This window comes from Psychrobacter sp. PL15 (assembly GCF_035984995.1).
GTDB lineage: Bacteria > Pseudomonadota > Gammaproteobacteria > Pseudomonadales > Moraxellaceae > Psychrobacter.
This window is the reverse complement of record NZ_JAXCIB010000008.1, coordinates 1-57671: the sequence shown is the minus strand read 5'-3', so window position 1 is coordinate 57671 and position 57671 is coordinate 1. Positions and strand designations below refer to the sequence as shown.

At 43.2% G+C, this 57671-nt stretch carries 49 protein-coding genes; 24 read left to right on the top strand and 25 right to left on the bottom strand.

Features of this window, described 5'->3' with window-relative positions; genetic code table 11:
* Positions 1-59: 59 nt before the first annotated feature.
* Both RCH20_RS08395 and lgt read right to left on the bottom strand, forming a co-directional pair.
* Positions 60-920 carry a thymidylate synthase gene (locus RCH20_RS08395; protein ID WP_209956222.1) on the bottom strand — a complete coding sequence of 287 codons (861 nt, stop codon included), beginning with the start codon at positions 918-920 and terminating at the stop codon, positions 60-62.
* A 61-nt stretch (positions 921-981) separates the two neighbouring features.
* Positions 982-1866 (bottom strand): prolipoprotein diacylglyceryl transferase, encoded by an 885-nt coding sequence (lgt, locus tag RCH20_RS08390; protein WP_209956223.1) that lies wholly within the window; start codon positions 1864-1866, stop codon positions 982-984.
* A gap of 327 nt (positions 1867-2193) precedes the next feature.
* Between lgt and RCH20_RS08385 the strand changes: the two genes are divergently transcribed.
* Positions 2194-3162: an NRDE family protein gene (locus RCH20_RS08385; protein ID WP_442793119.1), complete on the top strand. Its 969-nt coding sequence runs from the start codon at positions 2194-2196 to the stop codon at positions 3160-3162.
* 170 nt (positions 3163-3332) lie between these two features.
* Here RCH20_RS08385 and RCH20_RS08380 read toward each other — a convergent pair whose 3' ends face one another.
* Positions 3333-3851, bottom strand: coding sequence for an RNA pyrophosphohydrolase (locus RCH20_RS08380; RefSeq protein WP_209956225.1), 519 nt, complete (start codon positions 3849-3851; stop codon positions 3333-3335).
* A gap of 433 nt (positions 3852-4284) precedes the next feature.
* On the opposite strand from RCH20_RS08380, the gene RCH20_RS08375 reads away from it, so the two are divergent.
* Both RCH20_RS08375 and RCH20_RS08370 read left to right on the top strand, forming a co-directional pair.
* Positions 4285-4698: an OsmC family protein gene (locus tag RCH20_RS08375; RefSeq protein WP_209956226.1), complete on the top strand. Its 414-nt coding sequence runs from the start codon at positions 4285-4287 to the stop codon at positions 4696-4698.
* A gap of 14 nt (positions 4699-4712) precedes the next feature.
* A complete protein-coding gene (locus RCH20_RS08370) occupies positions 4713-5138 on the top strand; it encodes an MAPEG family protein (RefSeq protein ID WP_209956227.1) in 426 nt (141 codons plus the stop codon).
* A 92-nt stretch (positions 5139-5230) separates the two neighbouring features.
* Here RCH20_RS08370 and RCH20_RS08365 read toward each other — a convergent pair whose 3' ends face one another.
* The 7 genes from RCH20_RS08365 to RCH20_RS08335 form a co-directional block, all read right to left on the bottom strand.
* Entirely contained in the window at positions 5231-6295 is a 1065-nt protein-coding gene (locus tag RCH20_RS08365) for a tRNA dihydrouridine synthase (RefSeq protein WP_327193266.1), read from the bottom strand.
* A gap of 111 nt (positions 6296-6406) precedes the next feature.
* The gene (locus RCH20_RS08360; RefSeq protein WP_327193265.1) at positions 6407-7903 is read right to left on the bottom strand and encodes a UvrD-helicase domain-containing protein; all 1497 of its coding nucleotides are present in this window, start codon (positions 7901-7903) and stop codon (positions 6407-6409) included.
* Positions 7904-8091: 188 nt separating this feature from the next.
* The gene (gene tatC / locus RCH20_RS08355; protein WP_442793123.1) at positions 8092-8841 is read right to left on the bottom strand and encodes a twin-arginine translocase subunit TatC; all 750 of its coding nucleotides are present in this window, start codon (positions 8839-8841) and stop codon (positions 8092-8094) included.
* Between the two features lie 155 nt (positions 8842-8996).
* Entirely contained in the window at positions 8997-9782 is a 786-nt protein-coding gene (gene tatB, locus RCH20_RS08350; RefSeq protein WP_327193263.1) for a Sec-independent protein translocase protein TatB, read from the bottom strand.
* Between the two features lie 49 nt (positions 9783-9831).
* Positions 9832-10140 (bottom strand): Sec-independent protein translocase subunit TatA, encoded by a 309-nt coding sequence (tatA, locus tag RCH20_RS08345; protein ID WP_327193262.1) that lies wholly within the window; start codon positions 10138-10140, stop codon positions 9832-9834.
* A 206-nt stretch (positions 10141-10346) separates the two neighbouring features.
* Positions 10347-11237, bottom strand: coding sequence for a phosphoribosyl-AMP cyclohydrolase (hisI, locus tag RCH20_RS08340; protein ID WP_327193261.1), 891 nt, complete (start codon positions 11235-11237; stop codon positions 10347-10349).
* Between the two features lie 159 nt (positions 11238-11396).
* The gene (locus RCH20_RS08335) at positions 11397-11828 is read right to left on the bottom strand and encodes an acyl-CoA thioesterase (RefSeq protein ID WP_327193260.1); all 432 of its coding nucleotides are present in this window, start codon (positions 11826-11828) and stop codon (positions 11397-11399) included.
* Positions 11829-12521: 693 nt separating this feature from the next.
* Between RCH20_RS08335 and rpmI the strand changes: the two genes are divergently transcribed.
* The 6 genes from rpmI to RCH20_RS08305 all read left to right on the top strand — a co-directional run bounded on the left by rpmI (position 12522) and on the right by RCH20_RS08305 (position 18323).
* Positions 12522-12719, top strand: a complete 198-nt coding sequence (rpmI, locus tag RCH20_RS08330; RefSeq protein ID WP_209956234.1) for a 50S ribosomal protein L35 — start codon at positions 12522-12524, stop codon at positions 12717-12719.
* 91 nt (positions 12720-12810) lie between these two features.
* Positions 12811-13167, top strand: a complete 357-nt coding sequence (gene rplT / locus RCH20_RS08325) for a 50S ribosomal protein L20 (RefSeq protein ID WP_209956235.1) — start codon at positions 12811-12813, stop codon at positions 13165-13167.
* A 334-nt stretch (positions 13168-13501) separates the two neighbouring features.
* Complete coding sequence (gene pheS / locus RCH20_RS08320; protein ID WP_209956236.1) at positions 13502-14557, top strand: phenylalanine--tRNA ligase subunit alpha; 1056 nt, start codon at positions 13502-13504, stop codon at positions 14555-14557.
* Positions 14558-14664: 107 nt separating this feature from the next.
* Positions 14665-17088: a phenylalanine--tRNA ligase subunit beta gene (pheT, locus tag RCH20_RS08315; protein ID WP_327193259.1), complete on the top strand. Its 2424-nt coding sequence runs from the start codon at positions 14665-14667 to the stop codon at positions 17086-17088.
* Positions 17089-17443: 355 nt separating this feature from the next.
* Entirely contained in the window at positions 17444-17743 is a 300-nt protein-coding gene (locus RCH20_RS08310) for an integration host factor subunit alpha (RefSeq protein WP_209956238.1), read from the top strand.
* Between the two features lie 442 nt (positions 17744-18185).
* Positions 18186-18323, top strand: a complete 138-nt coding sequence (locus RCH20_RS08305) for a hypothetical protein (protein WP_327193258.1) — start codon at positions 18186-18188, stop codon at positions 18321-18323.
* 107 nt (positions 18324-18430) lie between these two features.
* Here the strand turns inward: RCH20_RS08305 and RCH20_RS08300 are convergent, their stop codons facing one another.
* Positions 18431-18769, bottom strand: coding sequence for a hypothetical protein (locus tag RCH20_RS08300; protein ID WP_209956241.1), 339 nt, complete (start codon positions 18767-18769; stop codon positions 18431-18433).
* Between the two features lie 433 nt (positions 18770-19202).
* Between RCH20_RS08300 and ypfJ the strand changes: the two genes are divergently transcribed.
* Positions 19203-20081, top strand: coding sequence for a KPN_02809 family neutral zinc metallopeptidase (gene ypfJ, locus RCH20_RS08295; RefSeq protein ID WP_327193257.1), 879 nt, complete (start codon positions 19203-19205; stop codon positions 20079-20081).
* Between the two features lie 230 nt (positions 20082-20311).
* Here the strand turns inward: ypfJ and RCH20_RS08290 are convergent, their stop codons facing one another.
* From RCH20_RS08290 to trxA, 3 genes are all read right to left on the bottom strand, one after another.
* Complete coding sequence (locus RCH20_RS08290) at positions 20312-20545, bottom strand: hypothetical protein (RefSeq protein ID WP_327193256.1); 234 nt, start codon at positions 20543-20545, stop codon at positions 20312-20314.
* A gap of 469 nt (positions 20546-21014) precedes the next feature.
* Entirely contained in the window at positions 21015-22283 is a 1269-nt protein-coding gene (rho, locus tag RCH20_RS08285; RefSeq protein WP_209956244.1) for a transcription termination factor Rho, read from the bottom strand.
* A 512-nt stretch (positions 22284-22795) separates the two neighbouring features.
* A complete protein-coding gene (trxA, locus tag RCH20_RS08280; protein WP_209956245.1) occupies positions 22796-23122 on the bottom strand; it encodes a thioredoxin in 327 nt (108 codons plus the stop codon).
* 344 nt (positions 23123-23466) lie between these two features.
* Between trxA and RCH20_RS08275 the strand changes: the two genes are divergently transcribed.
* Complete coding sequence (locus RCH20_RS08275; RefSeq protein ID WP_327193255.1) at positions 23467-24180, top strand: RluA family pseudouridine synthase; 714 nt, start codon at positions 23467-23469, stop codon at positions 24178-24180.
* 421 nt (positions 24181-24601) lie between these two features.
* Positions 24602-26092 (top strand): flavin-containing monooxygenase, encoded by a 1491-nt coding sequence (locus RCH20_RS08270; RefSeq protein WP_327193343.1) that lies wholly within the window; start codon positions 24602-24604, stop codon positions 26090-26092.
* Here RCH20_RS08270 and RCH20_RS08265 read toward each other — a convergent pair.
* Positions 26089-27030, bottom strand: coding sequence for a D-2-hydroxyacid dehydrogenase (locus RCH20_RS08265; RefSeq protein WP_327193254.1), 942 nt, complete (start codon positions 27028-27030; stop codon positions 26089-26091). The two genes, RCH20_RS08270 and RCH20_RS08265, sit on opposite strands and share 4 nt — an antisense overlap.
* 393 nt (positions 27031-27423) lie before the next feature.
* Here RCH20_RS08265 and rapA point away from each other — a divergent pair, with 393 nt between their 5' ends.
* Together rapA and RCH20_RS08255 are read left to right on the top strand one after the other, a co-directional pair.
* Positions 27424-30342: an RNA polymerase-associated protein RapA gene (rapA, locus tag RCH20_RS08260; protein ID WP_327193253.1), complete on the top strand. Its 2919-nt coding sequence runs from the start codon at positions 27424-27426 to the stop codon at positions 30340-30342.
* A gap of 596 nt (positions 30343-30938) precedes the next feature.
* Complete coding sequence (locus RCH20_RS08255) at positions 30939-31841, top strand: acyl-CoA thioesterase (RefSeq protein WP_209956249.1); 903 nt, start codon at positions 30939-30941, stop codon at positions 31839-31841.
* 123 nt (positions 31842-31964) lie between these two features.
* Here RCH20_RS08255 and mutY read toward each other — a convergent pair whose 3' ends face one another.
* The 4 genes from mutY to RCH20_RS08235 all read right to left on the bottom strand — a co-directional run bounded on the left by mutY (position 31965) and on the right by RCH20_RS08235 (position 38541).
* Entirely contained in the window at positions 31965-33233 is a 1269-nt protein-coding gene (gene mutY / locus RCH20_RS08250; protein WP_327193252.1) for an A/G-specific adenine glycosylase, read from the bottom strand.
* Positions 33234-33429: 196 nt separating this feature from the next.
* Positions 33430-34386 (bottom strand): ribosome biogenesis GTPase YlqF, encoded by a 957-nt coding sequence (gene ylqF, locus RCH20_RS08245; RefSeq protein ID WP_327193251.1) that lies wholly within the window; start codon positions 34384-34386, stop codon positions 33430-33432.
* A 153-nt stretch (positions 34387-34539) separates the two neighbouring features.
* The gene (locus tag RCH20_RS08240; RefSeq protein WP_327193250.1) at positions 34540-37662 is read right to left on the bottom strand and encodes a DUF2339 domain-containing protein; all 3123 of its coding nucleotides are present in this window, start codon (positions 37660-37662) and stop codon (positions 34540-34542) included.
* A 141-nt stretch (positions 37663-37803) separates the two neighbouring features.
* Complete coding sequence (locus tag RCH20_RS08235) at positions 37804-38541, bottom strand: dienelactone hydrolase family protein (RefSeq protein ID WP_209956252.1); 738 nt, start codon at positions 38539-38541, stop codon at positions 37804-37806.
* A 282-nt stretch (positions 38542-38823) separates the two neighbouring features.
* On the opposite strand from RCH20_RS08235, the gene RCH20_RS08230 reads away from it, so the two are divergent.
* Positions 38824-39327, top strand: coding sequence for a YcgN family cysteine cluster protein (locus RCH20_RS08230; RefSeq protein WP_327193342.1), 504 nt, complete (start codon positions 38824-38826; stop codon positions 39325-39327).
* Positions 39328-39428: 101 nt separating this feature from the next.
* Here RCH20_RS08230 and RCH20_RS08225 read toward each other — a convergent pair whose 3' ends face one another.
* On the bottom strand, positions 39429-40709 hold the full coding sequence (locus RCH20_RS08225; protein ID WP_209956254.1) for an Lnb N-terminal periplasmic domain-containing protein: 1281 nt from the start codon (positions 40707-40709) through the stop codon (positions 39429-39431).
* Between the two features lie 446 nt (positions 40710-41155).
* Here RCH20_RS08225 and RCH20_RS08220 point away from each other — a divergent pair, with 446 nt between their 5' ends.
* The 5 genes from RCH20_RS08220 (at position 41156) to RCH20_RS08200 (ending at position 48730) form a co-directional block, all read left to right on the top strand.
* Complete coding sequence (locus tag RCH20_RS08220; RefSeq protein ID WP_209956255.1) at positions 41156-42055, top strand: HlyC/CorC family transporter; 900 nt, start codon at positions 41156-41158, stop codon at positions 42053-42055.
* A 286-nt stretch (positions 42056-42341) separates the two neighbouring features.
* Positions 42342-43916: an apolipoprotein N-acyltransferase gene (lnt, locus tag RCH20_RS08215; RefSeq protein ID WP_327193249.1), complete on the top strand. Its 1575-nt coding sequence runs from the start codon at positions 42342-42344 to the stop codon at positions 43914-43916.
* A 140-nt stretch (positions 43917-44056) separates the two neighbouring features.
* Positions 44057-44497 carry a hypothetical protein gene (locus tag RCH20_RS08210; RefSeq protein ID WP_327193248.1) on the top strand — a complete coding sequence of 147 codons (441 nt, stop codon included), beginning with the start codon at positions 44057-44059 and terminating at the stop codon, positions 44495-44497.
* 337 nt (positions 44498-44834) lie between these two features.
* Positions 44835-46397: a peptide MFS transporter gene (locus RCH20_RS08205; RefSeq protein ID WP_327193247.1), complete on the top strand. Its 1563-nt coding sequence runs from the start codon at positions 44835-44837 to the stop codon at positions 46395-46397.
* Between the two features lie 515 nt (positions 46398-46912).
* On the top strand, positions 46913-48730 hold the full coding sequence (locus tag RCH20_RS08200; protein WP_327193246.1) for an aminopeptidase P family protein: 1818 nt from the start codon (positions 46913-46915) through the stop codon (positions 48728-48730).
* Positions 48731-49048: 318 nt separating this feature from the next.
* On the opposite strand, the gene RCH20_RS08195 is transcribed toward RCH20_RS08200, so the two are convergent.
* From RCH20_RS08195 to RCH20_RS08185, 3 genes are all read right to left on the bottom strand, one after another.
* Positions 49049-49834, bottom strand: coding sequence for a hypothetical protein (locus RCH20_RS08195; RefSeq protein WP_209956260.1), 786 nt, complete (start codon positions 49832-49834; stop codon positions 49049-49051).
* Positions 49835-49982: 148 nt separating this feature from the next.
* Positions 49983-51353: a beta-ketoacyl-ACP synthase II gene (gene fabF, locus RCH20_RS08190; protein ID WP_327193245.1), complete on the bottom strand. Its 1371-nt coding sequence runs from the start codon at positions 51351-51353 to the stop codon at positions 49983-49985.
* A gap of 255 nt (positions 51354-51608) precedes the next feature.
* Positions 51609-53000: an anhydro-N-acetylmuramic acid kinase gene (locus RCH20_RS08185; RefSeq protein ID WP_327193244.1), complete on the bottom strand. Its 1392-nt coding sequence runs from the start codon at positions 52998-53000 to the stop codon at positions 51609-51611.
* Positions 53001-53123: 123 nt separating this feature from the next.
* Between RCH20_RS08185 and tyrS the strand changes: the two genes are divergently transcribed.
* The 3 genes from tyrS (at position 53124) to RCH20_RS08170 (ending at position 55414) form a co-directional block, all read left to right on the top strand.
* Positions 53124-54335, top strand: a complete 1212-nt coding sequence (tyrS, locus tag RCH20_RS08180) for a tyrosine--tRNA ligase (protein ID WP_327193243.1) — start codon at positions 53124-53126, stop codon at positions 54333-54335.
* Between the two features lie 2 nt (positions 54336-54337).
* Positions 54338-55117: a nucleotide-binding protein gene (locus RCH20_RS08175; protein WP_327193242.1), complete on the top strand. Its 780-nt coding sequence runs from the start codon at positions 54338-54340 to the stop codon at positions 55115-55117.
* A gap of 63 nt (positions 55118-55180) precedes the next feature.
* Positions 55181-55414: a DUF1653 domain-containing protein gene (locus RCH20_RS08170; protein ID WP_327193241.1), complete on the top strand. Its 234-nt coding sequence runs from the start codon at positions 55181-55183 to the stop codon at positions 55412-55414.
* Between the two features lie 81 nt (positions 55415-55495).
* On the opposite strand, the gene RCH20_RS08165 is transcribed toward RCH20_RS08170, so the two are convergent.
* Complete coding sequence (locus RCH20_RS08165; protein WP_327193240.1) at positions 55496-56332, bottom strand: alpha/beta fold hydrolase; 837 nt, start codon at positions 56330-56332, stop codon at positions 55496-55498.
* 193 nt (positions 56333-56525) lie between these two features.
* Positions 56526-57473, bottom strand: a complete 948-nt coding sequence (locus RCH20_RS08160) for an alpha/beta fold hydrolase (RefSeq protein ID WP_209956268.1) — start codon at positions 57471-57473, stop codon at positions 56526-56528.
* Positions 57474-57581: 108 nt separating this feature from the next.
* On the opposite strand from RCH20_RS08160, the gene RCH20_RS12495 reads away from it, so the two are divergent.
* The coding region (locus RCH20_RS12495) for a helix-turn-helix domain-containing protein (RefSeq protein ID WP_442793122.1) at positions 57582-57671 on the top strand (90 nt) is incomplete at its 3' end.

Here is a 57671-nt window from a genome sequence, read left to right as displayed (position 1 = left end):
ACAACTGATATGAGAAAAATGGCTTATCTGCACAGTGAATAAGGTATAGAACTGACTAATTATACGGCAACCTTAGCTTTAATAGCGGGATGCGACTCATAGCCATCAACGCTGATGTCATCATACTTAAAAGCAAAAATATCATTGATATCTGGGTTTAGGGTCAAAGTTGGCAATGCAAAAAGCGTGCGCGTCAGCTGTAATTCGGCTTGTTCACGGTGGTTTTGGTAAATATGACAATCGCCGCCGGTCCAAATAAACTCGCCAACTTCTAATCCGCAAACTTGCGCTACCATTTGAGTCAATAGGGCATAGCTGGCAATATTAAATGGCACGCCTAAGAATAAATCAGCTGAGCGCTGATATAGCTGGCAAGAGAGCTTATTGTCTGCGACAAAGAACTGAAACATGGTATGGCAAGGGGGTAACGCCACCTGTTCAGCTTCGCAAGGATTCCAGCCCGAAACAATCAAGCGTCGCGAATTAGGATTGGTTTTTATTTGCTCGATAACCTTAGTGATTTGGTCAACACCATCATCATTATAGCTACCATCTGCACTTTTACTTGCGCCATAATTGCGCCACTGATGACCATAAACCGGACCCAAATCACCCGCAGGGCGATTGAAATGCGCGGTCTGCTCAGCAGTGGCCCACTCATTCCAAATCCGCACATTATGCTGCTGTAAATAATCAACATGAGTGCTACCTGTTAAGAACCAAAGCAGCTCATAGACGATGGACTTAAAATGGACTTTTTTAGTGGTCAATAAGGGAAAACCTGTGGCCAAATCAAAGCGTAACTGTGCCCCAAAGTGGCTAAGGGTACCGGTTCCAGTACGATCACCTTTTTCTGTACCATTTTCAAGGACGTCGCGAAGCAGATCAAGATAAGCTTGCTCGTTTTTATTATTAATCATAACAGTGCTCTTTTGTATTATTAAAGTGCAGTATCAAAAATGGTATTCAAGGAAAGAGTGCTTAATAAGCAGATTGCTTACCCCAATCATAAATACCGCGCTTATAAGCATAGACCAGGAGAATAAAGCCAAGAATAATCATCGGTGCGGACAATATTTGCCCTTTAGTCATCCAACCTAACAACACAAAGCCTTGGTCGGCATCCGGCTGGCGGAAAAACTCAATGATGAAGCGGCTCACTCCATATCCCAATAGGAACACAGCCGTCGCTGCCATACGTGGGCGCGGTTTAGAGGAATACCACCATAAAAATAGAAACAATAATAACCCTTCAGCAAAGGCTTCATACAGCTGTGAAGGGTGACGAGGCAGTAGATACTGACCATTTACCTCAATCATCAGCTCTTGCATGGCAGGATTGGTTTGTAGCTGTTGCATATCAAAGGAAGCCGCTTGCGGGAAGTAGGTCAACCAATTATAACCACCATCAGAAACCCGGCCCCACAGCTCAGCATTGATATAGTTACCTAAGCGCCCGAAAAATAGACCTGTTGGCACGCAAGGAACGACAAAGTCGAATACTTGAAACGGGGTTTTTTTATACTTACGCGCAAAGAACCACATACCTAACATGACACCGATAAAGCCGCCATGGAACGACATACCCCCTTCCCATACTCTTAGAAGATAGGCGGGGTTTTGCAGCAACTCACCAAACTGGTAAAACAGTACATAACCGATACGGCCGCCTAATATCACCCCTAACGCGCCGTAGAACACTAGGTCGGAGACCATATCAGTTGTCCAGTTATCACGCTTAGTACTGCGATACCATGCCAGCCCATAAGCGGCTGCAAACGCCAGCAAATACATCAGCCCATACCAATGGACTTCGATTGGCCCAACTGCTAATGCTACAGGATCATACTGGGGATGAATCATCATAAGGGAATCATAATATTGACAATAAGATGCCGTTCATAATAGCAAAAATCACTCCTTAGGCATACTATCATTGCGACTTTGAACAAGTTATGATCCACTGCTGATCACAGAGTCAAAGCGCTACAATAACGAGGTGAGAAAACTGATAAGTGTAGCCCATCAGTATTTGCTCACGACTGACAGAGATTAGATTAGACAGAATAAAGCTATGTTATAGTCAATACTGAAATAATTAACAATGTTTGGAATAGCCGTTGTCGAATTAATCAACGTTGAAGTAACTGTTATTGAATTATTTGTCAATTAAGTAATAACTTAGGAAATGCTATGTGTATTGTCGCCATTGCTTGGCAATTATCTGATGAATTACCACTGATATTACTGTCTAATCGCGATGAGTTTTTGCAGCGTCCAACTGAGCTGCTACATCAATGGCCAGACCAGCCCATCTATGCTGGACGTGACTGTCAAAGTGGCGGTACCTGGTTAGGTATTCATCAGCAGCAGGATTTGTCTCAAGAGCAAATATCGCAAAAGCTAGCGTCATCAGTTGTTGATAATAAAAATGATATTCAACAAGGCAATCAACAAGGCAATCAACAAGGCAATCAACAAGGCAATCAACAAGGCAATCAAAATCAATGTTATAAACAGAATGGTCGTTGGGCGGCGGTGCTAAATTTTCGTGATGGGGCGCAGGCAAGTTCTGATGAGCGCTCTCGCGGCGAGCTCGTCACTGGTTTTTTGACCGGTACCATGAGTCCGATGGCATTTGCACGGCAAATTAGCCTACAGGACTATGCTGGCTTTAATTTAATTATAGGCGATACCCAGCAGGCCGTAATCGTCAATAACCGCGGTCATGCACCGATGGCATTGCATGCAGGCTTGCATGTGTTTTCTAACGGCCAGCCTGAAAGTGATTGGTTTAAGACCGAACGGCTACGCGGAAGGCTACGCCAAGAAGTGTTGCCACTGATTGCTGAAGACAGTATGTTCGAGTATTGGCAAGACGCTGCCTTTAGCGCACTGTCTGATAACATGCCAGCGCCAATAGACCAGCTGCCAAATACTGGGTTCGGCATTGATGTTGAGCAAGCCTTATCTGCCATCTGTATCGAGCCGGCAGCTTTAACAGATCTTAAAAGCGTAATGCCAAACTACGGCACGCGCACTCAAAGCATTCTAACCCTTAAGGCAGTAAGTCTTGATAAAAACGAGGATGATAACAGCGTCACTGAATCAAAATTCATGACGACGCTTATCAGTCGCGAGTTCAACTGTGATAGTAGCTAACGTTTAGTAAACTTAATTGAAACCTGATAGAAGTCGCTTTTTTAAAGTAATAAACCCAGCACAAATAAAAATGTCCACCCTAGTATCTAATAGTTGTTAGATGCTAAAACAGACATTTTTTTAAACTATTTTTGGTCTTAAAAAAACACTACTTATTATTGAAAATAAATTTATAGCGATAAGTGATGGTCCTGTTCAGGAATAATAAGCTCTTGCTTAAGGGGCAGTTCACGCACCAATTCTTGCAAGGCGCGGCGATATACCCCACGTTTAAAATGAATCACTTGTCCTAGTGGATACCAGTAGCTGACCCATTGCCAATGGTCGAATTCAGGCTTCCCCTCATCAAAGCGAATATGTTGGGTATTTAGCTCATCTAGGCGCAGCAAAAACCATTTTTGTTTTTGCCCAATACACAGTGGATATTGTCCATGACGCACATAGCGCTTTGGCAGACGGTAACGCAGCCAATCTTGCGTTACCGCCAGCAAGTCCACATGACGCGGATGTAAGCCGACCTCTTCCCAGAGCTCGCGATACATTGCATCCGTTGGTGTCTCCCCGCGGTCAATACCACCTTGAGGGAACTGCCAAGCATTGTGACCAATACGTTTTGCCCACAGAACCTGCCCTTGTGTATTTGCCAAGATAATACCGACATTGGCACGAAAGCCGTCTGCATCTATCATGACTAAACCTTTCAAATTGTTTAAAAAACCGCTTATTTCAACATAATAGAGGTACAACAGTCATAGTTATTATAAGGTGACTGATATTATTACCATATCAAAATAAGATTCATTGCCATTATTAAACCAAGAAACGGCCAAAATGTGTAACAATATTTTGCTATAAAATGTTTCAGAAATTTAAATATTTAAAATCAAAGGGTTATCATGCTATTTCTCAAACGTTTTTACAGCTTTGGTTCAATACTATATTAATCCACTATGCATAGTTTTTGATCTGGTTCATTGGTCAGATAAAAGGTGTTATGGAAGATGACAGTTGTTCTATAAAATCCTGTTTTGGCTTATGCTACACTAGCGTGTATCGCAATTATTAAACAACGAAAAACCATCCAATTGGCTCAATCAGTGACTTAAAAAAGGATCGTTAACAATGGCAGAATCAAAAGCAAGCGTCACGTGGCAAGAAGACAAAGCTTTTATGGGGGTGTCTCCATCAGGACATGATGTGCAAATTGATGCTGATAAAGGAAAGGGCTCAAGCCCAATGGAGCTGATCTTGTTGGGGCTGGGTGGTTGTGCCAGTTATGATGTGGTGGCGATTTTACAAAAGTCGCGCCAAGAGTTAGTTGCTGTGCGTTGTGAGATGACGGCTCAGCGTGCAGAAACCGTACCCGCGGTATATACCGACATCCATATGCATTTTGTGGTGACTGGCCAAGACGTCAAAGACAAGCAAGTAGAAAAAGCCATCGAGCTGTCAGCAAAAAAATATTGTTCAGCCAGTCGGATGCTGGTACAGGGTGGGGTGAATATTACCCATGATTTTGAAATCATTGCAGGGTAGGGGAACACATACTAATGAGTATATTATTTGGATTTATCCCTGACACAGCAGCGGCAGCGATCTGGGCCATGGTGGTAGCCAGTTTACTACCGTTAGCATTTGCCATATTGTCTAAAATCCTTGGTGGCTTTAATCTAGCAGACAATGAGCATCCGCGTAATTTCTTGCAGCACACCACTGGTAGGGCTGCTCGCGCTAATGCCGCACAACAGAACAGCTATGAGACGCTACCTATATTTTTAGTTTCGGTATTGGTTGCCATGCTGTTCTTTGTGCCGCAAGTCATTATTAATAACCTAGCCTGGTTATACGTCATTATCCGTATAGGGTTTGGTGCTGCTTATATCACCAACTTAGCGACTTTTCGCTCTATACTGTGGGGACTATCGATTGCGTGTTGCCTAATGCTATTTTACTTAGCCATCAGAGTTAGCGCTTAGCCTTATGGTTTCTACAATGAAAGTCGCTATTTATTAGGGCGTATTGAATGTTCAACACGCCCTAATAATATACAGTAATAATATGCTTATCATTACTGCGCGCTCATTTTTAGCGCAGTAATGATAGCAGTTTTATTTTTCTCACGTTTAATATCGTCCCACAAGGTTTGCGCCTCGCTATAACCTTTAGTCAGCATACCCAACCACTGTTTGTAACGGCCTACCAATATCACCTCGCTCTTGGCTTGACCTTCTAAGAACTTAATTTGATGGGGTATCAAGGCCTGCCATGATAACTCTCTAGCATTGCCTGCAGTAGTGTTTACTGAGTTATCTGCTGAGCTATTTATTAAGTTATCCATTAAGTTATCTACACGCGCTACTAAATCTGGACGAGTAATCGCCCCACGACCTAGCATCAAATGCGCTGTACCAGATTGTTGCATACAAGCGTGTGCTTGCTCAGTGGTCCAAATCTCACCGTTAGCGATTACGGGTATCTTGAGCGAGTTAAACGTTTGAATTTTTTCCCAATAGGCGGGTGGCTTATAACCCTGCGTTTTAGTGCGGGCATGAATGGTTAGCCAATCTGCACCACTATCGGCGATAGCGCTGCGAATATCATCCATCCTAGAAGTATCGGTATAACCCAATCGAATCTTTGCTGAGACCGGAATATGAGCGGGGACGGCTTGGCGTACGGCGCTGATAATCTCATAGAGTACGGCAGGCTCATCTAACAGTACTGATCCGCCCCGATGACTGTTCACAGTCTTGGCAGGACAACCAAAATTGATATCAATAGCAGGTGCGCCGAGCTCACACGCATAAGCGGCATTCTCTGCCATTAATTGCGCTTCGCTGCCTAATAGTTGGACATGAATAGGGGTGCCGATAGCAGTTTTGGCATCATTATGTAGTTCAGGTACGTATTTATAAAAAACATGTGCCGGTAATACATGCTGGGTCACCCGAATAAACTCACTAACTGACCAATCATAAGGACGCCCCAAATCATAGGCAATTTGGGTTAGGATTTGCCGCATTAAAGGATCGGACAAGCCTTCCATAGGTGCCAATAAACGGACTGGCTGCGAAAACAGTTGCTGTATTTTATATTGCACGGGTAATAAATCAGGGTGTTGAGTATTGTTCATTAGAGTCTGTTCATCTATGCTTATTCGGTGGCGTTTATGTATAAAATTAATGATGTTCAAATTAGGCTAACTAATAATTATAAAATTAAATAGTTAAAAGGTACTTAAATATTAACTGCCATAAATTACTTTTTTACCGGCTTGTAGCCCTGAGATTAGGCTTTGAATATTATGAATATCTAAATTGCTTTGGGCACGTGTGCAAGCCACATACAGTAAGCGTAATTCTTCAGGGCTGATCTTAATCCCATTGGTCGTCACATCATAATAAAAGTCATCATCGAGTTGCACGCGCCCCCATTCAAGGCCTTTGGCTTTATGGGCGGTTGAGATGACGTAATCTGCATTTTCAATACTGGACAAGCTATTAACAGCTTGAGTGAGCACATTGGTACCATGGTCATCAACCAGCTTCACCAAGGTCTTGAGATCGCTACCTTCAGAGGTTTCAGAATATTCTTGCACATCCGACCAGTTATAAAAATAAGCCAGCTCAGGTACGCCATAAGCAGACTTACCATTTTTCAAGTTTTCTGCTGCCTGACAGAACTTAAGCATGCGATCTGTATCCGCTTGTAGCGCCACACGGTGACCCAGTTTAAGTCCGGTCAATAATTGTGACATAGCGGCAGCATTGGTACGGCAAAGAATGGCATCTTTTTTACTATGTACTCTACCTTTTTCAGTAGAGGAATGCTTATTGGGATTGCCTATTAGGGGTACATCTTCTTGCAGGGCCTTTAATAAAGTATTGGCAACCTCAGCAATCGGTTCACCAAAGCGAAAGGACTGGGTCAATAAGGTTTGTGGTAGGGGCAGTTTTTTCATGGCATTGACTGCGCCGCGCCACTCATAAATCTGCTGGTGGGCGTCACCAACATAAATAACTTGCCTCGGCTGCTGGGTCAAAATCCCCATCATTAATGGATCAGCATCTTGGGCTTCATCAAATAAAATAAAATCAGCTGGAATACTAGGTTTGGATAATGCCCAAAGCTTTAGATAAATGTCATGACCGATACCGGCCGGATGACGCGCATCGATAGACTGTAACCAACGCTGTTCAACAGAAGGATAAAGCATTTCACGTAGTTGTTCAGCGTCAGACTCATCAAGCCAGCTTGGAAACAGCAAGTGCCTTGGGGCTGGATAACTGGCATGAGTACTACAAAAATTGCTGACCGCGTCACTGACGAAGCGCGCCAGTCTCGCTGGTGTTAGAGTGATATATTTTTTTATCCCATCCATTTGCCGACGGACTTGCACCGGTTGCAAACCTAAATCATCACCGAGTCGCTTAGGTGAAAAGCGTGGTAGCGACAGTTTGGCGGTTATATCGCGAGGAACATGTCTATAAGCGAGTGAATGAAAGGTGCGGCAATCCACATGCGATGGGAATTTCTGCCGGGCATCATTAGCAATGGCTTTGTTAAATGCTAAATATAAGCCGCGACCACGCAGTCGCTCGCCAATAAGTTTTAGCGTAGTCGTCTTACCTGCACCCGCATAGGCCACCACTTTAAATGACTTTTGGTCCATCGCCATATTGAGCGCATTGAGCTGCTCATCGGTGGGGTTGGTCATATAAGCGGGCATAGATGCGGACATAATAATGTTACCTAAAATACTAGAACATGGCTATAAAGTAATGGGGGTAAAAAAAGCCACTGAATAGACAATGGCTGACTGTTGAATAATGATTGTGACAGTAAGTAAGGGTAATAAACAGTAAATTAATAGAGACGTTGATAAGTGAGTGAGCAATACTAATCTATAGACTCTATGATTATGATCGGTTATTTATGATCTGAGACCTCGTGGTCTGGTGATAACTCAGTATCGCTATCTTCTTTAATCAATACTTTTGCTAAAAATAATCCCAGTTCAAACAATAACCACATTGGAATTGCCAACATTAACATCGACACGCCATCGGGCGGTGTGACCACGGCAGCAACCGCAAAACAACCGACAATAATATAACGACGCTTATCTTCTAGGGTCTGAATGGAGACGATGCCGACTAATATCAACAGCAAGGTCACCACCGGAATCTCAAAAGTTATCCCAAAGACCATAAATAATTTTAAGGCAAAACTCAAATAACTATCAATATCAGTCATCGGTAATACGTTCTGCGGTGCGAACATGATAAAAAACTTTAATACCCCTTTGAGTACCACAAAGTAGGCAAAAGCGACCCCAGCATAAAATAAAAATATCGAAGATATTAAGACAGGAATGGCAATTTTCTTTTCTTTTTTATATAAGCCAGGAGCGACAAATGACCAAATTTGATACAAAATATAAGGCATCGCAAAGAACGCTGCAACAAATACGGTCAGGCGTATCGGTGCCATAAAGTTGGAGGTAATGTCAGTCGCAATCATAGTCGAATTAGCGGGCAGCTGTGCGACCAAGGGGTCTGATAAAAAGTTATATAAGTCGCGTGAAAAACCTACCAACACTAAAAATATTAGTAGAACTGCCACACATATTTTAATCAAATGTACTCGCAGCTCAATCAAGTGCTCAGTAATTGGCATGTCAGCAAGCGTACTTAATATATCATCAGACTTAGCACTACTGGCAGTATCTGTTTGGGTGTTTGTACTGGCCTTGGATGTATCGATTTTAGGGGTATTGGGTTCTGCGTCTGCTAATTTTTCTTGTCGACTTTTTTGTCGTTTAAATAGACCCATTAATCCACCTCCTGTTTGTGCAAAGAGGGAGGCTTATTTGGTTGATGAGTTAAGGTATTTGCTGCAATCGTATTTGCTGAAATGTCACCTGAGCGATCATCACCTGAGCGATCAACCGGCACTTTTTTATTTAAACCCGTATGCAGTAGGATATCAGCTTGATAGTTAGGGAGGTAGGGAGGTGAGGGTAGACGACGGGCTTTGTCATAGGCACCAAGACGAAACCACATATTCTCCCATGGTTTGGTAATAATGGGCTGAACGGTTGGATTGGGGTTTTTCGCCACATTTTCATTACTGACATCATTGTCATTACTGGTATCGCTGCCATCGAGTCCATCAGCTCCAGATGAGGGTGTCGCTGGCGCTTGACTGTCTCGCCCTTGAGGATAATCTCGATCTTGCTCATAGGAATAATCAAACTCTGCTGGTATAGGCTGCTTTTTCTCAGCTTGATTCTGATGAGTAGTGGTTTTAGGCGTGGCTTCTAGCTCTTTATTTTGCGAAGACTCAAACTCTTGTATACTGCCACGCATTTCTGCTATTTCACGCTTCATATCCGCTTCAGTCTGGCGAATTTTGGCAAGTTCATTTTGCATTTGTTGCCGGGTTTCAGCCAAATCAAGCTCAGCTTCTATCTCGGACTGGAGGGTGGATACTGTTCGACGAATTTTGGCATACCATTTTCCAGCCGTACGCGCTGCCTGAGGCAGTTTTTCTGGGCCTAGGACTATTAAAGCAATGACGCCAAACAAGAGTAACTCAGAAAATCCAATATCAAACATAATGGTGAAACATCGCTATTTAAACGCAGTAGTTAAGAGAGTGTACATCTTATACCTGGTGCTTATCATCAGCAGGGGCGGGACTAATATCAATGTCATCAATTTTAGTGCTATCAATATCATTATTAGCGCCATCAATATTAGGATCAGATGAGCTGTCTGGCGCGCGCGAGCTGGCATCATGGTCAAGAACATGATGTTTCTTCGCCTGCTCTGTATTCTCGTCCTTGACCGCCTCTTTAAAACCTTTTACTGCACCACCTAAATCTTTACCAGCATTTTTAAGTTTGGCAGTGCCAAATACGACAACCACCACAACCAATAAAATCAGCCAATGCGTAATGGAAAAACTACCCATAACGGTATCCTTATATTTTGGTGAAACCATTCTATGTATTAGTATGTTGAGTCTATCAGGCCAATGATAACTGTCAAATGTTAAAGTTTGATGTCAACGGTTATCGGACTAACCATTTTATAGGTAACAAAGCTTATTATAACGTGCGCGGTCGTCAAAAAGGTGAAAACAACACTAATCGCACACGGCTAGTAGTTAATCTACCACTACCGAGCAGCTTTTTCATCAATACCTGATAAGCCAAAGCGCCGTCCCAACTCAGTCAATACGGTATCTGACTCAATGTCGAACCATGCCAGTCCCACTAAAGTATGAAACCAGACATCCGCTACTTCATAGATCAGCTCATTACGCGCCGCATCATATTGCGCTTTGTCTGTTTGCTCATTACTACTGGCCAAGTCTTTGGCCGCAATGATGCTTTCGGTGGCTTCCTCACCTACTTTCTCCAATATTTTATTGAGACCGCGGGCGTATAAGCTAGCTACATAAGAGCTATCGGCATCAGCGTGCTTACGCTCAGCTAACACCTGATCAAGCTGCTGCAAAATAGATTCCGCGCGATTTTTAGCAGTGCTAGCAGTTTCGATTGCGACACTGGCCTGACTAGTAGGACTAGTAGGACTAGTATCAGCAATTTGAGGGCTCATATTAGTGGATTTATCTACGCTATGTTCATCCGAGTGATGGTCCTTTGCACTATAAATATCAGCAGGATCTTTGATGACCTTATCGACGGTCTGCCAAGTTGGCTCTGATCCTGTCACATCTAGGCGCTGATAAAAACAAGACTCGCGTCCAGTATGGCAAGCGATACCACCAACCTGGGTAACACGAAGTACGATCACATCTGCATCACAGTCCAGGCGAATGTCATGCACGTGCTGAGTATGACCTGAGCTTTCACCTTTATGCCATAGTTTAGCGCGCGAACGTGAAAAATAAACGGCAGTCTGGGTCTGCGCTGTCAACTGTAGCGCTTCGGCATTCATCCAGGCCATCATCAAAATACGTCCCGACTGCTGATCTTGTGCAATTGCAGGAATCAGTCCGTCAGCGTTAAAATTTATCGCAGTCAACCAAGCAGGTAAAGTCATAATCTATCTGTCATCTTGTGAGTAGTAAATGAATAGTGAGAGTGATAATAAGTAAGTCACAATCAAACTTGTGGCATAAAGTCTGTGTTACTAAAAGATTGGGAGCTAATTTTTAATGGCAAGGTTTAAGGTAGCATCAGACCTTAAACGGCTATAGCTCTAACGGAGCTCTAATGCGGTTTTGATGGTGGTATTAAGCGCCGTCACTTTATTCGAGCGAAAGTCGAAATTGATAAAGTGCAGTCGCGCTCTTGCCACCAAAGAGCCATCATGCATACGAGTAACTTTAATCACTATATCGCCATCGTTATCAGACAATCGCTCAACGCCCACCTCAAATAATAGCTCCTCACGCACGCGTACACGGCCATTAAAGCTGAGCTGCAAGTTATTAACGAGTAAACCTTGATAGTCAGCATCAATCTCTTTAATACTTCTAGAGTGCAAAAAACGTTGCCGTGCTTCAGTCAATAATGCAGTGAGAGATTCAAGTGTCAAATGTTGACCCGCATCGATTTCAGTGTTGCGCACGCGCATAACCGTTTCAAAGACAAACACTTCATTATCGAAAGCTAGCTCTTGGTCTGACACTATGATCTCCTACATTTTATACATAATGGCTTATATTTTATAAAGACTTATATTTTATAAAGACTTATATTTTATAAAGACTTATATTTTATAAAGACTTATATTTCATAATGACTTATATATAATGATTTGCGCCTAGCGTACAAGCGCCCGGGATGCGGGATGACAGTATCGTAATTGTCTATGACCACACAATAGCTAGCCCGCTATTTTATACCCCTACTATTTTCACATATGGTGCAGCAAGCTATGGTTTGTAAGTTTATATGCAAACTCTGTTACTACTTAAACATAGCTTAAGCTGACATACAATCTATTTAGGTGTGAGCGGTTGGATTAATTATCACCTCTAAAAGATGGCCTTAATTATACCTTATCTGCAATTTCATAAAAAAATAAATTCAATATAAGTGCTTAAATATAAGTGCTTAATGGTCAAGTGAAAGGGTTGTGTATCAAGGGCGGAACCAATAATTGGTATTGGGCTATACAATTTTACTGCTTAACAGTAGCTCATGTTAGTAAATGCTTATAGAGCATGCTAAAACTTTGCTTGGCAAAATAGTCTCACATCTGCTAAAATAGCGCCTCCCACCTCGAGGCAAATAGAGGGTTAGTTGCTATTTAAATAAAGCATACTAGCATCTGTTATTTGACGACCAGGTTCTAACAAAGATAAAGAGGCAATCACTCATGAAAGTGAAGATGAAAACCAAACGCGGTGCCGCCAAACGCTTCAAAAAAACAGCGAACGGCTTCAAGCGCAAGCAAGCATTCAAAAGCCATATTTTGACCAAGAAATCAGCTAAGCGTATTCGCCAGTTGCGCGGTCTTAAGATGGTGGACAAGTCTGACGAATCAGCAGTTCGTCGTATGTGCCCATACATCTAATTGACTATTGTCATCTACATTTTATTTGACTTTGCAATCTGACAACTTTGTTTGTCGCTTAATACTGATTAAAAATATCTTGGAGTAAGTTATGGCCCGTGTAAAACGTGGTGTACAGGCAAATCGCCGTCACAAAAAAATCTTAAAGCGTGCAAAAGGCTACTACGGTGCCCGTTCACGTGTTTACCGTGTAGCGGTACAAGCAGTAACTAAAGCTGGTCAATATGCATATCGTGACCGTCGCAATAAAAAACGTACTTTCCGTCGTCTTTGGATTGCTCGTATTAATGCTGGTGCACGTTTAAACGGCCTAAGCTATAGCCGCTTTATTAACGGCATGAAAAAAGCCAACATCACTGTTGACCGTCGCGTACTTGCTGACATCGCCATGCATGATGCAGTTACTTTTAGCGCCTTGGTCGAAAAAGCAAAAGCGGAATTGGCATAAATATTTACCCTATTTGAGTGCTTAATTCATAATATTGTAGGTTATCCTACAAGTTAAGAGTCATTAGTATTTAAATAAGTCGGGTCAATATTAATTGATAATACTATGTTAATAAAAGCTACCGCTGGTCGGTGGCTTTTTTTATATCACTTATTCAAATCACTGATTTGCATTAATGATTTGCATTGGTACTTAATTTTCTTTATGGTCGTCTAAATATTCAAGCCATTGTTTTCAATAGTTTTTGTTTGAAAAATGATTGGATAAATGGTTTGTAATATTTGGTCACATCCTTACAACTAATAGTTTGTTTAAATCAGGAATGATGCGTCTTATGACTACCCCTGCTGTTAACGCCGATTTATCGGTGCTACCGACCTTATCCTCTGAGCTAAATGAGCTTAATGAAGAACAACTGACCCATTTTGCGAGCTCAGCTGAAAACTTGATCGCACAAGCTGCTGAAATCAGGGCGCTGCAAGAGTTACGCGTGCAACTTACGGGTAAAAAAAGCCTGTTAACCGGCTGGTCAAAACAGCTAGGCAAGCTTGATAGCGGCGATAAAAAAACTTATGGCGGCTGGTTACATCAAGTGCGTAGCCGTATTCAGCAGTCGCTTACCGAACAGCAGCAGTCGTTAGAGATTGCAGCTCTGAACGCCAAGTTGGAAGCCGAGCGTATTGACATCACCTTGCCGGCGCGCGGTAGTCAAAAAGGCCATTTGCATCCGGTGACCATGATTACCCAGCGTATGCAGCAGTTTTTTATCCAAGCTGGCTTTAATGTGGCGACTGGCCCTGAGGTTGAAAGTGACTATTACAACTTTGAAGCGCTAAACATTCCGTCGCATCATCCAGCTCGTGCCATGCATGATACTTTTTATTTTGATGCGCACTATCTATTACGTACTCACACCAGTCCAGTACAGATTCGCACCATGGAACAAACTGCGCCGCCCATTCGTATTATCTGCCCAGGCCGTGTGTATCGTAATGATTCAGACCAAACTCATTCACCGATGTTCCATCAGCTAGAAGGCTTGATGGTTACTGAGTCGAGTACCTTTGCTGAGTTAAAAGGCTTAATTAGCGAATTTTTACAGGCGTTTTTTGCCAAAGAGCTGACGGTACGTTTCCGTCCGTCATTCTTTCCGTTCACTGAACCATCGGCTGAAGTCGATATTTTAGATGATAATGGTAAATGGCTTGAGGTAATGGGCTGCGGTATGGTGCATCCACAAGTACTGATCAACTGTGGTATTGATGCGGATAAGTACACCGGCTTTGCTTTTGGGATGGGTATTGAGCGTTTTGCAATGCTATATTACGGCATTGATGATTTGCGTTTATTCTTCCAAAATGACGTGCGCTTCTTAAAACAGTTTGGCTAAACCAGTTAAGTGTTCTAAGCACACGAAGACCAGTACTGACACACAAATAGCGCCGCTGTAATGGCAGTTTTATTACATTTATTTTGATATTTTGATCCGAGATATTTATGAAAATTAGCGAACAATGGCTACGTCAATGGGTAAACCCTGCTAACACTAGTGAGCAGCTGGCCGAACAGCTAACTATGGCGGGGCTTGAGATTGATGATCGCTATGCCGTTGCACGTCCATTTAGTGGTGTGGTGGTCGGTGAGGTAATCAGTGTCGAACCGCATCCTGACGCCGATAAACTGCGCGTGACCCAGGTCAATATTGGTAGCGATCAGCCGTTACAGATTGTTTGCGGCGCGCCCAATGTTCGCGTTGGTATGAAAGCGCCGGTTGCCACTGTTGGGGCAGTATTGCCTACTAATGACAGCAGCAATGATAAAGCGGGCTTCCATATTAAAGCCAGCGAGCTACGCGGTATTGCTTCAAATGGCATGTTATGCGGCGCTTCTGAGATTGATTTGACTGATGCACTAGATGGTTTGCTCGAGCTGCCTGATGATGCGCCGATTGGTACTGATATTCGCGATTATCTAGGGCTGGACAATCAAATATTTGATATCTCTATTACCCCCAATCGCGGTGACTGTTTTAGTGTGCGTGGTATTGCTCGCGAAATATCGGTCACTAATGATTTACCTATGCAGCTGCCCATTATTTCTACTGCTGAACCAACACCTACTAATCATGCTGTCGGCGCGCCTACGGTAACAGTAAGTGCTACAGAAGCGTGCCCGCGCTATTTATTGCAGTCTATTAATAATATTGATCGCAGTATTGACAGTCCAAAATGGCTGCAAGATGCGCTGATTCAGTCAGGGCTACGCTCGCACAACTTCTTAGTTGATGTGACGAATTACATACTGATGGAACTTGGACAGCCGCTACATGCCTTCGATGCCGATACTATTGTTGGTGATATTATTGTTCGTTTAGCGCAGCCACAAGAAAGCGTGACTCTTCTTAATGAACAAACTATTAGCCTAACTGGCGATGAACTAGTAATCGCTGATGATAAAGGCGTACTGGCGCTGGCTGGTATCATGGGTGGTCAGCGTAGTAGTGTCACGAATAGCACCATTAATATTGTGTTGGAGAGTGCATTTTTTAGTCCATTGGCTATCGCCGGGCGTGCGCGTCGCTTTGGTCTACATACTGATGCTTCACAACGTTTTGAGCGTGGAGTTGACTTTGAATTACCAGCGTTGGCGCTGGCACGTGCTTGTCATTTGATTACCAGTATTACCGGCGGTCAAGCAGGGCAAGTAGCCACTGTTGAGCATCGCAATCACCTGCCTGCACGCACACCGATTATCTTGCCGATAGCCAAGGTTGCTGCTGTTATTGGTATTGATATTGAACCAGTAATAATGATACGCATTTTAACCCAGTTAGGATTTATCGTAGAACAACAAACGGATTCATTGATCTGCACGCCACCATCGTACCGCTTTGACATGAGTATCAAAGAAGATTTGATCGAAGAAATTGCTCGTATTTATGGCTATGATAATATTCCTAGCACCTTGCCGCACTTGCAAGTTAGCATGGATTATGACGATACCGCAGATTTGACTCATGAGATGAAACTAGCGCTGGTCGATACCGGTTATATGGAAGCCATCAGTTTTAGCTTTAGTGATGCTAAGTTAGAAGCATTGATCGATGATGAAGCATTAGGTGAAGTATTAGCACTTGCCAACCCGATCTCTAGTGATTTAGCAGTGATGCGCCGTACTTTATTATCTAGTTTATTACCTTGCGTACAATACAATCTTAACCGTCAGCAATCACGGGTACGATTTTTTGAGACTGGTCTTAGCTTCGTGGGTCACAGTGTTAGCGAGTTGGTGCAAACACCTAGTATGGCTTTGGTAGCGGTCGGTGATATTTGGGATGAGCAAGCCTATCAAAATCGCGCGATAGATTTTTATGATCTTAAGCACGATGTTGAACAGCTGCTACCCACACAGCTTGATAGCGCACGCATTCGCTATGAGCGTAGTGAGCTAGACTTTTTGCATCCTGGTCAAAGTGCTAAGTTTTATATCGATAATCATTACATCGGTTGGTTGGGTCAACTGCATCCCAACACGGCCAAACAGCTCGATCTACCAGCAACTTGGGTCGCGCAATTGGCGTTAGCCCCGTTACTGACCCTAGCTCGTGAGCAACACCCGATAGCAACACCAAGTAAATTTCCACAAGTGCGCCGTGATATAGCTATTTTGATAGATAGTGATATTAGCTTACAGATCTTACAGGCAACCATACGTGAGACTGCAGGTAAGCTGTTGACGAATTTATGGTTGTTCGACATCTATCAAGGCGAGAATGTGCCAACTGGTCAGCGTTCATTAGCATTTGCGCTAATATGGCAAGACAGCACACAGACCTTATCTGATGAGGTAGTAAAAGCTGCAACTGACACCGTTATTCAAGCACTGACTACACAGCATGGCGCGCAGCTTCGTGACAGTTAATATTAAGTCATACTTCAAGCTTTTGTTGCTATAGTTAAAATACCTTAAAAATGCGACGGTACTGCGGGTATAAGCTTTTTGCAGCCTCTGTCTGCGTAGGCACAGCAAGCAAGAAAAACGTATGCCAGCAGTAGGTTATGTATTGATATTACTTCTTATTGACTATATAAGACCTTACTTTAAATGAAATAATAAAGACCATGATGGCCAAAAACCAGTTAACTGCTTATTAATAAAGGATTTTGTGGAAGACTTTATTAATAAGACTGCAAAAAACCTTTATAATAGCCATGATCAGTAATTGTATCGCCGAATAATAAAACCCGCCATCACGACATAGCATAGGAGTCGTACTGTGAGCACCCTAACCAAATCTGACATGATTGAGCATTTGATGAGTCAGCTCAACTTAACTCGCCAAGAAGGGCGCTGTTTGGTGGAGAATTTTTTTGATGAATTGACAGAAAACTTAATCGATGGCAAAGAGGTAAAGCTTTCAGGTTTTGGTAATTTTGAGCTTAAAGATAAAAATACCCGCCCAGGCCGTAACCCAAAAACAGGTGAACCGGTTGCGGTCTCTGCACGTCGGGTAGTCACCTTTAAAACTGGTCAAAAATTTCGTCAAAAAGTTGACGAGCATTTATTTGATGTGTAGTTAGTAATTGCAACTATCAATAAGCCGAAACCTACTTGTTGATAAAAATTCTATGAGTGGATTTAGCTTTTAGCTTTTGACTAATACAAAACTGACGTAGAACCAATAGTTCAGTACATATTGGCTCTTAGATCTATAATAACTATCTTTTAAGAGAGGCTTAGCGTATTGACGCTAGGCCTTTTTATGTTTCAGAGTGTAGGGTCTCAAGCAACCAGTACGTCTCTAAGACAGTGCTGAGCTAAAATAGTGCTGAGCTAAAATCATGCGTTCGATTTAAAAATAAATAATAGTGATGCATTTTGATTAAACAGTGACGCTGAAATTTAGGTGTCGATTTGATGCTGAGCTTGGCAGTCCACAGCCAAAAACACGACGGCATCATGATTTACAGTTACTTGAAACCCGTGAATTAAAGCATAGAGAGTGGTCCAAATGGTCGATGAACCAGGCTTCTCTTAATGAACAGAATGCGGCAGTTTATCTCAAATACTCTACCACTGCTGATTTTAATCCGTACTTGATGAGCGCTGAATCCGCACGCGGCTTAATGACTGAGCTTAGTGTTCAACGAAGCTAGTGAGGTGAGCAATAAAGCAGGCATCAAAAAAGAGAGCATAGGCTCTCTTTTTTATTTATAGTATTAGACATCCATTATAATCTTAGCGACCATAATAGTAATAAAAATTACTGAGCTGGTTCTTCAACAACAACGTCATCAGCTGCGTCAGCGGCTTCAGTATCGCCAGCCATAGTGCCGTCAACAGGTACTTCAGCATCCATTTCAGTAGTCGCAGTAGCGGCTTGAGCATCAGCAATTTCAGCTTCAGCAGTAGCAACAGCAGCATCAGCTTCAACAGTAGGCTCGCCGTCAACAGCAGCTTCGTCTAGCTCTTGTGAAGCATCTTGCACTTCTTCTTGCGCGTCAGATAAATCTTCAGCAGCGTTTTCTTTGTTGCTGTCACAGGCAGTTAAGCCCATAGTTGCAGTCATAATACCAGCTAGTGCAAGTAATTTAAGTTTCATACTATATTCTCCGGAAATTGAAATGAGCCGTAGCAGCAACGAGGGGTTGAAACTTCGATATATCTCGAATTTCCGACTCCCTTTAGTCACAGCTACTCAGCTTTCACGCATTCTATATCTTTTTTTTTCAAAAGAAAAGAGTTACTACACTTTGGTAACAATAAAGTAGTAAACGTCGTTTCTCGAGTTTGCTTTGATATAAGTTTTAATACAATATTTTAAATCAATTTAAGTATACTTAACAAAACTGCTGCTTTTTCAGCTAGATTTATCATATTTTATATCATTTAACATGATTTGAAATCACTCGTTTCAAAAATCTTAAGTGATCTAGAATATAAATAAAGTCTAAATAAGTTCTAAATCAAGTTATTAAGATAAATAACTATTGAAATACTTAACAGCAGGTAACGTATAGCTAAGGAAGAACGCTATGAAGTGGCAAGGCAGGCGAGGTAGCTCTAACGTCCGCACAAGTAGTGGTGGTGGCAAGGTGATTGGTGGTGGTATTGGCGGTATTATTATTGCTGGTATTCTATGGTTAGTGTTTGGCGTAAATCCAATGACCGCGCTACAGACTGGTCAAGTTGTAGCGGGCGGTGGTACCAATACATCGACTGAACCTGCCAATGATGATAGCCGTGATACTCAGTTTGTTGAAGTAGTGCTTGCTGATACCGAGGCGGTTTGGCATCAAGTATTCAATGAAGGCGGTGGCACTTATCAAGAGCCCTCATTAATCTTGTTCAATGGGCAAGTCAGCTCTGCCTGTGGTAGCGCTACAGCAGCTACTGGTCCATTTTATTGCCCTGGCGATCAGACTGTGTATTTGGATACCTCGTTTTTTTCAGAGATGCGCCAAAACCTGGGTATAACTGGAGACCAACAAGGCTCAGGCGATGAAGAAAATCAGGGGAAAGCTGGCGACTTTGCTCAAGCTTATGTTATCTCACACGAGGTTGGTCATCATGTCCAGACCTTGTTAGGTATTACTCAGCAGGTTAATGAAGCCGGTCGTCAAGTCACGCGAGCGCAGGCTAATAATTTATCGGTATTGCAAGAATTACAAGCCGATTGCTTCGCGGGGGTTTGGGCGAATCGGAATCAGCAGCGTGTACAGTTCTTAGAAGCGGGTGATGTTGATGAAGCGTTAAGTGCTGCCGGTCAAATTGGTGATGATCGTCTAGCTCGCGCTAGTGGTCGCGCTGTAACGCCAGATAGCTTCACTCATGGTACCAGTCAGCAGCGCATTAATTGGTTCACGCGCGGCCTTGAGAGTGGTAATGTACAATCATGCGATACCTTTAGTTAGTGGGGCCATATAGTAGTAGTGGGGCCATATAGTAGCGGGGTCCCCTCACTGTGGGAAAATACGGTTAAAATAAATGCCAACTAAAAAAGCCTGCAATCAAGATTGCAGGCTTTTTTTCTAGTTCTATCTATATAATAACTAAAATTATAATAACTAAAATTATAATAACGACAATCGTTCAACCAAAAAAACTCAACGAATGCTAATTACTTAAATTGTTAGATAGTCATTTAATTCTGGTCAATAATGTAACCACCTGCGCCACCTAGTGCAGCACCAGCTAATGCACCACGAGCGATATCCTTGCTATCGCCTTTACTTCTGATAAGTGCACCGGCAGCAGCGCCAGCAGCAGCACCTTTAGCCGTATTACTAGCATTGCCAAATGGACTAGAGTTACAGCCACCCATGATAAGAGCTGAGCTTGTAATAGCAGTCATTGCAAGAGTTTTAGCGAATTTCATATTGTCACCTATTAGGTTGTCAAAATTAAATAAAATATTTCTATGGCTACAGGTTCTGACAAGGTCTAACCTTAGAACAAGTTCTAACAAGCCAGTTTTAAGGCAGACGAGATCAAAATTTTTGGTAATCACTTCGACTTCATTTATAAATTAATTTCTCGCATCACAATAGATTAATAGTTATAAATTAATTAAGTGGCTGGAAAGTCATATTAATCAATAAAGTAGAATCGTACTGTGTCTAATAGTAAACTATTCACTTATTATTGGTCGTAGTAGAAACGCTAATCTTTGCAAAGACCCTGTAAGAGATGTTACTTCAATATATCATTGGTTGTGGTTTTGCTTAATGTTATTGTGTTTGCATTGTTAATACGCTGACTTTTTTGTAGACATTACTAAAAGCCAAACTAAAAAAGACCGCATTAAAGCGGTCTTTTTTTACTGAATAATAGAAACTAAGTTAATTTTAGTTTTGTGACTTACGCTTCATTTGCTCAAAAAATTCATCGTTAGTCTTAGCTTCTCTGAGTCGGTCGAGTAAGAACTCAGTCGCTTGTACACCATCCATCGGTTGGAGCAGTTTACGTAAAATCCAAACTTTACGCAGTTTATCTTCATCAAGTAAACGTTCTTCTCGGCGTGTACCCGATCTTTTAATATTGATCGCTGGGAAGACACGTTTTTCAGCTAAATCACGATCTAGAGTGATTTCTTGGTTACCGGTACCTTTGAATTCTTCAAAGATAACGCTATCCATTTTACTACCAGTATCAATAAGGGCACTGGCAATAATGGTTAAGCTGCCGCCTTCCTCTACATTACGGGCAGCACCAAAAAAGCGTTTTGGGCGTTCAAGTGCATTAGAATCTAGACCACCAGTTAATACTTTACCTGATGATGGAATAACCGTGTTGTAAGCGCGAGCAAGACGAGTAATAGAATCTAGTAAGATCACTACATCTTGTTTGTGTTCTACTAGGCGTTTGGCTTTTTCGATAACCATTTCAGCCACTTGTACGTGACGCTGCGGTGGCTCATCAAAAGTTGAAGCGACTACTTCACCACGTACTGTGCGTACCATTTCGGTCACTTCTTCTGGACGCTCATCGATCAGTAAGACGATCAGATAACACTCAGGATTATTACGAGTAATGGATTGCGCGATAGTTTGTAGCAGCATTGTTTTACCGGCTTTTGGCGGTGCCACAATAATAGAGCGCTGCCCTTTACCAATGGGTGCAATCAAGTCAATGATTCGACCCGTCAAGTCCTCAGTGGTACCGTTGCCAAGCTCAAGCTTAAGATGCTCAGTGGGGAATAGTGGGGTTAAATTCTCAAAAATAAGCTTATGACGTGAGCGATCTGGGGTATCAAAGTTGATCTCGCCAACTTTTAATAGCGCAAAATAACGCTCAGAGTCTTTTGGTGGGCGAATAGTGCCAGCAATACTGTCACCAGTCTTTAAGCTAAAGCGTCGAATTTGACTTGGGCTGACATAAATATCGTCAGGACCAGCTAAATATGAGCCTTCAGATGAGCGCAAAAAGCCAAAACCGTCCGGAAGCACTTCAAGTACGCCGTCACCATAGATGGCTTCGCCGTTACGGGCATGCGTTTTTAGGATAGCAAAAACAATGTCTTGTTTACGGCTACGCGCCATATTATCAAGACCCATGTCTTTGGCAATGGCCAATAGCTCAGCGATTGTTTTCTTCTTTAATTCAGTTAGATTCATAGATAGGTCATTAGCAATTTATCGGGTGAGAATTGCCAGTAGCTGGACAACCCACGACATTGATTAATATAACGGAAGTGTAGCAATAGGGTATGTACACGGAGTTGAGTTTTGAGATAGTATTGATTTTTACGTATTAATTTATCACCGGCTGCACACATTGTGGCAGGATGACAAAAAGTGAATATAGAGAAGGTTACATAAGAGTCAAAGAAAAGAACTCAAGATCAATAACTTTATTCAGTAATTATGCTTAATGACAACAATTGTATTTTTTGTTGATAAACACTGGGAGAATAGCGACAAGGTACTTATGAAAACAGTTATGTTTCCCTTGTCAGCAGACTATACGGTTATCATGATGACATTGTCAATAATTTTCGTTAAAAAAGTCGCAAAACCTAACTTTTTGGTTAAAAATACAGCAAAGAAGCCACTATCTTAAATAGATAATGGCTTCTTTAATCATGCTAAAAAGCATTCAGTCAATTCAATACTTTAGATCTATAATATTACAAATGTTTATCAAGTACTTTTGCCAATTCAGCTTTTGGCTGTAAGCCCATCACTGAATCAACTTTTTCGCCATCTTTGAAGACAAACAATGTTGGGATATTACGAATACCAAAACGACTGGCAGCTTGTGGGTTATTATCGACATCGACTTTAACAATTTTGACCTTGCCTTGATAGTCAACGGCTAAATCTTCTAAGATAGGGGCTATCGATTTACAGGGTCCACACCATGTGGCCCAAAAATCGACTAGCACCGGCACATCAGAATGTAACACATCTTGGTCAAAGTTAGCATCGGTGGTATTAATAATAAGATCTGACATATTTTTTCTCTCTTGTTCTACCATGTCTATCGCCATCGAATGGCACGCATGTTAGTTAATAATGTTTAAACAACTATTACTCTGACAGCGAGTAATGAATGGCTAAAGAATAGTTAAGAACGGGTTAAAATGTGCCATTATATTAACATGTTTGCCAAGTCTTAACAGTGACAAGCAGGTTAAATTATTCAACAATTACTATTAGCACAATAAATCGAAACATAACGAAACAGGTAGTGTTTGGTCTGTTACCTACTGTAGTTGCTGTCATCTTAACGCGAAACTAGATTTAGTATTAACTATTACTCTCACATTTCAATCCACTAAAATAAGTAGCTATTTTTATGCCCTTTACTGATGAAGAGACAACGGCCCTCAACCTACAAGAAAGTATCTATCCACTTGAGTTTTTTCAGAGATTTGCGAAACAGGTTACCGTTTATGAGGATGATGATATTTGGGTAGTCGACAAGCCTGCAGGGCTACTTAGTGTCAAGGGCAAAACTTTAAATGTGAGTTTACTGTCACGACTTGAACGTGCAAACCCAGCGGTAAAACTGATTCATCGTCTAGATATGGATACCTCAGGGCTGTTGATCTTCGCTAAAAACGCAGCAGCACAGACCAATATCAGTAAGCAGTTCATCGAGCGCTTACCACAAAAGAAATACCAAGCAAGAGTGTTTGGAGAGTGGGAAAGTGTTGGTGCGACTGGCAAAATATCAGCACCAGTACGTTACGAGCCAGCCACTAAGCCGCGCCATATCGTCGATCCTAACTGGCAAAAGCACGCCCTGACACTATATGAGATACTCGCACATGAACAGTGCAATGGGCAAATAGTCACACGGGTAGCGCTTAAGCCCGTGACAGGTCGTAGTCATCAGCTGCGAGTACATATGGTGCACTGTGGTCATGTGATTATCGGAGACCCGATCTATGCAGAAGATACGGCACTAAATATTGCCCTACGGCTTAATCTACACGCCCAGCAGCTGCGGCTTAAACATCCAACGCTTGGTGCCTGGATGGATTGGGAAAGCCCAGTACCTTTCTAGAGCAGTTAAGTCTAGAGCAGTTAAGTCTAGAGCAGTTAAGTCTAGAGCAGTTAAGTTAGAAAGGCGAGGATAAAAATAAACAATAGTGAGGCAGAATAGGCTGACGATACAGTCGTTCTTTTGGCAGAATGTACCACCAAAACCGTTTATAGTTGTATGAGTTAAGGACAATTGAGCAATAAACAAGGACAAGATTATGGTCGATAACACCCTATCTCAGCCGCGCAGTGATAGCTATAAGCGTGCACATAAAAGTAAAGATGCCATTAATATAGATCCTAATAAAATTTCTAACAAAACTGCCAATAAGAAAGCGGCGAGCAAAGGGCTTAAAGGTTTATTGACACGCTCAAAATCACAATCCAAGACTACGGCAGATTATGAGGTACTTATCATTGGTGCCGGTATTGCCGGTATTGGTATGGCTTGCCATTTACAACAGCAATCAGGCAGAGGGCTGTTTAGACGTAGCAGCCCCAAAAAGCGTAAATCTATAAAACAAAATACAATCCAGCGATTTTTAGTATTAGAGAAACGCGCTGATTTAGGAGGCACGTGGGATTTATTTAATTATCCTGGTGTCCGCTCTGACTCTGATGCCTTGACGTTTGGCTACGGCTTCCGACCGTGGTTAAGTCATAAAATGCTAGCAAAAGGTGTCGACATTAAAAGCTATATTGCCGATACTGCCCGCGAATTTAAGGTCACAGAACACATTCGCTATCAGCATGAGATGCAGCAGCTGTCGTGGTCAAGTGCCACTCAGCAATGGACGGCGATGATCAAAAATCATAGTAATGGAGAGGTGTTGACCTTAACGGCAAACTTCGTTGTCGGCGCGACCGGTTACTATGATTATGACACAGGCTATAAACCGCATTTTGAAGGCGAAGAACAGTTCAAAGGCAATATCGTGCATCCGCAGCACTGGAAAAATGTGGCTTATGATGATAAGAAAGTTGTCGTCATTGGTAGTGGCGCGACAGCCATGACTTTATTACCCGCACTGGTCGATGAAAGTAGCGAGCAATGCGCTCGCCACGTTACCATGTTGCAACGCTCACCGACTTACGTCGCAAGTGTGCCAGGCGATGATTATGCGCTTGATTGGTTGTCCGGTAAGTTTTCGCCGTTATCAAAGCGTCAAGCTTATAGCTTGCTACGCACGCGCAATGTGATGTTCCAACAAGGCGTCTATCAGTTAGCGACTCATGCGCCAAAAGTAATGAAGGCATTTTTAAATCATGGCGTGAAAAAGAACCTCAAGGGTAGCGGTGTTGATGTCGGGCACTTTGCGCCCAGTTATAACCCGTGGGATGAACGCCTATGTGCGGTGCCGGATAGTGACTTATTTTTGGCATTGCAAGGTAAGCGGGCAGAAGTCGTCACTGACAAAATCAGTCATTTTACTGAAACGGGCATTGCACTGGTATCTGGCAAGCATATTGAGGCGGATATTATTGTTACGGCCACTGGCCTCAAATTACAGATGCTAGGCGGTGCTGCCTTGTATATTGATGGACAGCAGGTAGATGTAGGCGCCCGAATGACTTATAAGGCGGTACTGCTTGAGGGCGTGCCTAATATTGCGCTAATGTTTGGCTATACCAACGCTTCTTGGACGCTGAAAATTGATTTGGCCTGTCAATATGTAGTACGTCTACTCGATTATATGGATAAGCACAATTATAAAACAGTCTGTTCGCAGGCTCAAACTGAGCAAGAACAGGTACAGGTAAGGCCAGACACAGTACTAGGCGCATTATCAGCAGGTTATGTTAGCCGTGCAAAAGACGAGTTACCCAAACAAGGCGATCGCTATCCATGGTATGTAACCCATAACTATGTAAGCGATCGCATTATGCTGAAATACCGTAAAATCAAAGATGATTGGTTACATTTCTCTCGTTAATTGACTTTAATGAAGTCTGTCACTTGTTTACTTAAGATTTGCCATAAAGTGTCTTGTGCGCTTCTACTGCCCCACGCATTATGCGGGCTAAATATTACACGCGGATGATCTCCTAGGCTTAAAAGGGGGTCATCGTTAGTGATGGGCTCTTGCTCAAACACATCGCTGCCATAACCCAGAATCTGCTCACCATTGATAGCATCAGCAAGTGCTTTGCTATCCACAATGCCACCGCGCGCCACATTAATAAGCAGGGTTTTTTTGGCCATTTTGGCCAGCGACTCTTTATTAATAAGGTGCTTGGTATGTTCGTTTAACGGACAATGCAGGCTAATCACATCAGCACGAGCCAACACCTCATCAAAGGCCGTATAATCGTTATTACGCGGCGCGCGCCCTTGATGTTCTGCCCACAATACGGTCATGCCAAATGCTTGTGCAATTTCAGTGACTCGTTTACCAATAGTACCCACCCCAATAATACCTAAAGTCTTATCTTCTAAATCTACCAGTGGGATATCAAGCAAGCAAAAGTTGCCATTAGCCTGCCAAGTGCCATCGACGACTTTGTTATGATAATACAGACCGGCGCGCATGGCGTTGAGCATCAGCATAAAGGTATGCTCAGGCACACTTTTGACGGCATAACCAGCAACGTTATATAAGGTTACATTATGAGCCGCACAAGCGTCTTGGTCGACATTGTTCATACCGGTAGCAGTCAGTTGAATGAGCTTGAGCTTGGGTAGCTTTGCAATCACTTCAGCACTAATCTGAACCTTGTTGGTAATGACAATCTCAGCATTTTGGCAACGTTCAATGATAAGGTTAGAATCCTTGGGCGTGTCGTCATAAAGAATATAGTCGCTAACCCCAGTCGGTGCTGACAAGTCTACGCCATCAGAAAAAGTCCCTTTATCTAAAAATACCGCTTGCATATGTCTTCCTTATTTATAAGTTATTTTGAATATTCAATCTAGTCGTTATCAGCTTAATGTAGCACGTTGCCTGAGTTAGTCAAAAGCTGTTACGCAAAAAGCACTTATTAAGCGGGCTAAGACTTTGCAATCGAATCTGTAACAAGATACTCAAATTAAGGGAGAACTTGCGTTAGCGTAAAGACAGTCGGCATAATATTTCTGCCGCTAACGTACCGACCAGTAATTAGGCACTTGAAAAGTCAACTTAACGCACGCATCTAGCCGCTAACGCTATATAATGGTTCAGCTTGCTTGTTAGTCCCGTTATCTGCTGAATAAGATAATCTGCTGACATTGCTGCCCTATTTGCTATCTACTTTCTTATCATCTGAGTACAAAAGACATCGCCCTATGACTATCTCTACCGCTTCATTGCACAGTTCTGAATTCGCCGTTGGTCAACGCTATTTATCTGATACTGAGTCCGAGCTGGGCTTAGGTGTAGTTGTCGATCTAGACGACCGTTGTGTGCATATTTTATTCCCGCAAAGCGAAGAGACCCGCGTCTACGCAAAAAGCTCTGCGCCGTTATCTCGCGTAGTGTTTAAGGTTGGCGATAGCATTAGTGACCAACAAGGTCATAGCTATACGGTCACCGCAGTCGATGAGGTCATGGGGGTGCTCAAGTACAGTGTCGAAGATAATGAAAAAGGTGTTGTTCCTAAAGGAGCTACTAGTAAAGGGATAATGGAAACCCGCCTTGCGGCCAATATCACTTTGGCAAAACCACTTGAGCGCTTATTAGCAGGACGTATTGAGCGTGGGGATTGGTATGAGCTACGCCAAGATATTTTGCGTATGCAAGCAGCGATTGCAGGTCATCCACTAAAGGGTCTAATGGGCGCTCGCGTCGACATTATCGAGCATCAGCTTTATATCGCTCATGAAGTCGGTAAACGTATTGCGCCGCGTGTATTACTTGCCGACGAGGTTGGACTGGGTAAGACCATTGAAGCAGGACTGATTATCCATCAACAGCTGCTGTCAGGTAGGGCTGAACGAGTGCTTATTTTAGTTCCTGATAGCTTGCAATACCAGTGGATGATCGAGCTGCGCCGTCGTTTTAATCTAAATTTTGCGCTATTTGACCTAGTACGTACCGCCGCCATTAAAGAACACGACCCTGAGCAAAATGTTTTTGCAACCGAGCAATGTATTATTGCTGGTATGGATCTATTGCTCGATCATCCTGATTTATATGATCAAGCGATGGAAGCAGGTTTTGATCTGCTAGTGGTCGACGAGGCGCATCATCTACATTGGGATGAGGCGCAAGGCGGTAACGATAAATATGATCTGATTGCTGACTTTGCTGATGAGACCCCAGGCGTTATGCTATTGACAGCGACTCCTGAACAGTTGGGTGTGCAAAGTCATTTTGCACGTTTGCGTCTGCTCGATTCGGACCGTTTTGATGATCTAGACGAGTTTATTGAGGGTCAAGAAGCTTTTGCAGAGACCGCAACGGTCGCCAGTATTTTGATAGAAGATAAGCCGCTGAATCCCACACAAATCTCTGCTTTGACCAGTCTATTAAATGTGAGCCAAGAAGAATTGGCCGCTATTAATGAGGATGATAAGCTGCGAACTTATGCACTTAACGAGCTGTTAGATCGTCATGGTACAGGGCGTATCCTATTCCGTAATACCCGCGAGAGTGTCAAAGGGTTTCATGGTCGCAGTAGTCAGGCGCATCCTCTACCGCTACCGGATGTATGGATAGACAGCTACCAGACCACAGGTAAACTGCGTGAACAGTTATGGGGCGAAGAAAATCAACCTGATGGCGGCTGGCTAGAAGATGATCCACGTGTACCGTGGCTGATTGATATTTTAAAAGGCGAGCTCAAACATCAAAAAGTGTTGCTGATTGCACGTAGTGGTGCAACAGTTGAGAGTTTGGAAGCGGTATTGCGCCTACATGCGGGAATCAAGACCGCTATCTTTACCGAACAGATGACCTTGCTTGAGCGTGACCAAGCGGCGGCGTTCTTTGCTGATAGCGAAGGCGCGCAGATATTGTTGTGCTCTGAGATTGGTTCAGAGGGTCGCAACTTCCAGTTTGCCAGCCAGCTTATATTATGGGATTTACCTGCCAATCCTGATACCTTAGAGCAGCGTATTGGTCGCCTTGACCGCATTGGGCAAACACAAGAGATCACCTTGCACGTGCCTTATGTTGAAGGGACGGCGCAAGAGCGGCTATATAACTGGTATCACAATGCGTTGAATATATTCAATCAGATTTCACCGACTGCGCAAAGTGTACAAGAGCAATATATTCAAATGCTTAAGCCCATGCTTGAAGGTGCGGATACTGCCGAAAACCGTATTATCTTACAAGACGTTATTGCGGATGCGTTGGACACCCGTTTGGGACTTGAGGCTCAATTACAAGCTGGTCGTGACCGTCTATTAGAATATAACTCTTGCCGTCCGGGTGTTGCTGGTCGGATCGCTGAAGCCATGCATGACTTTGATAGTCATACTTTATTGCCGCAGTTTATTGAGCGTTTCTTTGCGTCAGCTAATATTGATCATAATATCCAGCGCGATGGTTCATGGGCAATTGCGCCGATAGACAGCACTGAGATTAGTGACTATATCGACGGTCTGCCGCTCGGTAATGAAGACGGTATGACCTTGACCTTTGATCGTGAGCAGGCGCTGCAGCGTGAAGATATCGAATTCATCACTCATGAACATCCATTGATGCGCGCTATTTATGAGCTTGCTAGTACCAGTACCTTTGGTAATACCACGGTTGCGATGCTCAAAAGTTCTGCCATGCCGCAGGGGATGATTATGCTAGAAGTCAACTTTCGAGTTGAAGCCATCGCGCCAAAATTACTGAACCTGCCGGCGACTTTATCATCGCAAAATATTCGTATTTTTATTAGTGAGCAAGGTAGTGATTTATCAGCACGTATCAGTGCCGAGATGATTATGCCGCATATTGACCGCTTGGACAAAAACCGGGCGCGGCAAGTGATTAAAGTGCGCGGCGATATTATTGAGCAACGCTATTATGAAGCTGAAGCCATTGCTCGTAAGCAGTTGACTGACATTGGTGAGCAAGCAAGCACTCGCTTTAGCCAGCAGTGGTCACGTGAAATAAAACGCCTTAAACATTTGCAAACTATCAACCCTAACGTGCGCTCTGAAGAGATTGAGCGTTTGGAGCAGTTACAAGCCCAAGGCGAGCAAGCCTTGGCAAACCTGTCATTGGTACCTGATTCTATTCGTGTACTAGTAGCAGTGAAGCCATAGACCTGCAGGCTTCTAACTTACAGTACTGTATCGGTTACTGGATTGATACTTTGAGCAGTGAGTTTTAAGCAGCGGTCTTTAAGTAAGAGATCTTTTTGATAACAACGAGGTACTCACTATAGTCAATGAAAAGTAATATCGATACATGACCTACTGCTGGCATACGTTTTTCTTGCTTGCTGTGCTTACGCAGACAGAGGCTGCAAAAAGCTTATACCAGCAGTACCGTCGCGTTTTTAAGGTATTTTAACTATAGATAGTATCTCGTTTTTTGACTATTAGCTTTTTGATGTTTCACTGATTTTTAGACAGCCTAACCTGAACAGTCAGCTTAATACTAGAATGCTTGCAACCAATAACTGGTCAAAAATATAAATACTGGGTAAAATGTTTGTTTTTTCCTCTTATGATAGTCATTTTGCTTACCCGTCTTCAGTGCTAGTAATAACGCTATTACCCCTGTATTGTTCATCTTGAATATTACTGCCAGTGATTTCATATCGTTCTAAATTCAAATCCCAAGCTACCCTAAACTATGTCTTATTGACATTGTCAGGTCGCGAGAGTTATTGATAAAGATAAGGAAACGTATCGCCATGTCTGATCATTCGCAACTGATTGATGAGCTACTCGCCACAGTGGCGCTTATTGAAGTTAGCCCTGATGTCTTTGAAGGCAAAAGCCATGACTATGTCGGCGCGCGTATCTTTGGCGGACAAGTGCTAGCCCAAGCGATAATAGCGGCTGCTCATACTCTCACCGAAGACAAGCCTTGTCACTCGCTGCACGGGTATTTTTTACGGGGTGGGGATATTACTCAGCCGGTCATCTATCAAGTTCGCCGATTACGTGACGGGCGTAGCCTATCTGCGCGTGAAGTGACTGCTATTCAATATAAGCAAATACGCGGTAAGCCACCAGTCGAGCAAGTGATCTTTTCGATGATTGCTTCCTTCTCACCGATGGAGGAAGGCTTGGAATATCAAGAGAATATGCCTGTCTACCCACCGCCAGAAGACCTGCTGGCTGAGCAAGATCTAAAGGAAGATTACGTCGGCAAAGTACCAGATGCTCTCAAATCACGTTTTATGCGCCGCCGTCATGTGGAAATCAAACCCGTTAAACCGCGCGACCCCATTCATCCGGAGCCGATGAAACCTAAGCAAGCTAACTGGTTACGTATTCGCGAACTGGGCACACAGCCTATTGCCATTCAGCAAGCGCTATTGGCATTTTCTTCTGACTTTTATTTGGTGGGTACGGGGCTTATGTCACACGGTGTCAGCTTTATGACCAGTGGCCTACAAGCAGCTAGCATTGATCATTCGATGCATTTCCATCGCACTTTTGATCTCAATAATTGGCTATTATATGACATGTGGAGTGATACGACTTCCAATGCTAAAGGGTTAAATCATGGCCAGTTTTGGCAAAATGGCAAGCTGGTTGCGACCGTACAGCAAGAAGGGCTGATGCGTTTGCGGGTTCCGAAGTCTTAGTTTGCTATGGAATTTTGCTCACTTGTTTTACTGTTTGTTTTACTAGTATTTAAAGCTAAAGCGCCATCATAATTAATTATGATGGCGCTTTTTTATTTTGGTTTATATCTTTATGCTAAGGTCTTATTGTAGTATCTTCACCATCGCGCGTGGCAATCCTAGGATCGCTTGAGCCTTATCACTATTTAGCCAATTTACATTAATTTCAGCTGCTTGCAATGCTGTAGTCAATTCTTGAGACTGCTCTGTGTTTAAGGTTAATTGTTGCGGGGTCAAATACCAATGAAAATGAGTCAGCGAATGCTTGATTGGTGCAGGCGCATTGTCAAATAAAGTCGCACTCACTGACTCTGCTACTAGCTGATTCTTATTTAACCATTCATTAATAATTTGCTCAGCAGTAGTGAATTCTGTCTTGTACGCTTTTTCATTACTACGAACATCAAGCTGTGGTTCAGTCATTATTTTATTATCTGGTTTATTTGCAACTGCTTTACCATCGATTTTCTCTATAAACTCTAATGGTAAACTCCACAAGCCACCCCAAATACCGTTATCAGGACGTTGAAGCCACAATATTTCATCAGCTGAATTTTGAATTAATAATGCATTACTAAATTTGCTAGGTTTAGGTTTTTTCTTAGCTTTGACTGGATATTCTTCTTCACGGCCTTGCTCATGCGCCAGACAGTCCTCTTGTAGCGGACACAAAAGACAAGCAGGTTTGCGCCGTGTACATAGGGTTGCGCCCATGTCCATCATGGCCTGCGCAAATAGTCCTGAATGTTGCTCAGGGGTTAAGCGCTCCGCCAATGCCCACAACTCTTTGGTAGTCGCAGACTTGGTAATATCACCATCAATTGCTGCCCAGCGCGTCAGCACTCGTTTGACGTTACCATCACAGATCACCCCATAATGATGTAAGCCCATGGCCATAATTGCCCCAGCCGTTGAGGGGCCGACACCTGAGATGGCTTCCCAACCTGCTAGCGTTTGCGGAAAGTCACCGGTCTCATCAATGATTGCTACCAGCTGCTTGGCGCCTTTATGCAAATTACGCGCACGCGCATAATAGCCCAATCCTGCCCAATGTTCGGCTATTTCATCCCACTCCGCCGCTGCTAAATCCTGCACCGTCGGAAACGAGTTCATAAAGCGTGCAAAATAGGGCAGTACCGTCGCTACTTGCGTTTGTTGCAGCATGACTTCTGATAACCAAACGATATAAGGATTGGGCGTGTCGGTCTGGTGCTGTTGCCAGGGTAAATCATGGCGACCGTTGGTTTCGAACCAATCCAGCAAGCGCGGGGCAAAGGAATTAAGCGAAGTAGACGTGTGATTTAAAGGAATGTCTGACGTTGTGGAATTTGTATTGGCGGTAAGCTGAGTCATAGGCGGTCATATCATTATTAATTATCAAAAAGTTGCTGGCAAGTAGGCGAGCGAAGTGGTGAGTAACTTCAATTACTCACTACTATATAAGGGTTAAGTAAGGGTTGAGAGGTTAAAAACAAAGAAGCTAGTTATGTTAAGAATAAGATTACTTTACACTTTTAGATAGCGCTGAACATTTCAAGCAATATCAAACCTACTTACGATTTTTACGCGTACGCAAACGGCGTTGACGCTTTTCCTCTTCTTTGGCTATTTTTTTCGCCTCAAGAGCGAGACGTTGTTCTGCTACTACGCCTTCCTCAACCTCACGCATCTCAGGGGTTTCCATGCTGATACGACCTAGGGTGCCACTACGTAATTCATTGATTAGAATCTCAGACATCCGATAAGTATCGATTTTATTACCTGCACGCACGCAACCACGATTGCGGCCAGCGACTTCAAAAAACTCCCAATCAGTTTCTGGCAAATTCTCAATTTTATAGCGGGTTTTTAATAGCTCAGGATAGGCATGTATTAGAAATTCTGCGGTATAGCTGGCAACATCGGCGAAGTCAAACGCAGTATCACGGATACCGCCGGTAGCGGCTAAACGATAGCCTGAGTTGGCGTTTTCAACTTTTGGCCACAGCATGCCAGGGGTGTCATACAGCATGATGCCGCCCTCTAACTTGATAAGCTGCTGCGACTTAGTCACGGCCGGCTCGTTACCTGTCTTTGCCACCGTTCGGCCTGCTAAAGTATTAATTAAAGTTGATTTACCAACGTTAGGAATACCCAAAATCATGGCTTTAATCTGTCGTCCCGACTCTGCTTTATTAGGCATTAATTTTTTGCACAGTTCGACAATACGGTGTACATCAGCTGTTTTATTATCATCAAAAGCCAGGGCCTTGACACCATCTTCTTGTTCAAAATAATCCATCCATGCTTGGGTCATGTCAGGATCAGCCAAGTCGGCTTTATTTAAAATTTTAATGACTGGTTTATCACCGCGCAGGGTGGCCACCATTGGGTTCTCGCTACTATAAGGAATGCGCGCATCCAGCACCTCAATAATCACATCCATTTGTGGCATGATTTCTTTTACTTCATTGCGGGCTTTATTCATATGCCCAGGGAACCACTGAATATTCGCTCTAGTATCCATTTGCTTTCATAACCTTTTAATTCAATCCCTTATTAAAGGGGGTAATTCATGGAGTGCCAAAAGTAATAAGATGTTTTTTACTTCTACTGTGACAGTTATTTTACTACAGAACGAAAGTGATAACGGGCTAATTTATATCGGTCTAAGGAGATGCTATTCTTCAGCGGTTTCGGGCTGGTCTAAATGCGCAGGCGGTAGCGGTGCTAAATAACCGATCAATAAAATCAAGCTGCCTGCGCCAAGGAATGAGATTACCCGCCAAATTGCCTCGGTCTGTGACAAGTCAACCAATACCAGTTTAAGCACTACAATACCCAATAAGCCAATGCCCATAAACCATAGCGCACGATGCTTGTAGCGACTAGCAATAATAGTGGCAACCAATGCCAGTAGAGTCCATAAAATCGTCAGACCAGTCTGAACTCGTTCGCTACTCCATGAGCCACCATACCAAAGGGGCGTATCGATAAAGGCATGCAGCGTTCTGACTAGCATGCTGGAAATTATCCAAAAGCTGATCAGCCCTAAAGCAATGAGTAAAGCATCGCTCCTAAATATTTTAATAACTTTGGACTTAGTATCTGTAGCGGTTTGCCCTTGACTAGAATGCTGCTGGTTCAAGTAATAAGCGCTCAGACCATATAACAACACCAACCATAGAGTGATATCGTATACGTTGATAAGTGGAAAATAGGGCAGACCCCAAATCACACCGTCATAAGACCAGTTGGTGAGAACTACCCAAAACAAGGTTACCGGTATAAAAACTTTAGCACAGCCCAGTAGTGTACTTTGCCAATTAAACCAATGCAGAAGATGCTGTTTGGTTGCATTTGCTTTTTGAGTGCTACGATAACGATAATTGAACCATAACCCCATGAGCATCAGAGTGATTGGAACCAGAACGGTTAGAACTCCCTGCGAATTTGGTAAACCATAATGTACCGCTGCGGCTACGACTAAGATGCCAGTCCCGAACCAACTAGCGCTATCGTATTGCGAGAGAGTAAAAGTATCATGCCAGGTTTTCAACCACAGTTGGCCAACGACTAGCCAGCCTATTAATAAGCTAATGAATAGCATCCAAGCAGGAGCGTTCCACAGGTAATCGAATTCAAACTTTTGGGGCAGCTGCAACACTAGCATTCCATAAAACATTAATAGTAGCCCGTGACTAAATTGTATTATTTCCGCCCAACAGCGATAACGATTGATTAGCCAATAAATGGCAAGGCTAGATATGGTCGCCATTGCTATTAGCGTCGTCATTGCTAACTGCCAACTGGCAAGCCATTGATCAAAGTCGATAACCAATACGTAAAGCATCCAACCAATAGCAGTAAGGGTTAAAAAACGTATGAGTGTAGGGCTATGCCAGATCAACTTGAATACAGCGCTTTGACTGTTTATAGTAGCCAGCCATTGATTTGCAGCTTGTTTGCTTATTCCCAATGATTGAGCATATTGAGATACGGCTGCAGTCGTTAAGCTTGAAGCTGAGGCTTGCTTGGATATTTGACTCAAGGTGCGCTTAGTATTAACAGGCGAATTGCTGGCGCGTAGGATAAAAACCGAGGCCAAAGCACTGATCGCAGAAATAGTTAAGGTCAAAGTAGGGTGATAATTAAGGGTTAGCACCAGTTTGAAAGCCAGCAGCGCCACACTGACTAACTGCAATAATAAACCAAATGATACTGACCACGCCCGCAATGAACGCCGACCAAACCATACTAGCGCCAGCCCTTGTACCGACCAGCCAAAAGCGATCCACTCAGCATTGAAGGCCAGCGGAATAACCAAGGCTAAGAATCCAAAACCTAGCGCTAGCATGCCCTCAGTAATTAAGGCATAACGCTCACTGCGCTTAATAAACACCCAACCAAGTCCTAGGTAAATGGCAGCTAAAATCAGACTAGTCATCGTTAGAGCATTTGGAATGTCGTTTAGTAGGGTGGAAAATAAACCAAATGCTAATAGTGGGACTGAGAACAACAGGCCAATATCAATAGGAAATAGATACGCACTAGGCGCAGTCGCTATCTTACTCGCGCTGACAGCACCAGCACCAACTTCAATCTCATTTTCATTACTGGCGTTATAAGCAATAATTTGCTGCGCATAGCGAATGACCACGAATAAATACAGCAATAAATGTAGCGCTACTAGCAATACCAATGACCAGCGCTGATTCTGAATAACGGTAGTTAAGTTCTCAGTTGCACCCCAATAGTAGGCCAAACCAAAAGTTACGACTACGCCTAATAAATTGAGAATTTTCCAAGGGCGATAATGCGCAATGGTCGCAATGGCAACATTCAATAGTAGGTAATAGCTAAATAGCATTACCAAACTGTCGGTGTCAGTACTGGTGAGTATGGGCGCAAAAAATCCGCCTGATAATGCCAATAAGGCTAAGGGAAAAGTATTTTGGCGTACTGCTAAAATGACAGTGACCACAGACAATATAGCCATCGTTATAAAACTGGGTAGGCTGGCGATGACGTTATAGACATTATAGGCAAAAAAGGTACCTAAATAGGTAATGGCTAAACCGGTACCTTGTAAGGTTGTACCGTAAGCAAAGCGTTTTGATGCCAGCTTGAACCCCAGACCTGCTAGCGCTAATCCTATCATAGCAATCGCTGCCAGTTTAATACTGATAGAAACTTCGATGTACTCGCTTAACAAGCGTAGCAATAACACCACGCCAACCAGTAGCACTAAGACCCCAACCCGAACAACTAGATTGCCACCCAAGAACCAGTTTTTAATAGAATTAAAAAGCGAGGTAACCATAGGCAACGAATGCTCATCCGGTTCTATAGATGCGCTAGGTGCGTCATCTGGTTTTTGCTGGCTGACATGGTCTGCGTGCTCAGAAGCAGCAAGGTTGGGTAAAGGCGGAGGAGAGGTTAACGGTGATAATGAATTTGATGCGAGTTCGGATTCGAGATTTGATAGGGGCAAACGTGTTGCTAATTCTGATAGGATGTCAGAGGGTGGCTTTGTTGATACGGAAAAAGATGCAGCGTCAGATGGCAAATCAGAATCAGTAGTAGCGTGAGCATGAGAGCCGTCAACTGGCTTAATGCCATCTCCATGCTGCTGAATTTTATATTGTTGAGCTTTATACTGTTGCAGGTCAGATTGCAGCTGGGCCATATCTTGGCGCAGCTGTGCAAGATGTTGATTTACTCTGACATATAAGACTGTAACTACGACCAATAAAGCGATAAAAGCCAACCAACCCAGTTGGTTCACGAAAAAAAATAGCATCACCAGCATCCAACTTATCCTACAATTGCATGATGATGACGCTATTTAATCATAAAAACAAGACCATATAGAGGAGCTGATATTGTCCTTTAGAGCGAGCGACATACCTTTCGTTATGCCAAGCTCTTTATGGTTATTTTCTTATGATAAGTTGTTTTTCATAAATTCCAGCATATTGTCCCAGCTTTGCATCGCTGCAGTTTCATTGTAGCCGAGGTCAACATTGTTTTTGGCGCCACGCTCATCCGCAGTTGGATTGGTAAAGCCGTGTTTGGCATCATCATAGACATCGATGGTGTAATCAACTTCAGCAGCGTCCAGCTCTTTTTTGAGACTTTCAATCGCTTCCATAGACACCATAGAATCATCACGACCGTGAGCGACGAGGACTTTGGCTTTGAATTTATTATCCGCTGGCTGTTTTGGTTCAGGGTTACCGTGGAAAGTCGCCACTGCTTTTAATGGCATGCCTTCACGCGCCATATCTAGGACAATTTTACCACCAAAGCAATAACCAATCGCCGCTAGCTTATCGCTATCAACAGCCAATTGATCACTGAAGTCATTGAGAATCAAACGACAGCGAGCCATTAGCATGTCTTGGTCTTCTAATACTTGTTCCATCCACATATTTGCCATAGCGGCATCTGAGGTGAGTTTGCCTTCGCCGTATATATCCATTGCCACTGCGGCATAGCCTGCTTCTGCTAGGCGCTCGGTAATGTTTTTTGAATGCTCAGCCAAGCCCCACCATTCAGGTGCGACTAAGACGCCAGCGACTGGTTTATTATCTGCCACATTTTCTGGTAGTGCGACATAGCTTATTAGCTGAATGCCATTTTCGGTAGTGCTTATTAGCTCAAAAGTCTTAATTGACATGCTATGGTCCTTTTTTATGTTGAGAGGGTTAGAAATGTTAAGAAGTTATCTACGTTTATATATAAAGCCATCTGCATTTATAAGTATACAGATTGTTTACTGGTTCTACCTTAACGCCCATAACGGTCAAAAACAGCTATAATACTGTAACGCTATTTATAAAAATGCTACTGCAATGCTATGAGGTTAAATTTGTTACATCCATTAAATACCAGCTCTGACTGCCAACCAGACTCCAATCCAGAGGTACAGTTAGAAATACAGTCAGAAACAACCGTGAGTATGCATACTAATAATACGACAACTGAGTCATTGCGTCCGCAGTTTTGGTCACGCTTTACACTGGGTGAGCTACACCATAGTGAGTGGGAAGCCTTATGTGATGGCTGCGGCAGTTGTTGCTTAATTAAATATATTGATGAAGATGAGAACGGCGATGTCGATGAAAATCTAGTTGAATATACTGATGTGGCCTGCCAATTGATGAATTGTGAAACCGGCTACTGTCAACACTATGACACGCGCCAGCAGTATGTGCCTGATTGCATTCAACTGACCGCTGATAAAATGCCGAATATGATGTGGCTACCTGAACACTGCGCTTATAAGCGAGTATATAAAGGTCAATCGCTACCAGATTGGCATCTGTTATTGACTGAAGATGCAGTGCTGACCCAGCAACAAATGCGCGCTGCCAATATTGGGATAGCGGGACGTTGTGTCACTGAGACTGGTATGGCGGATGAAGACATCGAAACGCGAGTGGTGAACTGGGTAACACCTTAACAGCTTGTTTAATAATTACTAGAGTCAGTTATTAGAGTCAGTTATTAGAACCAGCTGTTAGAATGAAATATTAGACATTCTTCTATTAGAAATGCTAGTCATCATGAGCCCTCATCAACAGCCTTGGCAGCAGATTTGGCTTCTGCCTCAGCAGCGGCTTGAGAGTCAGCGAGTAGGGGAATAGGAATGCCTTGACGGATTTGGTTCGAGAACGCCCTACCATGACCGTCACTGGTATCGCTATTGCTATCAAACTGATTATTAAAACCTTGCACCTTGGGGTTAAGGTGGGTGCGCTCATACCACATATCCATTGACCACAGCTGACCGCTTGGCGCCTCGTTTTTTAGCTGAGGATCAGCATCTAGCATGCCGATGTCATACAGGTAATTTGGCAGCCAGCCGGAGACCCAAATTCGGTAGTCCCAAGGTAGTCGCTCACCGCTCACCACCCGTGCCATATAAAAGATAAGATTGGTACAGTTATTGGTCAAGGTGTTATACCACGCCGGCTTTGCGTTCAGCTCATCGGCAACGGTTAAATAAGATTCAAATAACGACTTTACTTCTTGCTGCTGTAAATGGCTAACGGGGAATAAATAGACTTGCTCACCGCGTGCGCTAGTTCGCGTATAAATAATATCGCGCTCTTCTGCAGCAATTAAGCTGAGCTCAAAGCGTTTAAAAAATCCACCTAGCGCCGAAAATGATTCGCCTTTTTCTTTACGAATCTCTAGCGATAACGATAGCGGTCGGTCATCCTCAAAGCGAAAGCTGACTAAGGTATGAGCAATCAATGGCCCCATCCAGTAAGAGTTGACAACATCGACGCCAGACAGTTTTGATAAGTCGATAGTACGGGTTTCCCAGCGCTCGGTAGCTTGGTCAGCAGTGTGCCAATCAAAGTTACGCACGTTAGATAAGGTAATCAAATTAGGGTTATTGGTATCGCGTTGGTAAGAAAGCCTTTGACTGACATCGGCCTGCCAGTCACGATTCTGCTGCGGTGAGATGGAGACAAACCAGCCCGCACCGATTAGCCAAACAGCGACATAAAACCCAGTTAACCACCTAGTAGTAGTGTTTCTAATCGCTATATTTTTAATGTCAGTATTTTTAACAGCAGTACTTTTATCAAAAGCGATACTTTCAGTAGTATTATTTTTAGAAAGGGCTTTAGAAAGATTATTTTCAATAGTCTTATTATAGGAAAGCTTCTTATATGAAAGATTCGCATTAAAAAGTTGTTTATTAAATATTTTTTTAGTGAGCGTATCAGGTAAATAACGCATCGTTAATAGAGCAGCTAACAAACCTACAATGACTGCGGTGGTAAACCATGCCAGAGGACTGTGTGCACCAAACTGATACCAAATTGCCATTAATAGCCAGACGGCAGACAGTATTAAAGCGATTACGATAAAAAAATGTACAAGGTAATGTCGCCATGTATGGTGCTGGCAAGTGCCGTCTTTACTACAGTTTGTTAGATTTTGATTGTTGGTACGCAAAGATAATAAGCGTGAAAAAAAAGAGCGAGGCGACATAAGCGTGAATTAAATGAATGAATGCCCTGACCATAGCAAAATTTATAACACACTGACAATACAATTTGGATAAATTTGTCGTTGAATGTCTGTTGAGCTTACGATAAAGTGAAGCTAATTTAATGCAAATCTTACATCTATAAGTCTAATGCAAAGCGAAGTACTAGGTTCAGGACAGCGTTAATTTTTAGCACTTTTTATGTACCTAAGCGACTTTTATTTAGTAACATCATCCCCATCTAACATTTTAATATTTACTAACGAGGTTAACTCACAACACCATGTCTGACGACACTCCCAGCCCGAGTAGTTGGTCGATGCGCGGCTTAAAACGCTGGCTATCGACCGCCCCCGAAACTCGCGATGAACTGATTCGTTTGGTGCAGCACTCGCGCCAATTCTTAGAACCCGACACTGTAGATATGCTCGAAGGTGTGCTGGATCTACCCGCGACTCAAGTACGCGAAATTATGACCCCGCGTCCACAAGTCATTAGCTTGCACGAAAGTACCAGCCTCGCGGAGGTCATGGATATTATTCTTGAGACCACCCATTCTCGTTATCCGGTCATTGACAGCCAGGATGATGCTGCGGTTATTGGTATTTTATTGGCGAAAGATCTAATTCCTATCTTAGTGCACATGGTGCGTGATCAAGAAGATAAAATCGACAGCAAACGCTTAAAAGACCTAGTACGCCAGCCGCTATATATTAGTGAGTCGGCGCGCTCTGATACCTTGTTACGTTCATTGCAGCGTACCCAGGTACATATGGCCATTGTGGTTGATGATTTTGGTGGCTTCGCTGGCGTGGTAACGATGGAGGATCTACTAGAAGAAATCGTCGGTGATATCGTTGATGAACATGATGATTTTGATGAAGACAGTGATATTAATAATATTGTTGTCCATCCAGAAAAGCCCAATACTTGGCGCGTTCAGGCTTCTACTGTGATCGAAGATTGTAATGACGAGTTGGGCAGCCATTTTGACGATACCGATGTTGATACCATGGGTGGTCTGGTCATGCAAGCGCTTGGTTACGTAGGCGATTTGGAAGGTGAGAGCGTAAAAATAGATGACTGGCAAATCACGGTTACGGATGTTGAGGGTCGCTTCATTCATAATTTAGAGCTGACCAAAACTGATCCCGATCAGCATTTATTGATAGGCAACCACTAAACGAGCCAGTTGCTCAGTCTTGATAAATCAAATTACTACAGTAAACACCATAAAAACACGATTGTGATCGTGTTTTTTGCTGTCAGGGATTTATAAAAATATACATAACAGTCAGCTTATCAAGGCACGCAAATTTACCCATTTATTAGCGCAGACTGTTATCATAGGCGAGTTTAAATTTGAGGGGTCAAATCTTATGTTGGTTGGCTTTCTTCAAATCAAACCGTAAGCTAAGACTTTAATTTTAAAAGCTGGTATTGAACGTTGATAATTTTGGATAATTGATATGCGTCTGTCTACGGTTGACCTACAAAAGCGTCTGAACCCCACCAAGTCTAAGCGCTTACCTCTGAGTCTGACTATTTTGCTTGCTTGGGTGGCGGGGGGTATATTCTTATTTGCCCTTGCGCCCTACGGTTTCTGGCCTGTAGCCCTGCTATCACCGGCTATTTTATATGCGCTGCTATTGCCAGAGATGAGTGGCAAGCGCGCCTTTATTATCGGTGAAGCTTATGGCATGGGATTATGGTGTGTTGGGGCCTTTTGGTTATATACCTCCATCCATGATTATGGCAATACGCCGGCTTGGCTAGCATTGATTATGATCGCGCTGATGGGTTTAGCTATGGGATTATTTCATGGTTTTCTAGCGCTTACTTTTAACCGCATGGTAGGCAAGCAACCTTTTTCCTTTACCGCCCTTTGGGTATTACAAGAATGGCTAAAGACTTGGCTATTGACAGGTTTTCCGTGGCTGTTCGTTGGCTACGCCTTCACTGAAGAGTATTGGCTGTCTTCGTTAGCACCAGTTGGGGGTGTGTTTGCGGTTTCCTTCGTTGCCGTATTATTGGCAACAAGTGTGGTGGAGCTGCTACGTCGTCGCGGCGGCTACCTTATCGCCTCCGCTGCGGTATTGATAATCAGTACCTCGTTATGGCTGATTAACCCACAATGGACCCAGCCCAAAGGCACCCCAGACTTATCAGTATCCTTAATCCAAGGTAATATTCCGCAAGATTTAAAATGGTTAACGGATTATCAAGTTGAAACTCTGAATATTTACGCGACCTTGACCAGTACTGAGTGGGGGCGTGATATTGTCCTGTGGCCAGAATCCTCTATTCCGATGTTTCAGACTGAGGCTGTGGGCTTTATTAGTGAGATGGTCAAAATGGCCAATGAGACTAATACCTCGTGGATAACGGGTATTCCTTACAAAGATGAAGCCGCATACAACGCCAGTACTGATGATTATCCGCCATTTTATAATAGTGTCATTGCGCTAGGCGCTGAAGCCGATGGCTTGTATAAAAAGCAACGCTTGGTACCGTTTGGTGAATATATTCCATTTGAAGGTCTATTGGATATTTTGCCTAATCTAGCGGGTAGCCAAGATATTATGAGCTATAGTCGTGGTAGCGAGCAGCAGTCACCACTGCGTGTGCGTGGTCATAATATCGGTGTGGCGGTTTGTTACGAGGTGGCGTATCCGGACACCACTCGTAAAAACGCCATTGGTGCTGACTTTTTATTAACTATCTCAAACGATGCTTGGTTTGGTACCTCAGCAGGACCGCTACAACATTTACAAATGGTACAAATGCGTTCCCTTGAAAATGGTCGCTGGTTTATGCGTGCGACTAATACTGGTGTGACTGCGATCATTGATCATAAAGGGCGTATCGTAAAGCGCGCCCCGCAGTTCGAACGCACTGTCCTACGTGGTGATATCCAAGCACGAGTTGGCAACACCCCGTTTATGCTGTTTGGTCATTACCCCATCTTAATCATCATCGCTCTGCTCTTGCTACTAAGCTATCTTGGCAAGCGTGAACATACTCGTACGCGTTCGGGTAAATAAATAACAATCATGGTAAATATCCAATGAATATATTTTTTACTAATAATTCCTTTAAATCGTTAAGGGTTTGAACAAAACGCTATAAATTGCGATATAATAAACCGATATTTTAAATATTTTTTGTGCAAGGTGGATAAGGTATGTCAGAAGATATTGTTAAAAATAACCCCAAGAAAGAGTTCCTGTTTGCCTTAGGCGGCGTGGGCTTATTTTTGGGTATCGTATTGCTCATTGGTATCTCAGCCTTTTTGCGTCCAGCTGGTGAGCATATTACCGCTGAGCCCACAGAAGAGTCAGTCGCTGCTGACGAAGCAGCAGCAATTGCTGCAGAAGATGTTGCTGCACCGGCTGCCACTACAGAGGCCACAGCAGCCACAACTGCAGCGGTAGCAACACCCGCTGATGCGACAGTTACCCCTGCTCCAGATACTGGCGATGCGATCGTTGCTGCTGAAGCGGGTACGGCAACCGCTGAAGGAACAGCGAACCAAGCTGCTGTTGCAGATGCTGATGCGACTGCTGAACAAGCTGATGGCGACTTAGATGCGGGCAATGCTGATAAAACAACAACCATACAGTAAGTCTATACATAGCCAACTAAGTTTGTTTGGCCTACTTGGACATCCATAATTATTTGGGTATCCATAAGTAGAGTAGATATCCAATAGCTGCTCTATAACATGGCTGAGGTTTTTATACTTGCCGTCTTATAGAACTATGATACCGCTATTATCATTGCCAAAAACTCGCCCCCAGCTACTGAGGGCGAGTTTTTTTGTGGGTAGTCGTTCAATTATTAACCATTTTTTTCTTTACATGTAAACAGTCTGGTGGAACAATAACCCGCGCACATGACCACCCAACAAAATAATTAAGGGCTTGGTCATTATTAATAGTGGTATTTAAAGGAATAAATTTATGAGCACGGAACCACAATCAGAATTTAGTGCTGCTGAATTGGCAGCGCTAGAAGATGGCTTTATGGGACATCCCCAACCGCTACGTCCATTATTTTTCACAGAAATGTGGGAGCGTTTTTCGTATTATAGTATTCGTCCGCTACTGGTTTTATTTATGGTGGCGAGCGTTGGTAGCGGTGGTTTTGGCTTCGATGAAGTAACAGCTTCTGCTATCTATGGTATTTTTGCTGGCTCCCTTTATTTGGCAGCGGTACCGGGCGGCTGGTTGGCTGATAACTGGCTGGGTCAGGAGCGAGCGCTATGGTGGGGCAGCATTATAATTGCCCTTGGTCACTTGTGTATTGCGCTATCTGCTATGTTTGGTATGACGCTATTTTTCGTCGGTCTGATATGTATTGTTTTGGGTTCAGGCTTATTCAAAACCTGTATCTCAGTGATGGTAGGTGCCTTGTACCCCAAGAGTGATGCTCGCCGTGATGGCGGCTTTACTTTGTTTTATATGGGTATCAATATTGGCGCGTTATTAGCCGCGCTTATTGTCGGGGTGTTTAAAGAAAAAGGCATGTGGCACGTGGGCTTTGGGGTCGGTGGTCTGGGCATGTTAGTTTCGTTGCTGATATACCGTTTTACGGCTCAAAAAAGTCTAACGCGCTATGCGCGAGCCAAAGGTATCACTGCGGATTGGGAGCATGCTAATGAGGGTTATAAAAACGTAGGTCGCTGGGTTGCAGGATTTTTGGCTTTACTGGTTGCCATCATTGTCTTGGTATCTACTGGTATCATGCCATTCGCGCCTGAAATGGTCGCAGAGTATATGACTTATCTGATTGCAGCTGTGGTCATACTGTACTTTGCGGTTATGTTCATCTCTCCACGATTGGATAAAACAGATAAGCTGCGTTTGTTGATTTGCTTTATCCTGATTATTGGCTCGACACTATTTTGGTCAAGCTTTGAGCAGCAGCCGACTTCTTTTAACTTGTTCGCTGATAACTATACTGATCTTAATGTTTTAGGCTTTGAGATACCTAGTATATGGTTTCAGTCATTGAACCCACTATTTATCTTAATGTTAGCACCTATCGCTAGTATTCTATGGGTCAAGCTTGGCAATCGAAATCTTGAGCCGAGTAGTATGACTAAGTTTGCGCTTGGTATGCTGTTGGCCGCTGCCGGTTTTGCCCTGATGATATTTGCCTCTAAAAGTATCTTGACCAATGAAGGTGGGTTGGCGTCACCTTTATGGTTAGTGGGTAGCCTATTCCTCTTGACCCTTGGTGAGTTGGCGCTCAGTCCTGTTGGCTTGTCGGCAATGACTAAGCTTGCGCCAAAAGGTATGCAAGGCCAGATGATGGGGCTTTTCTTTGCCTCTATAGCGCTGGGTAACTTGGTTGCTGCCTTCTTTGGTGGCCATGTGTCAGCTGATAAAATTGAAGGGTTACCGGGTTTGTTTACGACCATGACCATCTTCTTGGTGGTCACTGCTATTATACTGTTAGCATTAGCCAAGCCGGTTAATAATATGCTTAAAAAGAGCGAGCGTGCTGATCAGCTTAGCTAATTGATAAGATGTATTAAGATATATTCGTGAATGACAACCGCATAATTTACGTGTGATAGGACGTGTTACCCTCATCGGTAGCACGTTTTTGTTATCTAATTGCTCATATATTTTTATTAGGCTATTGAAAGCTTAGTATCTGCCCAAACATCTAATGACAGGCTTTCGTAATAACATCACGTTTATCTGGCCATCTTTATATATCGTATCGCATTTATCCTCGATGTTTTTGTTTTTAGCAAACTGAATTATAGTTAAAACACCTTAAAAACGCGACGGTACTGCTGGTATAAGATTTTTGCAGCCTCTGTCTGCGTAGGCACAGCAAGCAAGAAAAACGTATGCCAGCAGTAAGTTATGTATCGATATTACTTTTCATTGACTATATTTGCTTAGATTTAGATAGTGTTTGTCGTTATTAAAGACTAACTATAAGTTTAACTGCTCAAATAAAAAGACTGTCTATAGTCAACTTATGATGGAAATTTTCTGAATAATAAATAAGGAATAACTTAATGAATAAGCAAAATATTCATGATCGTATCGATAACTTGCGCCAAGCATTGGTTGAGCAAGATTTGACAGCCATTATTGTGCCCTCAGCCGATCCTCATCTATCTGAGTATTTACCAGAATACTGGCAAGCGCGACAGTGGCTGACCGGATTTACCGGTTCAGTCGGCACCTTAGTGGTGACTGCTGACTTTGCTGGGTTATGGACCGATAGTCGCTACTGGGTGCATGCTGCTGATCAGCTAGAAGGTACGGGTATCAGCTTGGAGAAACTTGCTCCTGGTCAGCCCAATCATATCGTCTGGCTAGCTGGACATCTACAAGAGGGTGATAGTGTGACAGTTGATGGTAATGTCCTGTCTATCGCCGAGCAAGATAAGCTGCTAAATGCTTTTGACGCCAATGACATTACCCTCATTACGGATCGTGATGTGCTTGATGACGTTTGGGCAGACCGTCCAGCGCTACCAACAGCAAAATTGTACGTGCATAATGCTCAGTTTGTTGCGCAATCAGTAACTTCAAAGCTTGCCGCGGTACGAGAAGGCATGAAGGAAGCAGGTGCGACTCACCATTTGCTATCAAGCTTAGATGATATCGCCTGGCTGACCAATTTACGCGGTGCTGATATCGATTACAATCCGATATTTTTATCGCATTTGCTTATTAGTAGCGACAATGCAACCTTGTTTATCGATAACAATAAAATCAGTAGCGAAATTGAGCAAGGCTTAAAAGATAGTGGTTTTACTCTGGCTGACTATAATGCCGTACAGGATGCACTAGGCGCGCTTACGCCTGAGGACTTATTGTTATTAGACCCAAGTAAAGTTGCTATCGGTACCTTGTCAAAAATAGCAGATGACGTGGGCTTTATTGAGCAAATGGCGCCCAGCTCGTTACTTAAATCAGTTAAATCAGATGCTGATATTGATCATGTCCGTGAAGCGATGCGCCAAGATGGAGCTGCCTTATGTGAGTTCTTTGCCGACTTTGAGCAGCGTTTAGCCGATGGCGAACGTTTAAGTGAGCTTGATGTTGACAGTATGTTAATAGCAGTACGTAGTCAGCAACCGCATTATGTCTCACCGAGCTTTCCAACGATTGCTGGCTTCAATGATAATGGCGCATTGCCGCATTATCGTGCGACGCCAGAAAAGTTCAGCTATCTTGATGTTGCCGAGGGCGAAGGCGGTTTGTTATTGATTGACTCCGGCGCCCAATATCAAAACGGTACCACCGATATCACGCGCGTGGTTGGTATTGGCCAAGTGAGCGACGCGCACAAACGTGACTTTTCGACTGTGCTTAAAGCGCATGTTGCCCTTGCACGCGCCAACTTCCCTGATGGGATTGCCTCACCATTGATCGATGCCATTTGCCGTGCCCCATTATGGCAAGCACAGATGGATTATGGTCATGGTACCGGTCATGGCGTTGGTTTCTTTTTAAACGTTCACGAAGGCCCACAAGTTATTGCCTATAGTGCCAGCACGCCTAAAGAGCGCGCGATGAAAGCCGGTATGATTTCAAGTAATGAGCCGGGCTTATATCGTGAAGGTAAGTACGGTATTCGTATTGAAAATTTGATGGTCAATAAGCGTGTTGCTCAGCCTACAGAAACTGATTTCGGTGATTTTCTGAACTTTGAAACCGTAACTTACTGTCCAATCGATACTCGTTTAATCGAAAAGTCATTATTAAGCGATGTAGAAGTAGATTGGTTAAATAATTATCATAAGCAAGTCTATGCTGAGCTAAATAGCCGCGTTAAAGGGGCTGCTCTTGAGTGGCTAACCGAGCGCACAAAGGCAATATAAAACAGCTATTAGAACATTGTTACAATACTAAAAGTAACGTAAAAAAGCGCCCAGTAAATGATTTACTGGGCGCTTTTTTGTTTAGAAATTTAACTAAGTGCTATATAGTCGATGAAAAGTAATATCGATACATAACATACTGCTGGCATAAGTTTTTCTGGCGTGCTGTTCGCCAGCATGACATAAGCTACAAAACGTTTGTTACAGTAGCATCTTATTAGCACTGTACCGTTTCTAAATTGGATTGACTATAGCGACTAATGGCTGTTGTTATTAGCAGGCTTACTTTTTAATAGTATTATTTCTTATTATTTCTTATTATTTTTTATTATTTATATCAACAGCTGAATCTTGTGCGGTCAATTGCTGGGTAACCTCAGCACGTAGCCAAGACTTTAAATTCTCAGACATTTGCGCCATCTGTTCGCTTAAGTAATCATCAACGTGTATTTCTAACTCATGGATCAAGCTTTCATGAGCGGCACTTAGTTTAAGGTCTTTTAGAGATAGGTCAATTACTGAACTCTGGTTCAGCTTGTCTGTAAGCGCTTTGATATGGCTATCATTGGTCGCGTTATCTTCAGTACGGGCTTTATCATCAGCTAATTTATTGTCATTTTCAGTCAGCGTAGCGTTGCTAATTGAGTCGTCAGCCTCATTTTGATGATCTTGATGATCTTGATGATCTTGAAGGTTATCGGTGCTGTTACTATTAATATTTGCTCGATTCGTAGCTATTTTATTTTTTTTAGTTTGCACTTCTTCTGTTTCTTGCAAAATCTGGGCTTCTTTGTGTTCTTTTTCAACTTTCTCTTGCTGCTCTTTTAGACGCTCTTGCTCAGCAGTAGCTCGGTATTGCGCTTGTTTGTCAGCGATTTTCTTGGCAGCAGCTTGTTCAGTATCATGAGTTTTGTATAAGGCCTCAAGATGAGCATCTAAATCAGGAGCGTTAAAAACGAACGCTTCAAATGGAGTATCTGTCTGTAGTAAGGAAGTGATATCGGTGAGCTCTTGAATAATCGCTGCACGTATCGGCTCTGGCGCACGCGTCCAACGCTGATAAAATTGATGGGAAAATGAATAGCTTGACATGGTTTCTTCCATATATATTCCAAAAATTACCCCTTATCATACGCAAGTACGATAAGGGGCTGCAAGGGGACAAACGTAGCAAATATGACGTTATCGTTACATTGATAGTATCATGAGACGCTGGGTTTCAATACCTTTAGGATCGCTCTTATGCCAAGTATCACGACCAGCGCGCAAAGATTAAGGAACCGTTAGTACCACCAAAACCAAAACTATTAGAGACGGCATACTGCAAATTATCAACTTTACGTGATTGGTGGGGTACGTAGTCAAGATTGCAGTTGTCTCCAATATTATCTAGATTAATGGTCGGTGGTACGTGCTGATGCTGCAAAGCAAGTACGGTAAAGATGGCTTCAATACCGCCGGCTGCACCTAGCAGATGACCGGTCATTGACTTGGTTGAGCTGACCAAAATACTGTCTTTGATAGGAGCAAATACGGTCTCAATCGCTATTGATTCAGCGACATCTCCCGCAGGCGTGCTGGTGCCGTGCGCGTTAACATAACCGACAGCAGATGGCTCGATACCAGCATCATTAAGCGCATTTCGCATCGCCCGCGCTGCACCACTACCATCTTCAGGGGGCGAGGTAATATGGCTGGCATCATCACTCATGCCAAATCCGACCAGCTCAGCTAATATCGTCGCGCCACGCTCTTTGGCATGAGCCAAGCTCTCTAACACCATGACACCCGAGCCATCACCCAGTACAAAACCATCACGATCTTTATCGAAAGGACGCGAGGCTTTAGTTGGTTCGTCATTACGAGTAGAGAGCGCGTGCATCGCCGCAAAGCCTGACATACCAAGAGGGCTTGAGCCTTTTTCGCTACCACCAGCAATCATCACATCGGCATCGCCATAAGCAATTAAGCGTGCGGCTAATCCAATAGCATGGGTGGCAGTTGTGCATGCAGTTGAAGTGGCAAGATTTGGGCCCTTTAGGGTGTGTTTGATTGCCACGATACCGGCCGCCATATTAGCGATAGAGCCGGGGATAATAAAAGGTGAGACTTTTTTAGGGCCTTTATCATTTAGCATGGCACAGCTGTCTTCAATGGTTTGAATACCGCCAATACCCGACCCTATAATGACGCCAAAACGCTCTTGATCCACGCCATTTACAGGGGTGTCAGCAGCGCTAATCTCATCGATATAGCCGGCATCTTTTAAGGCCATGGTCGTTGCCGCCACCGCATAATGTATAAAATCGTCGTAGCGACGTGCGTCTTTAACGCTCACATATTGCTTGGCGTCGAAGCCCTTAACCACGCCTGCTATTTGAGCCCGATATTCAGTAGCATCGAAATGTGTTATCTGCGCGATACCGCTTTCACCATTGAGTAGGCTGGTCCAGGTGCTTTCGACATCCAGCCCCAGTGGCGTAACGGCGCCCATACCCGTGACCACTATCCGAGTCTCATCAGAGCGCTCATAATGGGGTGGCTTATGACGACGCGGATTTTGATTCGGCTTTGTGGCCGTATTATTGGCTTGCGACGTAGGTAAACTGCTATGTTGGCTCATGCGCTATGTCCTATACTTGCGGTCCTAAAAGGATGATATTTTACTTTTGTTATATAGCTACTGTTTAACAGGGTCATATTATTTATAGCGTTATATGCGTATTTTAGCAACCATTATAAAGCACATTAGTTTACGACTGTAAACTTAAAGTAACCAATGAGGTCGATAAGGCAAGATAAAGACTAGCATTAGCTGATGGCAATAGCATTAGTTTACTCAATATTTATAACATTCTATTCATTAGGCCAAACAGAATTAAGCGAAGCAAACCTGGCCCAGTACCACGCCTTTATTAGCACCCGTCACCGCCGGTAAGTTGCCCACTTCTCCCATTAGCGTCTGTCGTGCCAGCCATGCAAAAGCCACTGCTTCCACCCATGTTGGATCGAGTCCCAAGCTTGCAGTGGTCTCGACACTACAATGTGGCAGGTGTGCTTGAATTCGTGTCATTAAATAATCATTAAGCGCGCCGCCGCCACAGATATAAACTTCGCCTTTTACTGCTTCATCTCTTATAAACTGTCTCATTTGATTACTGGCTGTTATCGCGGTTAGCTCAGTGAGAGTTGCCTGCACATCGGCTGAAGAGTAACGTGTATTAGCAGCTGCTTGATCAAATGTCTGTAGCTCGGCTTGTAGCCATCCTAAATTAAAGTCTTCGCGTCCGGTAGTTTTAGGACAAGCCTTGGCAAAGAAAGGATGCATTAACAACTGGTTCAGCAACGTTTCAATCACTTGCCCAGACTGTGCCCATGCGCCGCCTGCATCATAATTTTTACCGGTATGTAATGCCGCCCATGCATCCAACAATAAGTTAGCGGGACCGGTATCATAACCGATGATTTGCGCTGTTGCTTGTTGCTCATTTTGACTACTAGAGTGCCCATCCGTAGAGTGTGCTAGAGAGTTTGCTGGCAAGACTGTGATATTTGCAATGCCACCTAGATTAAGTAGCACACGAGTGGTGCTAGGGGAAGCAAATAGCGCTTGATGAAAGGCTGGAACTAATGGTGCGCCTTGGCCACCGACCGCCATATCACGACGGCGAAAGTCACTGACTACACTGATTCCCGTACGTTCAGTAATAATATTAGCATCAATTAATTGTAGCGTAAAACCCATCTGTGGGCGATGGCGAACCGTTTGTCCATGACAGCCGACTGCTAAGACTGATTCCGCATCAATATCAACTTGCTGCAATAAAGTATTGACCACTTCGCTGGCAAACTCCCCATACATACGACTTGCCCAGCCGAACCAATCTAGCTCACCACAGTTATTATCAGGTTCATCGTCTTGAGGAATTAAATCTTTCACCCCGTTTGGCCGACATAAAGCCAGTAGCACCTCACGTAAACGCGTTGGAAAATCTTGACTGTAAGTGGCCAATAATTGCATGGGAGCGGAAGTATTCGTATTATTACTGTCAGCATTGACATTAGAACTGAACTGACATAACACTGCATCCATGCCATCTAAGCTAGTGCCTGACATCATACCGATATATAAGCCATCATCGAAGCTTTCAAATACCGTTTGCTCAAGAGTATCGGTAAGCGTGGCATAATCTGTGTCCTCACTATTATTTGTGGCCACATCCTGATGTAAGAAATTTGCATTATCAGCAGTAGGTGCAGGGTTGGTCATGGCAATTTACCTTAAAAAACGCTAGTATATCTGCCAAATTCTAACATTTTTTTATGCATCTTCAAGGTTCTAACGCTTTTAGAGGTGCTAATCGTTAAATAGAAACTATAAACAGAGAAAACTATGATCAATCCATCACATACCCTAGAAGAACAGCTGGCCCTTATCCAACGTGGTACCCAAGAGATTTTATCGCAAGAGGACTTAATTGCTAAGCTTAAATTAAATCGTCCGCTACGTATCAAAGCTGGCTTCGATCCTACTGCGCCTGACCTACATTTGGGTCATACGGTATTGATTAATAAGCTCAAACACTTTCAAGATTTAGGCCATGAGATTTATTTCCTAATCGGCGACTATACGGCCAAAATTGGCGATCCTTCTGGCAAAAATAATACCCGTCCGCCATTGACCGTTGAGCAAATTAAAGCCAATGCTGAAACTTATGCTGAGCAAGTCTTTAAGATTTTGGATAAAGAAAAAACTCGTGTGGTCTTTAACTCTGATTGGTTTAACGACATGTCAGCGGCAGATATGATTCAGCTTGCCAGCCAGCAAACGGTTTCACGAATGCTTGAGCGTGACGACTTCTCCAAACGCTATGCGGCCCAAACGCCCATCTCTATCCATGAATTCCTTTATCCATTAGTACAAGGTTATGATTCTATCGCGCTTAAAGCGGATGTCGAGCTTGGCGGTACTGATCAGACTTTTAATCTATTGATGGGTCGTACTTTGCAGGGCCGTTATGGTCAAGAACCACAAGTTTGTATTACTGTACCGATTTTAGAAGGCTTGGACGGCGTCAATAAAATGTCCAAATCCTTGGGCAACTACGTGGCCATCTATGACTCACCAGGTACGATGTACCAAAAAATCCTATCTATGCCAGATACGTTAATCCGCCGCTACTTTGAGTTTTTAAGCTTTAAACCGATGGAAGAAGTCGAAGGCCTAATGGCAGAAATGGAAAAAGGTCGCAACCCACAAGAAATCAAGCGGGTCTTAGCCGAAGAATTGATTGAGCGTTTTCATGATGCTGATGCCGCAGTCAATGCCCATAAGTCAGCCGGTAACGTCTTAGCCGATGGTGAATTGCCCGTAGATTTACCAGAAGTGACGTTGGACTTAGAAGGTCAAGACGCGCTGTTTATCACGCAGATACTAAACCAAGCTGGACTTACCAAAAATAGCTCAGCCGCTAAAGATATGATAAAACGTGGCGCGGTAAAAGTAGATGGCGAAGTGGTCGATGGTGGCTTTAGCTTAGCCTCTGGGCAAACAGTGGTAATCCAAGCTGGCAAGAAGGCGTATGCGAAAGTGACTGTGAGTTGATAATGAATAAAGTGAAAATTCTTAAAGCACTCAGACAAGATTTTCAAGACTTAACTTATGAAAACTATGAGAATCAAGAAAAACTATCTATTAGATTTACAGCATTGATCAGTAAATTTTTGGATAGTAAATCAGCTTATATTGATAAGTTCAATAATGTTAGCTTTACTCCTATAATATACACTTTTGGTGGTAGTGCTGAGCATGCTAAATCTAAGGAGGCATGGACCGCTGGGCATGAATATGCCTTACAGATTATGGATGATATAATAGAGGATGTAGAGTTGTTTGATTCTATAGACAATGGAACTACGAAAAAAGAAGAGCCTAATAAAGATTACTCAAAAGTTTTTATTGTTCACGGACATGATGATGGGGCTAAAAATGAAGTAGCAAGGTTTATTGAAAAGTTGGGTCTTGAGGCTATTATTCTTCATGAGAAAACTAGCTCTGGAGATACAATTATAGAGAAAATTATAAGATACTCAAATGTTGGTTTTGGTATTGTGCTTTATACTCCATGCGACGTTGGGAGCATAAAATCTGAAACACAGAGTCTTAAGCCAGGAGCCCGACAAAATGTGATTTTTGAACATGGTTTTTTGATGGGGAAAATTGGTAGAAAAAATGTCATTGCTCTGGTTAAAGATAATGTTGAAATATCAAATGATATTTCTGGTGTAGTCTATGAATCTATGGATACAGGCGGTGCTTGGAAATATAAGATTGCTAAAGAAATGAAGGATCTTGATTATGACATCGATATGAATAAAATTGATTGATTAAAACCGTATATGATAAATTTTTCTGTACTATTTTGAAATATATTAAATATAAGTAACCTTATGATACAAATCCAAACCATACCCCAAGGTATCTACCGCCACTATAAAGGCAGTCTGTACCAAGTTTTGCACACCGCACATCATTCTGAAACTGAAGAGTCGTTAGTCATCTATCGTTGTCTTTACGGTGAATACGGCGTTTGGGTGCGTCCATTAGCGATGTTTACTGAAATGGTCACACGTGACGGTAAGCAAGTACCACGGTTTGAGTTGATTAAAGCTTTAGTGGACTAATTCTAAAAATTGTCGTATGAGATATCTACCAAAAAAAGCGACCAGTTAAGGTCGCTTTTTTCATTCATTACGGATCAATAATCAATCGTTCAAAAAATCAATCAATACTTGGTTAAACTCTTTTGTATGAGTCACATTATTACCGTGCGGGCCACCTTCAATGATATGTAGCTGACTGTCTGCAATCATATCGTGCGAGCGCTGGCCACTGACTTCAAATGGAACGATCTGATCCGCATCGCCATGAATTACTAACGTAGGCACATCGAATGCTTTTAGGTCATCACGAAAATCAGTATAAGCAAATGACTTGACGCAATCGTAAGTGGCTTTAGGGGAGGCAAACGCAGCAATTTCACGGTGATACAGGCGCAGAGGTTTACTCACTAATAACTTACCATCTTTCGGGGTAAAAAAGGTCTTAGTGAAGTCATTTAAAAATGCGATGCGGTCACCGCTCACGCCATCTAGGAACTGCTGAACATCTTGCTCTTCCAAACCACCATCCGGATTGTCATCGGCCTTAAACAAATAAGGCGGAACTGCAGAAGCCAGTACCGCTTTACTGACACGGTCTGATCCATACTGACCAAGATAGCGAGCAACTTCACCGCCACCCATCGAGAATCCAACAATCGCTGCATCTTTTAGATTAAGTTCTTCCATGAGTGCCTTTAAGTCTTGCGCCAAAGTATCATAGTCATAACCCTCCCACGGCTTAGAGGATTGACCGAAACCGCGTCTGTCATAAGTGATCACTTGAAAACCAGCTTCGACAAGGGGAGTGATTTGTGGTTCCCATGAACGTCCGCTGAGAGGCCAGCCATGGATTAAGACTACAGGCCTGCCAGTACCTTGGACTTCGTAATACAAATCGATAGGTTGATTAGCTTGAGTTGCAACCGTAACGTAGGGCATGGTTTCGTCCTTTTAGAATGAGTAAATCAATATAAATATAGTAATATTAGTCGTGAAATTTAGTGACGTTAATTACAAGATAATGTTGATTGGTGCTACTGAGTATAAAGGGCAGCGAAACTAGTTACTATGAGGTGTTGTATAGTCATAGTGTCAATCACACTCTTCTTTATGTTGAAACGTAACGAAATAACTAATCTTGCAAGAATCTCTTCAATACTTTATAAAATTTTACCGGCTCATCGAGCGGCACCGCGTGCCCAGATTTTGGCAATACCACCTCGGTCGCGTTGGGCAGCATCTGAGTAACTTTGCGTTGCCATTCTGGGTTATATAGCTGGGAGCGACCGCCGATTAAGTTCATTACGGGAATGGTCAGTGTCTCCGCCACGTCCCGAAAGTCATAGGGGAGCGCCAAGTACGCTTGCAGGCAGTGCATCTTATGCTTCCAGGTGTCATGATTATAAAACACCAGTTGGTGATCCGTTTGGTGAGTCATTAGATGAATAAAGGCTTGGGAGCGCGGCCGACTCGCGGACAATAGGGAAAACATGCGCTCGGTATCTGTGGTGCGTCGCTTTAAGGAATGAGGGAGGTGGGTAAAGCTGTCAAAATGCTCATAAGCCAACCCCGCATCAAGCACTTCCTGAAATATATCAAACACTTCGGACTGACGCGCGCCAAAGAGCCCACCTTGCCAATTTGATTGGTTATGAACCGTAGGGGTTTGATCAATATTGAGGTAGCGGCTGACTCGATCGGATCCGTAGCGACCAAAATAAGCCCACATCACTTGCGCCCCCATAGAAATTGCAGCTACAGGGATAGAGATAAGGTTGCGCCAACTACAGATTTGCTCAATGACCGCATTGATATCTTCGGAATATTGGCCAAGGAAATCAAACTGGGTGAGTGGAATAGACTGGGCGAGGCCGAATCCGCGAAAGTGCGGCAGATAAAATTGATACTTAGTGGTCAGTGGCAGTATAAAGGGTAGGAACTCACGCGCATCCATACCGTAAGCGTGTAGTACTAACACAGGCTGACCGCTACCAATCACAGAGACCGGTAGCAGCGCTCCATTCGAAGCAGCAATATTAATGGTCCGTAGTTGGTATTGAGATAGAATGCTAATAATCATATTTTAACACCTCGGCGCAGAATTCCCCTACTTCTAAAGTAGTGGGATGAATGCGTATTTTTGGGTTACTATTTGGTGTATTTGTTATAATTAATAATTATACCGCCAATGACAAACAACTTCCATATGAGCAAACAAATCCTTAAAGCCTATAAAATCAGACTGTACCCGACAGAGGATCAACAAATACTCTTTGCT

Excerpts from the sequence above, each read along its gene's own strand:
- tatA (WP_327193262.1), bottom strand. The coding sequence starts at position 10,140 with ATGGGTAGTTTTTCCATTACGCATTGGCTGATTTTATTGGTTGTGGTG.
- ylqF (WP_327193251.1), bottom strand. The coding sequence starts at position 34,386 with ATGGATACTAGAGCGAATATTCAGTGGTTCCCTGGGCATATGAATAAA.
- RCH20_RS08300 (WP_209956241.1), bottom strand. The coding sequence starts at position 18,769 with ATGAAACTTAAATTACTTGCACTAGCTGGTATTATGACTGCAACTATG.
- rapA (WP_327193253.1), top strand. The coding sequence starts at position 27,424 with ATGACTATCTCTACCGCTTCATTGCACAGTTCTGAATTCGCCGTTGGT.
- RCH20_RS08305 (WP_327193258.1), top strand. The coding sequence starts at position 18,186 with ATGAACCAGGCTTCTCTTAATGAACAGAATGCGGCAGTTTATCTCAAA.
- RCH20_RS08210 (WP_327193248.1), top strand. The coding sequence starts at position 44,057 with ATGTCAGAAGATATTGTTAAAAATAACCCCAAGAAAGAGTTCCTGTTT.
- RCH20_RS08165 (WP_327193240.1), bottom strand. The coding sequence starts at position 56,332 with ATGCCCTACGTTACGGTTGCAACTCAAGCTAATCAACCTATCGATTTG.
- RCH20_RS08205 (WP_327193247.1), top strand. The coding sequence starts at position 44,835 with ATGAGCACGGAACCACAATCAGAATTTAGTGCTGCTGAATTGGCAGCG.
- lgt (WP_209956223.1), bottom strand. The coding sequence starts at position 1,866 with ATGATGATTCATCCCCAGTATGATCCTGTAGCATTAGCAGTTGGGCCA.
- RCH20_RS08160 (WP_209956268.1), bottom strand. The coding sequence starts at position 57,473 with ATGATTATTAGCATTCTATCTCAATACCAACTACGGACCATTAATATT.
- ypfJ (WP_327193257.1), top strand. The coding sequence starts at position 19,203 with ATGAAGTGGCAAGGCAGGCGAGGTAGCTCTAACGTCCGCACAAGTAGT.
- RCH20_RS08185 (WP_327193244.1), bottom strand. The coding sequence starts at position 53,000 with ATGACCAACCCTGCACCTACTGCTGATAATGCAAATTTCTTACATCAG.
- RCH20_RS08265 (WP_327193254.1), bottom strand. The coding sequence starts at position 27,030 with ATGCAAGCGGTATTTTTAGATAAAGGGACTTTTTCTGATGGCGTAGAC.
- RCH20_RS08195 (WP_209956260.1), bottom strand. The coding sequence starts at position 49,834 with ATGGAAGAAACCATGTCAAGCTATTCATTTTCCCATCAATTTTATCAG.
- pheS (WP_209956236.1), top strand. The coding sequence starts at position 13,502 with ATGACTACCCCTGCTGTTAACGCCGATTTATCGGTGCTACCGACCTTA.
- RCH20_RS08225 (WP_209956254.1), bottom strand. The coding sequence starts at position 40,709 with ATGGCAATTTGGTATCAGTTTGGTGCACACAGTCCTCTGGCATGGTTT.
- RCH20_RS08385 (WP_442793119.1), top strand. The coding sequence starts at position 2,194 with ATGTGTATTGTCGCCATTGCTTGGCAATTATCTGATGAATTACCACTG.
- RCH20_RS08255 (WP_209956249.1), top strand. The coding sequence starts at position 30,939 with ATGTCTGATCATTCGCAACTGATTGATGAGCTACTCGCCACAGTGGCG.
- tatC (WP_442793123.1), bottom strand. The coding sequence starts at position 8,841 with ATGCCAATTACTGAGCACTTGATTGAGCTGCGAGTACATTTGATTAAA.
- pheT (WP_327193259.1), top strand. The coding sequence starts at position 14,665 with ATGAAAATTAGCGAACAATGGCTACGTCAATGGGTAAACCCTGCTAAC.
- RCH20_RS08230 (WP_327193342.1), top strand. The coding sequence starts at position 38,824 with ATGCATACTAATAATACGACAACTGAGTCATTGCGTCCGCAGTTTTGG.
- RCH20_RS08290 (WP_327193256.1), bottom strand. The coding sequence starts at position 20,545 with ATGAAATTCGCTAAAACTCTTGCAATGACTGCTATTACAAGCTCAGCT.
- RCH20_RS08395 (WP_209956222.1), bottom strand. The coding sequence starts at position 920 with ATGATTAATAATAAAAACGAGCAAGCTTATCTTGATCTGCTTCGCGAC.
- RCH20_RS08235 (WP_209956252.1), bottom strand. The coding sequence starts at position 38,541 with ATGTCAATTAAGACTTTTGAGCTAATAAGCACTACCGAAAATGGCATT.
- lnt (WP_327193249.1), top strand. The coding sequence starts at position 42,342 with ATGCGTCTGTCTACGGTTGACCTACAAAAGCGTCTGAACCCCACCAAG.
- RCH20_RS08170 (WP_327193241.1), top strand. The coding sequence starts at position 55,181 with ATGATACAAATCCAAACCATACCCCAAGGTATCTACCGCCACTATAAA.
- rho (WP_209956244.1), bottom strand. The coding sequence starts at position 22,283 with ATGAATCTAACTGAATTAAAGAAGAAAACAATCGCTGAGCTATTGGCC.
- RCH20_RS08370 (WP_209956227.1), top strand. The coding sequence starts at position 4,713 with ATGAGTATATTATTTGGATTTATCCCTGACACAGCAGCGGCAGCGATC.
- RCH20_RS08365 (WP_327193266.1), bottom strand. The coding sequence starts at position 6,295 with ATGAACAATACTCAACACCCTGATTTATTACCCGTGCAATATAAAATA.
- rplT (WP_209956235.1), top strand. The coding sequence starts at position 12,811 with ATGGCCCGTGTAAAACGTGGTGTACAGGCAAATCGCCGTCACAAAAAA.
- RCH20_RS08275 (WP_327193255.1), top strand. The coding sequence starts at position 23,467 with ATGCCCTTTACTGATGAAGAGACAACGGCCCTCAACCTACAAGAAAGT.
- fabF (WP_327193245.1), bottom strand. The coding sequence starts at position 51,353 with ATGAGCCAACATAGCAGTTTACCTACGTCGCAAGCCAATAATACGGCC.
- trxA (WP_209956245.1), bottom strand. The coding sequence starts at position 23,122 with ATGTCAGATCTTATTATTAATACCACCGATGCTAACTTTGACCAAGAT.
- RCH20_RS08220 (WP_209956255.1), top strand. The coding sequence starts at position 41,156 with ATGTCTGACGACACTCCCAGCCCGAGTAGTTGGTCGATGCGCGGCTTA.
- RCH20_RS08175 (WP_327193242.1), top strand. The coding sequence starts at position 54,338 with ATGAATAAAGTGAAAATTCTTAAAGCACTCAGACAAGATTTTCAAGAC.
- RCH20_RS08360 (WP_327193265.1), bottom strand. The coding sequence starts at position 7,903 with ATGTCCGCATCTATGCCCGCTTATATGACCAACCCCACCGATGAGCAG.
- rpmI (WP_209956234.1), top strand. The coding sequence starts at position 12,522 with ATGAAAGTGAAGATGAAAACCAAACGCGGTGCCGCCAAACGCTTCAAA.
- tatB (WP_327193263.1), bottom strand. The coding sequence starts at position 9,782 with ATGTTTGATATTGGATTTTCTGAGTTACTCTTGTTTGGCGTCATTGCT.
- hisI (WP_327193261.1), bottom strand. The coding sequence starts at position 11,237 with ATGACTTTACCTGCTTGGTTGACTGCGATAAATTTTAACGCTGACGGA.
- mutY (WP_327193252.1), bottom strand. The coding sequence starts at position 33,233 with ATGACTCAGCTTACCGCCAATACAAATTCCACAACGTCAGACATTCCT.
- RCH20_RS08200 (WP_327193246.1), top strand. The coding sequence starts at position 46,913 with ATGAATAAGCAAAATATTCATGATCGTATCGATAACTTGCGCCAAGCA.
- RCH20_RS08240 (WP_327193250.1), bottom strand. The coding sequence starts at position 37,662 with ATGCTATTTTTTTTCGTGAACCAACTGGGTTGGTTGGCTTTTATCGCT.
- tyrS (WP_327193243.1), top strand. The coding sequence starts at position 53,124 with ATGATCAATCCATCACATACCCTAGAAGAACAGCTGGCCCTTATCCAA.
- RCH20_RS08380 (WP_209956225.1), bottom strand. The coding sequence starts at position 3,851 with ATGATAGATGCAGACGGCTTTCGTGCCAATGTCGGTATTATCTTGGCA.
- RCH20_RS08270 (WP_327193343.1), top strand. The coding sequence starts at position 24,602 with ATGGCTTGCCATTTACAACAGCAATCAGGCAGAGGGCTGTTTAGACGT.
- RCH20_RS08375 (WP_209956226.1), top strand. The coding sequence starts at position 4,285 with ATGGCAGAATCAAAAGCAAGCGTCACGTGGCAAGAAGACAAAGCTTTT.